This is a genomic window from Loktanella sp. PT4BL, assembly GCF_003201935.1.
In the GTDB taxonomy this organism is placed as follows: domain Bacteria; phylum Pseudomonadota; class Alphaproteobacteria; order Rhodobacterales; family Rhodobacteraceae; genus Yoonia.
Genome location: NZ_QJJL01000003.1, coordinates 558,323 through 613,617, shown reverse-complemented (window position 1 = coordinate 613,617; position 55,295 = coordinate 558,323). Strand labels below are relative to the sequence as shown.

The window sequence follows — 55,295 nt, the reverse complement described above, 5'->3', positions numbered from 1 at the left end:
ACCCAACCAGCTAGACGCGGATTTTTCGCTACGATGCGCAGGAAGCCGTGGCCAAACGCTGGCACACCGCATAGTGTGTCATGTGATGAATACACCCCTAGATAAACCTGCATTTCTGAATGTCACCGCCTCTGCCACGGGTCGCCGCTGGGTTGGTCCCAGCGTGGAAGAGGACCGGCTGTCAGAGGCGATGGCCCAGGAAACCGGCCTGCCCGCCCCGCTTTGCCGTGTGCTGGTGCGGCGCGGTGTCAGCGCACAAGATGCCCCCGGGTTTCTTGCGCCGACCTTGCGTGACCTTTTGCCGGACCCGCGCGTTCTGAAAGACATGGATGCGGCGACAGCGCGTTTTTTGCAGGCGCTGGACAAGAACGAGCGCATCGCTATTTTCGCGGATTATGACGTGGACGGCGGCACCTCGGCGGCCCTGCTGATCTGCTGGCTGCGCGATATGGGGCGGCAGGCCACGCTCTATGTGCCCGACCGGATTGACGAAGGCTACGGCCCCAATGATGAGGCCATGGCCGCCCTTGCGCGCGACCACGATCTGATCGTCTGCGTCGACTGCGGCACGCTCTCGCATGGGCCGATTGCGGCGGCCAAAGGCGCCGATGTCATCGTGCTCGACCACCATTTAGGCGGCGAGACCCTGCCAGATGCGGTGGCGGTCGTGAACCCCAACAGGCAGGACGAGACAGGCGATCTTGCGCATCTCTGCGCGGCGGCTGTCGTGTTTCTGATGTTGGTTGATGCCAACCGGAAACTCCGCGAGGCGGGTCACAAAGGCCCTGACCTAATGGCGATGCTTGATCTTGTGGGGCTGGCGACCGTGGCCGATGTGGCACCGCTCATCGGTGTGAACCGCGCCTTTGTGCGCCAAGGGTTGACCGTGATGGCGCGGCGCAACCGGATCGGTTTGACCGCTCTTGCCGATGTTGCAGGGCTTGACCAGGCACCAACCAGCTATCACCTCGGGTTCTTGCTGGGCCCCCGCGTCAACGCCGGCGGGCGCATAGGCAAAGCCGACCTTGGCGCGCGGCTATTGGCCTGTGACAATCGGCATGAAGCCGAATCGATGGCCGCCAAACTGGATCAGTTGAACACAGAGCGCCGCGAGGTCGAAGCGCAGGTGCGTGATATGGCGCTGGAGCAAGCCACTGCACGCGGGCTTGACGGGCCGCTGGTCTGGGCCGCAGGCGAAGGCTGGCACCCCGGTGTTGTGGGCATCGTCGCCGCACGTCTGAAAGAGGCCACCAACCGCCCTGCCATCGTCATCGGGCTGGACGGCAATGAAGGCAAAGGCTCGGGCCGTTCGGTATCCGGAGTTGATCTGGGCGCCGCGATCCAGCGCACCGCACAAGAGGGGCTGTTGATCAAAGGCGGCGGGCATAAAATGGCGGCTGGCCTGACCGTTGCGCGCGACAAGCTCGATGAAGCCATGGCGCGTTTGGGCGACCTTCTCGCAAAACAGGGGGCCGCTGACATAGGCCCCGCAGACCTTACTATCAGCGGCATCCTGATGCCCGGTGCCGCCACTGTGGACCTGATCAACCAGATTGAGGACGCAGGCCCCTTCGGCGCAGGCGCCCCTGCCCCACGTTTTGCCTTCCCCGATTGCCAGATCCACTTTGCCAAACAGGTGGGCGCGAACCATCTGAAAATCAGCTTCGGTGACGGTTTAGGCGGACGGATTGACGGAATCAGTTTCGGCGCCATGGACGGGCCACTGGGGCCAATGCTGCTCAATCATAACGGCGCGCGGTTCCACCTGGCAGGGCGGCTTGAAATCAACAGCTGGCAAGGCCGCCAGTCCGTGCAATTAAGGCTTGAAGACGCCGCACCCGCCCACTGAAAATAGCCTGCAAAAAACGAAAAAAGCCTCTTGCGCGCCCCGCGTGGTTTCCCTAAAAGCGCCACACCAACTGCGGTCCCTTCGTCTATCGGTTAGGACGCCAGGTTTTCAACCTGGAAAGAGGGGTTCGATTCCCCTAGGGACTGCCATTGGTTCTCCGAAAAATGATTGAGGCGAACGCTGTACCAGCTGCGCGAAAAATAACGCGCAGATGATTTTTCATGTCTGCGCCCGTTGCTTTCTCCATCTACAGAGCAGCACTGAATAAGCGCCCGCATGCCTTTCAGTGTTCCGCCAACCCCCAGGCCTTCCATTTAAAACGCTTGCTCTCCCCAATATCACAGGGCTACTTTTGCACAAAAGCGTTAGGCGTGGTTGGTTTGGACCCGTGAAGGCGCAAAAGCCATTTCACAAAGGAATAAGACAATGGAAACCGACGTGAAACTGTGCGCACGCATTGCCGATCATATGGCGCAAGCGATAAGAGCCTCGGCAGTCGACACAGTCCCTTGCCAACATGCCATGCTGTCAGGGCTTTTTCCGGACGATGTCTACCAGCGCATGCTGCAAAACATTCCAGCACGAGATGCATTTCGCCCAATGAGCCTTGAGCTTTTCCATGACAAGGACGGCGTTTCAACCCGCGATCTGATTGAATTGCCCGAAATTGGTGTCGCGCGGATCAGCAAAGACCAGCAAAGCCTCTGGTGGGCGGTAGGCGCGGCAATCATGTCGGATAAGGTGAAATCAGCGGTTTTTGACGGGCTTGCCGAAGACCTCGCACCTGTCCTGAACGTCGACAAATCACAGGTCAACAATCAAAAGGTCTTTGTCAGCACAGCGCTGCGTTTCGAGACCGAATCCTATTATATGCCGCCACATTTTGACGACCTGCCCCGGGTTGCGACCATGCTCATTTACCTGCCCGCGGACGACAGCCTCGATGGTCTGGGTACTTCGCTCTATGATTATGCCCCAAAATGGCAAAGGCCGTTTCGTCCGGCCCATCGTGAACTGCGCCGCGCACCGTTTCTGCCCAATAGCGGTATTTTCTTTTCGGGGAACGGCCGCAAAAAGCGCCCGGGCTGGCACGGGTTTGAACGCGTGGACAAAACAAAACTCGGGGATGCACCGCGGATCAGTTTGTTGACGACATGGTATACCGGAACCAGTGAGACGCATGCCGACACCCCCGATATCCTGCCGGTCATGGCTCATGTCTGACGGTACCTGACCGCCTGCATGGCCAGCAGGAGAGGAACGCGGCCAAACGCGTTCATTCCTCAAAATGACGGCGCGGGCATTTACTGTCCCGCGCGAAGGGCTAGGCTATTGGGAGACAATACCGAAACGGAGCACCAAATGTCCCTGAAATACCTACACACGATGGTCCGCGTCAAAGACCTTGAGAAATCCATCGCCTTTTACGAACTCCTCGGCTTGAAAGAAACACGCCGGATGGACAGTGAAGCCGGGCGTTTCACCCTGCTTTTCATGGCGCCTCCCGGACAGGAAGAATGCCCTGTTGAACTGACCTATAACTGGGATGGCGATGACGGACTGCCCTCGGACAGCCGGCATTTTGGCCATCTGGCCTACCGCGTGTCCAACATCTACGAGGTCTGCCAGCATCTGATGGACAATGGCGTGACCATCAACCGCCCGCCCCGCGACGGACATATGGCCTTTGTGCGTTCGCCGGATAACATCTCGATCGAACTTTTGCAGGAAGGCGACAACTTGCCTCCGGCCGAACCTTGGGCCAGCATGGAAAACACGGGCCATTGGTAAAATCCGGCGTCCTGTTCTGCCTTTGCATGGCGGCAGCCCCCGTTGAGGCCTGCCGCCTTGCGCTTGTGCTTGCGCTTGATGTCTCATCCTCCGTCGATGCCGATGAAGACCGGCTTCAGCGTGGCGGCCTTGCGGCGGCCCTGCTTGCGCCCGAGGTGCAAGAGGCCTTTTTCACCAGCCCCGATCCTGTTGCGCTGCAAATCTTTGAGTGGAGCGGAAAGTATAACCAGACCGATCTTTTGAACTGGACGCTGATCCGGTCGCCTGCCGACCTGCTCTTGGCGGCAGAGGCGTTGAACAACAGCACAAGAAGCGTCAGCGATATGCCAACGGCGATGGGCTATGCGCTGGGTTATGCATCCATCAAACTGCGATCCGCCCCACCGTGCCTGTTTCAGACCATTGATATGGCCGGGGATGGCGTCAACAATGACGGCTTTGGTCCATCGAGCGCCTATAAGGCTTATCCCTTTGATGGGGTCACGGTGAACGGGCTGGCGGTCGCCGCGCCGGACAACACCGCCCGCGACTATTATCTGGCAGAAGTTATCTACGGCCCGAACGCCTTTCTCGAGGTCGCCTACGGCTTTGCCGATTTCGAGGATGCAATGCGTCGCAAACTGGTGCGCGAACTGTCTTCCCAGATTATCGGGCGCGCGCAGGCACGTAGCGAGGCCGAAGGATGATGCGGGTATGCCTGTTTGTGATGCTCTTGCCGGGCATCGCGCAGGCAGCTTGCCGACAGGCGCTTTCGCTTGGTCTGGATGTTTCAAGCTCGGTCGATCAATCCGAATATGAACTTCAGCTTGAAGGGGTGATCGCCGCTTTGAACGCGCCGGTCGTCATGGATATCCTCTTTCTACAACCCGACGCACCGGTCCGCCTGCATGTGTTTGAATGGAGCGGGCCAGTCAATCAAACGGTCATCGTACCTTGGACAACAATCAACACCCCCGCAGATATCGCGGCCATCAGCGCGCGTCTGCGGGCGCATGAACGGGGCGTGCCCGCACCGACCACGGCTGTCGGATCGGCATTGCTTGCAGGGTTTTCCTATCTGGAAGACCATGCAGATTGCTGGATCCGCACCCTTGATTTGTCAGGCGATGGCGAAACCAATACCGGGCCGCTCCCCGAAGACATTCCGGACAGTGCGACCCCCACAGGTGTCACGGTCAACGGGCTCGTCGTCGGGTCGGGCAACTTTTTTGGCGATCAGGTCAGCCGCACCGCGCTGGCCGATCTCGAAGTCTATTACCGCGAAAATGTCATCCGTGGGCCGGTGGCCTTTGTCGAAGTGGCGCAGAACTTCGACGACTACGCCGCCGCGATGGAGCGCAAGCTCGTGCGCGAGCTTTCCGCCCTGGCGGTTGGTCAGATGGACACCGGGCAAGGTACGGACGGATGATCCGCCTTGCCCTTTTCTTTCTTGCGCTGCCCGGACTTGCCGAAGCCGCCTGTCGGCAGGCACTCGCATTCGGGCTTGATGTGTCCAGCTCGGTGGATGCGGTAGAGTACCGCATGCAAATGGATGGCCTGGCCACCGCATTGAACAGCGACGCGGTGCGTGACGTGCTCTTCGACGGGCCCGACGCCCCGATTGATGTGCTTATCTACGAATGGAGCGGTCCCAGCGATCAGACCGTTATCGTCCCGTGGACACAGCTTGCGACACCGGATGATTTGGCCGGCGTGACACTGGCCCTGCGCAACCATCCGCGCAACCCGGCCGCCCCGACCACTGCGATCGGCGCGGCTCTGCTGGCGGGATTCGCTTTTCTGGAACAACGCCCCGCATGTTGGAAACGGACGCTGGATCTTTCAGGGGACGGGTATAACAACGCCGGGCCGCGCCCGCAGGATATCGGCCATATCCACACCCCGACCGGCGCAACGGTCAACGGGCTTGTCATTGGATCCGGCGATGACAGGCGGATTTCCGAGGTTGCGGAATTGTCGGCCTATTATCTGGACGCTGTCGTGCGCGGCCCTGACGCCTTCGTCGAGATAGCACACGGCTTTGCGGATTATGCCGCTGCAATGGAACGTAAACTGCTGCGTGAACTGACCAGCCTGGTCATCGGCGCAGTCACCCCTGAGGCGGACTGATTGGCGCAAGAGGTGCCGCTTATGTTGAACACGGGCCGCCACATCCCGTGACGACCCGCAAAACCACAATGCTCGTTAATAACACCGCGCAAAAGGAACATCGGCTGGACAAACAAATCAACCGCGCTGACCAAGACCTTTTGCCGCAACCTATGCGATCAATAGATGTAGCGGATCTGTTCAGTCCAATAACGCTCCACCCGCCTCAACGCTCCGGTAATATCTTCAACACCCTTTTGGTCCAGCACGCCACGATCCATCAGACCCTCGGAATGGGTGCGGAACAACCGCGCCACCAGAACGTGCACACCGCGCCCTTTTTCCGTCAGCCGCACGCGGACAGAACGGCGGTCGATTTCGCTGCGCTGATGGTGCATGTAACCGGCGTCCACAAGTTTCTTGAGGTTATAGGACACGTTCGAACCCTGATAATATCCCCGCGATTTCAGCTCGCCCGCCGTGACCTCATTATCGCCGACATTGAACAGCAGCAAAGCCTGCACAGGGTTGATCTCGAGCAGACCGACGCGTTCAAACTCATCCTTGATCACATCAAGCAGCAGACGGTGCAATCGCTCAACAAGGTTCAAGGCATCAAGATAGGAATCCATGAAGGCCACACTGCGCGCGCCCGGCAGGTCGGTCGTTCCGACGTCGTCCAAATCGGTATGAATGCTCATAAATCTGTTGCTCCATTTGATCTCCGCAATTTGGGATAAAACGAAACAACCAATATTCGGTTAAGCACAGTCCGCCTCTTTATGCGGGCCGCGTGACCCCTTCTGCCTCTGCCGAAATCCGTGTCACAAGATCAAGGTACTCGGGGGGTGTCGGAAACTGTCCGCCAATCCAGCCATAGATGTCGTGATCATTCTCGGACAAGAGCCGGTCATAGAGTGCCAAGCCCTCATCAGAGAACTCTGCCAGATGCGCGTCGGCAAAGGCCGACAGGATCAAATCCATTTCCTTGATCCCGCGCCGCATGGATCGCATCCGCAGGCGCTTGATCATTGTCTCACGTGTCTCAGACATCTTGGTCCTTCAAGGCTTTGCGCAGGCGCTTTTCCAGCCGCCCCAGTTTTTCACTCGATTGCTGCATCTGGCCGCGCAGCACACGCATCTCGGCCAGCAGATCAACCAGATCACTGGTCAAGGCGGCTTCGCTATCGGGGGCGTCGGGGCCTTCACCTTCGCCGGTCAAGAGCCAGCTCATCGACACACCTATAACACCCGATACCATCTGCAAACGGTTCGCGCGGGGTTCCTTGGTGTCGTTCTCCCAAGCCGCAATTGTGTTCGGTTTCACGCCCAACTTCTCGGCCAGTGCTTGCTGCGTCAGGCCTGCCGCCTCACGTGCCCCCGCCAGCCGGTCGCCAAAAGTGGCAATCTCTTCGCTGTACCAGTCCTGATCACTCGCCATCGGTTGCTCCTTCAATTGCTTGCCATGGGGCAGTCTTGCATCCTATGTCATAGACAGCGCCTTTTTACCACCGGATGATCTTATGACCTTTCTTTCTGCGACACTGTCTCGCGTCAAACCGTCCCCCACAATCGCCGTCACAACAAAGGCCGCCGAACTGAAGGCCGCGGGCCGTGATGTGATCGGCCTTGGCGCGGGCGAGCCTGATTTCGACACTCCCCAGAACATCAAAGATGCGGCCGTCGCGGCCATTGCGGCAGGCAAAACGAAATACACAGCCGTCGACGGTATCCCCGAATTGAAAGAGGCGATCTGCGCCAAATTCAAGCGCGACAATGATCTGGCCTATACGCCAGCCCAAGTGACTGTCGGCACAGGCGGCAAGCAGGTGCTCTATAATGCCTTCATGGCCACCCTGAACCCCGGTGACGAGGTCATTATCCCTGCCCCCTACTGGGTCAGCTATCCGGACATGGTGCTTCTGGCCGGTGGCACGCCGGTGACGGTTGAGGCTTCGCTGGAAGCGAATTTCAAAATCACCGCCGAACAACTTGAGGCGGCGATTACGCCAAACACCAAGTGGTTCCTGTTCAACTCGCCTTCCAACCCCACAGGTGCAGGCTATAGCTGGTCCGAACTGAAAGCGCTGACCGACGTCTTGCTGCGCCATCCCCATGTCTGGATCATGACCGACGATATGTACGAGCATCTTGCCTACGGCAATTTCAAATTCTGCACGCCCGCACAGGTCGAACCGCAGCTTTACGACCGCACGCTGACAGTGAATGGCGTTTCCAAAGCCTACGCCATGACAGGCTGGCGCATCGGCTATGCGGCAGGACCGGAAGAGCTGATCAAAGCGATGCGCAAGGTGCAGTCGCAATCCACCTCGAATCCCTGCTCCGTCAGCCAATATGCAGCGGTCGAGGCCCTGAACGGGACGCAGGATTTCCTTGCCCCGAATAACACGCTTTTTGAACGCCGCCGTGATCTGGTGGTGTCGATGCTGAACAAGGCCCCGGGCATTGTCTGCCCGAAACCCGAAGGTGCCTTCTATGTCTACCCGTCGATCGCAGGCTGCATCGGCAAGACCTCGGCGGCAGGCACGGTGATCGACAATGACGAAACATTCGCCACGGCGCTGTTAGAGGAAACAGGTGTCGCGGTCGTCTTTGGGGCGGCTTTTGGCCTGTCCCCCAATTTCCGTGTCAGCTATGCCACGTCTGATGCAGCACTCAAAGAGGCCTGCCAGCGGATCATCACCTTCTGCGAAGGCCTGACATGACCGACCTGCCCGAGCTTTATTTCCGCATCCGCGAGAATGGCGCAGCAGTGTTCCGGATCAACACCGCAAACCGCGAACGCCGGATCGAGATGGAACAGATCGCCGTCGTGAACACAAACCGTGGCGATTTCAAACCACAAGGCGACGCCACGCTGAGTGCGGACGAAGAGCGCGTCATCGGCGATTGGCTCAAAGCACGCCTGAACCTGCTGGCGGCGCGTGACATGGAGAATATTCATCGCGCAATCGACCATCTGAACCTGACGGCACACTGGGCGCAGGCCAAAGCGACGGATGCGCAGCTGGAACAGGTCACGGATGATCTCTTGATGGCCATGCATGATCTGCGCAGCGTGCTGGTGCGCAAAAAGGCGGATCGCCTGCAAGGCTAGGGTACGGCGGGCCACCAGAAGCGGCCCGCCATCAGGCAATCAGTTGCCCATTTGATGCGTGCTGTGGTCCATGTCACCGTGGTTCATCGCACCATGATCATTCATGCCACGCGCTTCGACAGTAAACACAACCTCAATCCGGCCTGCGTTCTCGAAAACCAGCGTTGCGGGCACTTCTTCGTCTACTTCGAAGGGATCACCGCCAAGGCCCATGAACATCACATGAAAGCCGCCAGGCTGCAGCGTCACGGTTTCACCGGCAGGCAGTGTAAGCCCCTCTTCCAGATGGATCATGCGGGCCACATCGCCGTCCATTTCGGTGGTGTGGACTTCGACACGCGGAAAGTCCGCCTCCACCGCAAGCAGCCGATCCGCTGTGTCGCCGGTATTCGTGATGGTCATGAACCCACCAGCCGTTTGCGCGGTCTGCGCGGTTTCAAAAGCCATCGGATGGTCGATCACAAGATCGCCGATCTTGTATTCATGTGCGGTTGCAGTGGACGCAAAGACGCAAAGGGCGGCAACCGCCGCGTAGGACATAAGTTTCATAAGAGTATCTCCAATGTGCGGTCCGTTCCGGGGCCGCGGGTGTTTGATCATTTCAGTGAGGGAAAGATCAAACCATTGGCGGCGCGCGCACCGGACATGCGGGGTTCGCAGCGGGTGCAAATGGTACCGGTGCGGCATAGCCCGCGACCTGCAGCAGATTTGCTTCAAGCTCTGAGGGGGCAAGTATCGCAGCACTCGGGACGACGGCACCGTAGACCAAACGGCAAGCGTCACAGTGGCCAGCACCAGCGTCCGCCTGACCCGTATCGTTACAGATATCGCCCAGCGCACCACCGGCCGCTACATAGGCAAGCAGGCTCTCATCGACCTCGGGTGTCGCAAAGCGATGCGCGAAACCCGCACCCGCCATCGCGACAAGTACCGCGAAGGTCAGAAAAAGGCGGCTGAACTGATAAGCTAGGTGACGCATGTTACGGTCGATATAGCCCCTGCGCGCGTCGCGATCCAGACCCGTTCTGCGGGCAATCCGTCACACGGCCTGCGGCAACGGGCGCCCTTCTTCCCATGCGATGATATTGTCCAGCGCCATCTGGCCCATTGCCTCACGGATTTCGAGCGCGGCCGTGCCCAGATGCGGCAGCAGCACGACGTTCTCCAGCGCGCGGAACGCGTCCGGCACATGCGGTTCATGTTCAAACACATCAAGGCCCGCGCCTGCAATCTGGCCCGCCTGCAAGGCTGCAATCAGCGCCGCCTCGTCCACAACATCCCCGCGCGCGATATTGACGAAGATCCCCGTGGGCTTCATCGCGGCCAATGCAGCGGCATCAATCATATGCGTGTTCTCGCCGCCCCCGGGGACCGTGACCACGATGATATCGCATGCGCCCATCAATGCCGTCAGGCTTTCGACCTGTTCGGCGGGGAAATCCACAGTCTTGGGAGAGCGGTTATAGAATTTCACCGGCATCTCGAACCCGTAATGACAGCGCCGCGCCACAGCTTGCCCGATCCGGCCCATGCCAACGATCCCGACGGTCTTGCCCGTCACATGGGTGCCCAGCATCTGTGTCGGGCCCCAGCCAGTCCATTGATCGGCACGCACCAACCGCTCGCCCTCGCCTGCCCTGCGGCAAACGGACAGAATCAGGGTCAACCCGATATCGGCGGTGGCATCCGTCACGACATTGGGTGTGTTCGAGACAAGCACACCGGCCATCCCCGCGGCTTCCACATCAATGTGGTTATACCCCACCCCGAAATTCGCCAGCACCTTACAACGCAGATCACCGATAAAGGCCTCGGCGGTGAACTGATCCCCCAAAGTCGGCAAAATCGCATCATACTCCGCCAGGGCCTGCGCCGCTTCAACCATCGTCAATCCTACGGCAGTGTCGCGCACAGTCACGTCAAAACGCGCACGGGCGGCAGCCAGATTGGCCTCGGGCAGTTGGCGGGTGATCAGCAGTTTTTTCAATGTAGACGTCCTCCTAGGGGTACGGGGTGGTCCGGTCCGATCAAAACGATCTCACCATCAGCATCAGGCAGACCCAACACCAGAACTTCAGACATGAACTTGCCGATCTGGCGGGGCGGAAAATTCACAACAGCCATCACCTGACGGCCAACCAAAGCCTCAGGCGCGTAATGCGCGGTGATCTGGGCCGAGGTCTTTTTCTCACCGATATCCCCCCCGAAATCGATCCAGAGTTTGATCGCGGGCTTACGGGCTTCGGGAAAGGCCTCGGCGCGCAGGACGGTGCCCACGCGAACATCGACCTTCAGGAAATCGTCAAAGGAAATCTCACCCATTCGCCAACTCGCGCGACCGGTTCGCCGCCGCCGCGACCGCACGGCGCAACAGATGCGGAAACCCTGTCTTGGCATCCATCAGAACCTCAAGTGCGGCCTGCGTTGTACCATTGGGCGACGTCACATTGGTGCGCAACTGCGCGGGGTTTTCGTCCGATTGCTCGGCCAGATCACCCGCACCGGCGACAGTGGCCTTGGCAAGCTGCATCGAAAGCTCTGCCGACAACCCCTGCGCCATGCCGGCAGCGGCCAAGGATTCAATCAAATGGAACACATAAGCCGGACCCGAGCCCGAAATCGCCGTGACCGCATCCATCTGGTCTTCTGCATCCAGCCGGACAACATCGCCCACCGACAGCATAAGCGCCTCGGACAGGTCCAGATGATCCGCTTGCACCATTTCATTCCCGATGATCGCGGTGATGCCACGTCCGATAGAGGCGGGCGTGTTGGGCATGGCACGCACAATCGGTGTCTTCGGACCGAGTACCGCCTCAAAAGTGCTGATCGGGGTGCCCGCAGCGACCGAGATGACCAATGTCTTGCCGTTGCCCAAGGATTTCACGTCAGGCAGCGCCTCGGCCATCATCTGCGGTTTGACCGCGATGATCGCAACGGCCGGATTAGGCGGGATCTGTCCGCCGATGGCCACACCCTGTTCCTTGAGCCAATCCGATGGATTGGGGTCAATCACCCAAACTGACGTCGGCGGCAATCCGGTGCGTAACCACCCTTCCAACATAGCCGACCCCATCTTGCCGCAGCCCAACAACACAAGCCCGCGTTTCGCAACATCAGTCATATTCATTGATGCACCTCTCGAATAACTATCAATAGGTTAGCCAAGCCGAAGGGCAGTTGGAAGATGCGTTCTGCGAATAAGAGAAGTGACGACAGACGACTTTGATAGGTATGCCCATGCGTTGTGTCAGGTGCGACCGCCACTTGCCGCGCTTGCGCGAGGTATCGCAACAACGCCAAGACGACAGATCACACAAAAAACCCCGCCGTGCTCAGCCTAAATAGCTGAAATCACGGCGGGGCTGCTGTCTTGCGTTCGGGGTCGCTTACATCAGGTTCTGTACGTTGATACCAAATGTGACCGCACCAATCACTTCACCTGTTTCAGGGTCTGTGATCGACATTGAACCTTGCGACTGGTAAAAACCGGTACTGTCGTCGAACTCGACTTCGCTGATGTGCAAAGCATCTGCACCGACTGAGTAGGTTTCCTGCCATTTCGCTTCGTCGCCCTGCCAGTAATCGGAGGTGACAGCACTCTGCGCCACGTTCAGACCTTTGTTGTCCATGACGAAGACTTCCGTCACAAAACCTGCAGTCGCTTCCTGCTGTTCAAGCAACCAAGCAGACACCGGTGCCGACAGGAGTTTATCAACCAGTGGCCCGCCACCTGCGCTCGCTTCGGCACGCCATTGCTGGTCAAGTGCGATCACTTCATCTTCTGACAAGCCATCATGCTCTGCGTTCTGCGCCTTGATCGCTGCGATCATGTCCGGATTTGTGAGCCAGTTGCTCAGTTCTTCACGGGCGTAGGCCTCAAGCGGCACCCGGTAGACACCGTCCTGACCGGGCGTCGCGATGAGGTAGAGTGTGATGGTATTGTTCATCGCGATCGACAGCGCATCCGACAAAGCGGCTGCGGCATCGACATCTTGGGATGATGGTGTCTGCCCGGCCAAAGCCGCCTCGAAGATCCCGCGCTGGTCGAGCCAGATCTGGTAGGTGCTCTCAAGGCTGGCGCGAACGGCATCATTCGGCGGAGGATTGATGCCCGCACCCGGGAAGCCGTCGCGGAGCGCAAGAAGCGTCTGCTGGAACTGATCGACAGATGTTGCCAATTCCTGCTGCGCATCCCCGGACGCCGTACCAGTTGCAAGTTCACACATTGCACGGGACATGCGATAGGCAAGGGCGCGCTGTCTGACGGCAAAGTTCAGGACAGTCGCGTCACTCTGCAAAAGCTGCGACGGGTCAGTGTACTGCCCGGCAACAACGGCTGCCAACACTTCGGTCTGTTCGAACAGGTCGGCATATCCTGCTTTGATTGTTGCGGCATCATCATCTGTGCCAGCACCGGATGCCAAACGCTGCGCCGCTGCATCCAGCGGCCCCCAGAATTCTGCGGTGGTGGTCAAGGCGTTCAGCGTGCGCGCACTGCCTTCAGCACCCGGCATGCCAAGGGCGGCGTTCCCGTTCATCAAGCCATCAATAATCTTGTCAAAGTCCGCGCGTACAGAGGCCAGTTGGACTTGCGCGCTCTCGGCACCGATTCCGGCGTTCACCCGGCAACTGGCAGACGCCACTGCTTCAGTCAGTGTACGCAGGCTGGCTGAGCGGTTAACCCGGGCCTTCCCGCCATTGTAAAGAGACTGGTCAATGCGCTGTGCCACTGCGGGTTCTGCGGTAAAGATGCCCGCGGACGGCGCAGCCGTCACGGCAAGCGCAACTAACGCGATTTTCGAAACGCCGCGCAGCTGTGATGCGGGGCTCTTGATCTTGCGGGGGCTTGTCTTGTCTTTGATTAGCATTGCATGGTTCCTAGCTTATAAAATTCACTTATTGACCTAAGATCAACAAGTTAGCTCCCGCATGAGCTGCGGTTCGCTGCACAAAATTTGATCATCCACCGTATTGGAGACCCGGACCTTCTGGTGACGGTTGATCGCACGGTTACGGTCGGCGTGTTTGCGGGCACGTGGTGCCACTGCGCGAAAGTTGACCGACGATCTTTCGGCGCTTCCAATCCAACGCGCCCCTACAATGCCTGACACATCTGCAAGGGACCGCGACGAAGTTGAAAAACGACCATAGGAAAATGCGCGCACTGCCTCGGAGAATTCGCGAGCGGTCTTGCGTATATATGTCAACACTTCATCTCCCTAAGTTCAGGGCAGCTACCAAAGACCCGAAAAAGGTCTGTCCAGAGGCAAGCCACGCATCAAATCCATTCACTACTCATCACATCTCACTTTGCGATACAAAGCAGAGTATTTAGCTATAATTGTGTCCAGTTCGTGGTTGTTTTCGAAACTTTTTGGGGCAGGCCGACACCCGCAAGACCGCGCCTGCAAAGCCTGTAAAACTGTAGCTTTCACTGATTTATCCAGCCATATGCTGCGAATAAGCCATTGAGGTGACAAGGTTCTTGGCCGCTTGCATGTATGGCGAACTGTGCATGTCTACGCGTCAATCAGCGGCGCGTCATATGTGGCCGGAAACAGCAGCAAATCCTGTCGTAAACACAAAAAGAGCAGACCAACGGCGTGGCCTGCCCCTTTTCATAAAGACTGTCTTTTGTCCGGTTAGGCGCGCCCGTAGGCCCCGCCGATCGCCACCTGTACGGCCTCTTCAGGCGTGCGCTCGGCCCATGTGACCAACTGGATTGCAGGGTAATACTGCTCGCAAGCTGCCACAGCGGCGCCGATCATCGTATCAATCTGGTCCGGCCCCGCAACCTGATCACCCGCAAGCATCAGCCCGTAGCGGTACACCATCAGGTTTTGCTCGGCCCACCACGTAAAGGCCCCCGCCCAGCAGCGGTCGTTGATCGTGTTGAGCGTCTCATAGAGCGCCGGCATCCTGTCTGCGGGGGGCTCCATATCAAAGGTGCAGATCAGGCGCAGGGTCTCGTCATAGGCAGACCAAGCCAGCGTGATAGAGTATGTGCGCCACTGGCCTTCAACGGCCATGGCGATCTGGTCGTCATGGATGCGGTCAAATTCCCATGCATGGTGTTCTGCGATGTGCTCCACCAGATCAATAGGGTGAAGATCATCAGCCTCAAGGTAATGTTCGGACAATGCCATATGCTCGGCCTCACTGCTTTGGCGCATGGGTCATGGCAGTGCCCAAGCGCTAGGTGCCTGCTCTAGGGGCGGTGTTGTTCACGTTTATCCCCTACTACATATCGTGGCCCGTAAAAGACGCAGCTGTAAAGTAATTTTTTGGGGATAAGTGATGTGACACAAAAAATTCATGTGGATAATTGCCTTCTGCCCAGCCAGCGCGCACTTTGATGCTGAGCGACACAAGGGAGCACCCGATGAACACCGACCTTCTTAAACGGCTTTGCGAAATGCCCGGCGTGCCCGGACATGAAGAACGGGTCCGCGACCTGATCACTTCGGAAATCGAAGGTCTTTTCGATCACATTGAAACAGACCCTATGGGTTCGCTTCTGTGCCGCCGCGATGCCAAGAAGAAAGGCGCACCCAAGATCATGCTGCTCTGCCATATGGACGAGATCGGCTTTCTGGTCAGCCACATCGACAAGAACGGCTTTCTCTATCTCCAGCCTGTTGGCGGCTTTGACCCCCGTAACCTTTTCTCACGCCGTGTGCTGGTCTGCACCGATCAGGGTGATTTCAAAGGCGTGATGAACCCCGGCGGCAAACCGGTCCATATATCGGCCCCCGAGGACCGCAAGAAAGTGCCCGAAGTCGGGGAATTCTTTGTCGACCTGGGTCTTGGCAAAGCCGCAAAGGATATCGTGAAAATCGGCGACTACGTCGTCATGGACGAACCCTTTCTGGAAATGGGCGATAAATTCGTCTCCAAGGCGCTGGATAACCGCATCGCCTGCTGGCTCGGGATCGAAGCGATCAGGGCCTTGGGCAAAAAGGGGCGTGGTGCCGAAATCCACGTGGCCTTTACCTGTCAGGAAGAGGTCGGATTGCGTGGCGCCCGCACCGCCGCCTATGCGATCAAACCCGACATCGGGCTGGGCATCGACGTGACACTGGCCTGCGATACACCCGGCATCCCAGAAAAGGATGCCACGACACATCAGGGCAAAGGGTTCGGCCTGCACGTGCGCGACAGCTCGTTCATCGCCGACAAAGCACTGGTGGCCGACATCGAAGCCCTCGCGAACAAGAAAAAGATCCCCTACCAGCGCACGATGCTCGCTGCAGGCGGACAGGACGGCGCAGCCGCCCAACAAGCGGCCGCTGGCGCACGCGCGGTGGGGATTGTCGTTGGCACACGCTACATCCACACAGTCACCGAGATGGTCGCAAAAGACGATTTGCAGGCCGCGCTTGATATTCTGGTGGCGTATCTGGCGGAGTTTTAGGAGTAAGACGGGTCAAACCCGGATACCCTCAAGAGATAAATCTTCCTTTGGTGCTGTCCGCAGACAACCCGACGCATTTCCCAGAGCATAGATCAAACGGTGGTCCTATACTTGCACGACTGTGTCACAGCGCACAGATAATATCGCAGCCTATCTCAACCTATGCGTGTGCTATCCTGCACAGAAACTAGGAGAGATTTAATGAACGATGTATTTAGCATGTTCCTGCGAAACCTGTTGAGCGACGATGCGCTTCTACGCAAATTCCTTGCGGATCCTGTGACAATCGGCGGCAACGCCGGTCTCAGCAAGGCGCAATGGTCGGTTCTGCGCCGTGTTATGGTCGAGGCAAGTACCGCCTCTACAAACGGGTATTCCGTTGTGCGCCCGTTGTCCGGATACCGTCAGGCCACGAAAATGCTGTATAATGTGATGCGGCAGCAAAGTATCAGCGCGCTGGCATCCCCCGAGGCCTGTGCCGGAACGGTTTCGATTGCCGTAAGCTGGGGCCCGGACCCGGCTAACCCCGGGCAATCCCCTTTCCAGAACATCGCTGTTTGGCAAAGCGCACCGCTGGCCGGGCCTGCTCTGATTTCAGACATAATGGATCAGATCACCAGCAGCCATCAGCCCAGCGTATCTTCGTCACAAGGGGGTAATTTCGCATTGAGCTTTGCAGATGATCCTCATTTTGATCCCAAGCGGATCATCGGATCGTTCGATATTCATGGGACAACCTATACGGCGCCTCCACAGGCGCTTACATCGCATGCACCGTTCTGGTTCTGGTCGATCAACGGCTATCCAAACCCACATGACTCCGGCTCTTTGGGCGAAAGCTATGCCACCAAAATGGTGAACCCGGGCGATGTCGTCTATTGGGATTGCGTCGCACCCGGCCCGCAATACGGCTTTCCGGCCTGTGCGCCGACCGACGGGATGCATACCCAGAACCTGGTCTAGACACCGGGTGCTTGAAACGACAGCGATGATGTCCTTTGCCGGACGTCATCGCTATTCGTGTTCCGGAACCCCGTCGCTTACCGGACTTGTGGAAAACAGCACCCGTTATCTCCACTCGGTGACCAAGAAGGTCACGACGAAAGACTGAGCAGTGCTGCTGGGTAATCTGGTATCATCTTTGGGCGGGTCTTAGGTGAAGGTCGGCTGTTCGGACTTTTTAGACCTTGGTTCGATGTGCGCCAAGGTCCGTTTAGGCGAGCTGTTCAAGGAACGGTGGTTTTGGGAACGCATATACTGAATGAAGTGATGAATAGCGAACGTCGGTAATTGGTCTGGCGGTCTGGACGCTCTCGAAGCTGTGATGCGTTAGTATTTGACCCTCCACTTGCTGGAAGGATTAGCTATGAGTTTGTTGGGTTCGCATCTGCGCCCACTCTGCGTTCAAACTCTAAGGAAAACTCAATATGAACTTTGTGAAGTTATCCCTTGCAACAGCGCTCGCAGCGGCAGCATTTTCGCTCCCAGCTTTGGCTCAAGATACTGAATTCCAGCTTCCCGAACAGTGCATCACATCTTCCACAATGGGTGAAATGGACCATTCAGCCATGGACCATTCAGCCATGGGCCATAGTGATGGAATGATGGCGCCCGAGAGCGCTGACCTCAGCAACTCTCCCGAACATGTTCAGGTGAATATGCGAAAGATGATGATTACCATGCCTGCCATGGAGCAAGGTATGATGAATGAAGATCCCGATGTCGCATTCGCTTGTGGCATGATTGCGCATCACCAAGGTGCCATCGACATGGCGCAGGTCCTGATCGACCATGGCGATGATCCCAAAATGATTAAACTTGCTGAGGAAATCATGGAAGCTCAGGTTGGTGAAATTGAGCTTATGAAAAATTGGCTAACAGCAAACGTGAACTGATCTGAAACGGGCTGCATAGTTCAAAACTGTGCAGCCCTTTCCAAGAACGCTCATTTCTGGAAGGGCTCGGCGATAGACCGTTTTGCGCCGCTACAAACCTCGTTCACAAGCCAAACAGTGTTGAAGGGTTTTGCCTCATTGGTCAAAGAAGCCTTTCGCACGCCCTCCAGCAAGAGCAATAGGTGCTCAAACCGAACATCCGCTGCACCTGCGCACAGCTGGTCACGCTCACGCGCGAAAGTGAAGGACGGTAGGGCGGGGCTCCCCCGCCACTCAAGTATCGCGGCGGCAGGACCCGACCTATTTTTCCAGCGCTTCAATACGGGCTTTCAGCGCCTCATTCTCTTCGCGCGCTTTCTGCGCCATCGCACGGACCGCGTCGAATTCTTCGCGGGTCACGAAATCGCGGTCGGCCAGCCAGCGGTCCATCATGGACTTCATCGCGGTCTGCGCCTCGTCCTTGGCACCCTGGGCCACGCCCATGGCGTTGGTCATCAACTGGCTGATGTCATCAAGGATTTTGTTGTTGCTCTGCATGGTGCTCTCCAATCTGGTGCTTGTCCTTTATATGGGCCTTTGCGCCCAAGGCTACAACCCAAGGCAAGAGCGGTTGACTTTGCCGCACCGCCAGACAAGGAATAGCCCCATGTTCGCAGCCATTCCTTTCCCCGATATCTCGCCCGAGATTTTCTCGTTCACGCTCTTCGGCGTCACTATTGCCCTGCGCTGGTACGCGATGGCCTATATCGTGGGGATCGCGATTGGCTGGCAGCTGATCAAACTGGCCCTGAAACGCCCCGCATTGTGGCGCAATGGCGCGCCGATGCAGGTGTCCCAACTCGAAGACCTGCTGACCTATATCGTTGTCGGTGTCATTGGCGGCGGACGTCTGGGCTATGTGCTGTTCTATAAACCCGCCGATTTTCTGGCCGCACCGCTGGATATCATCAAGATATGGGAGGGCGGTCTGTCCTTTCACGGGGGTTTCCTGGGCGTCGTTGTGGCGGTCTGCCTCTTCAGCCGCCGCCATAAGGTGCCGCTCTCCGATCTGGCCGATATCATCGCCGTGGCCGCCACCCCCGCGATCTTGCTGGTGCGTATCGCCAATTTCATCAACGCCGAACTCTGGGGCCGCCAGACCGATCTGCCGTGGGGTGTGATCTTCCCGGGCCAAGCCGCCCAAGCCTGCGCAACCGCGTTAGAGCCTTGCGTGCGTCACCCATCGCAACTCTATGAGGCGGGGCTTGAAGGGCTGCTGCTGGGCGCGATCCTGATCCTGCTCGCCTTCCGCTTTGGCGGGTTGAAGAAACCGTGGCTTTTGTCGGGCGTCTTCTTCACGGGCTACGGCATCGCGCGTTTCCTTGTGGAATTCGTGCGCCAGCCGGACGCACAATTCGTCAGCGCCGGCAATGAACTGGGTCTGGCGTTCCACATCGGCGGCTACGGGCTGACCATGGGCCAGACACTGACCCTGCCGATGATCCTCGTGGGCCTTGCCGTTGTGATCAGGGCCGCACGCAAATGACCGCCTTGGGTGATCTGCTGATCGCCCGCATCGCGCGGACCGGACCAATCACTCTGGCCGATTATATGGCCGATTGCCTGATGCACCCCGAGCACGGCTATTACGCCACGCGCGATCCCTTCGGGGCTGCGGGCGATTTCACCACAGCCCCCGAGATCAGCCAGATGTTCGGCGAGCTGATCGGGCTGGCACTGGCCCAAGCCTGGATCGACCAAGGACAACCCGCGCAGATCACGCTGGCCGAACTTGGCCCCGGTCGCGGGACCCTGATGCAGGACGCCCTGCGCGCCACACGCGGCGTGCCGGGCTTTCACCAGGCACTCTCGGTTCATCTGGTCGAGACCTCCCCCACACTGCGCAAAGCCCAGAGCGCGCGCATTGCGCACGCCACATGGCACGACAGTATCGCGACACTGCCCGACGCGCCGCTCTACCTGATTGCCAATGAATTCTTCGACGCCCTGCCGATCCGCCAATTCATCCGCAGCGGCGACGGCTGGCGCGAAAAGATGGTCGGCGTGACGGATGGTGCGCTCGCCTTCGGGCTCTCAGCAGCGGCACCCATCGCGGCAGTCGAAGACCGCCTCACAGACACGACAGAGGGTGATCTGGTCGAGATTTGCCCCTCCCTTCCCGCCATCACGGAAACCATCGGCGCACAGATTGAAAGATCCGGCGGTTGCGCGCTGATCATCGACTACGGTGACTGGCAGTCACTGGGCGACACGCTGCAAGCGCTGCAATCCCAATCCTACAGCGAACCGCTTGCAACCCCGGGCCAGGCTGACCTGACCGCGCATGTCGATTTCGCTGCGATCGCCGCCCATGCCGCCCCTGCCAAATATACGCGCCTGACCTCCCAAGGCGTCTTCCTTGAACGCCTCGGGATCACCGCCCGCGCACAGGCGCTTGGTGCGAAACTGGCAGGTGAGGCCCGCACGGCCCATATCGCCGCACATCGGCGCTTGACCCACCCTGCCGAAATGGGCGACCTTTTCAAAGTGATCGGCCTTTATCCGTCAACCGCAACACCACCTCCCGGACTGGAGCCATGACGCTCGACATTATTACCTCGCCGCTTCTGGAAAATGTGCCGCACGGGTTCTTCACCCGCGCAGGTGGCGCATCCTCTGGCGTGTTTGCGGGGTTGAACTGCGGCTATGGCAGCTCGGACCAGCACGAGATCGTTGCGATCAACCGCGCGCGCGTTGCAAAAACGCTGGGCGTAGATGCGGAAAAACTTGTCGGTGTGCATCAGGTTCATTCGGCCGATGTCGTCACACTGGGCACACCCGTGACACCCGCCCCCAAAGCCGACGCGCTGGTCACCGCCACCAAGGGCGTCGCGCTCTCCGTCCTGACCGCCGACTGCCAGCCCGTGCTGTTTGCAGATACGCAGGCGGGCGTGATCGGGGCGGCACATGCGGGGTGGAAAGGGGCCGTCAACGGCGTGCTTGAGGCGACCGTCGCCGCGATGGAAAACCTGGGTGCGACGCGCGCCAACATCGTGGCGGTCATCGGCCCCTGTATCAGTCAGGCCAACTATGAGGTCGGGCCAGAGTTCTACGACACATTCGTTTCCACTGATCCCCAATTCGACCGCTTCTTCAGACAAGGCAAAGGCGACCGCTCCTTCTTTGACCTGCCTGCCTTCGGGCTTTTCAAGCTCAAGCAATGCGGTATTGCGTCAGCCTCATGGACACATCATTGCACCTACGCACATCCTGACCGATTCTACAGCTACCGGCGCAGCGTCCATGAACGGCAGGCCGACTATGGACGGCTCATTGCAGCAATAAGGCTGTAAACCGGCGCTGTTTAACGAAATGAGGCAAGACCTGCCTAGGTTTGTTAAACAAGCATCTCTTCGGCACACTCCAGCCTTGGATAATTTCTATAATTATCAAAGATATCCGCCCTTTTTGCCGAATTAATGCGCGCGACTGAATCTTTTCCTCAGTTGGTCAAAATCTCGCCAGTATGATCTCGCATCCTGATCCTCAATCAGCGCCCATAAAGGGCACCAAGAAAAAAGAGGTATCACCATGAAAAGCCGCTGGCAGAAGTCACTCGAAGCTGCAGTCGCCACATATGACACGCCAATGCCTTGGGCACGTGGCAGCCTGCGTGAAGCCATGATCGCACGCCGTTCAGAAAATGCAGGCGATACAGTGCAACCTCTCGAACGCATCGCACAGGGCGCTTAACGCGCCCCGCCTTGGACCTTTACTGCCCTTTGCGGCAGGTGGCACCGGGCAAAAAAGGAAGATGCAGCCATCCGAACGATACTGCGCCGTGTGTTGGGGCAGGTCTTGGTTGCATCGATTTGCCGGGCATCCGTGCCCCGCAAATCAGAACAACTGTAACTATTGCTCAGATGTTGTTGGTGGGACAGCAGATGACGTCAGCTCTGAAAAGGCTTTTTTGATGGAACCCTCCCCGACTTCCGGCACGCAGCATGCAATCGATATTTTCAGCCAGCAAATCAGGCTTACGCCTGCCCAGCGGCAACATGCGAAAACGCAAAACAGCGATGTTGCGCAGCGCAAATACGAGGTGATGTACCTTGATGCGCAAGGCCGCTTTAACGAGTTTAACACCATTGCCCGCGCCCATCCGGCCTTTGAGGAAGCGTTCTCCGTCCTCGGCCATGCGGCAATCGTGCAGACCCAGAACGGCTTTATGTCTGTCGAAGACGTAATGCCGGGCGACGATGTCCGCCTTGCCGATGGCAGCTATGAAAAGCTGTTGTGGCGTGGCCGGATCACGCTTGGTCCCGCAACAAATGCGGCCAATTCAAAGCAACCCATGATGACACGGATCACCGGCGACGCCTTCGGCTACAGCCGCCCGTCGCAGGATCTGGTGCTGGGGCCATCGGCCCGTCTGCTACACCGTGCGAACGGTATCCGCCGCGTAGCTGGCAGTGATGCCGCCTTCATCCCCGCTGCCGACTTTGTCGACGGCAACACTGTGCTCAGCCTTGAGCCTGCAACGCCCGTCAGCGTCTTCCAGTTCGGATTTGCCGGGCAGCGCTGTGTCGTAGTCAACGGGTTGGAGATCGAAACACTGCATCCGGGTTCCGCCTTCAACCTCGGTCTGCGGGGCGATGCCTTGCGCGAATATCTCTCGCTCTTCCCCCACAAACGCGGTTTTGAAGACTTTGGATTGATGGAGCACCCGCGCCTGCGGATGCGCGACCTCGAACTACTCGGCTAGGACCTGCGGGGCGATCTTCACCGATCTCCCCCAGAACCGCCACAAAAGCAGTGCTGCGGCGATGGCCAACCCGATCACGAGACCCAGCCACAGCCCCACCGCACCAAAGCCCAAGGTAAAGGCCAGCAGATAGCTGACCGGCAATCCGATCACCCAATAGCTGATCGCCGCCATGACCATTGGCACGGCTGTATCCTGCACACCGCGCAACAGGCCGAGCGCCAGCACCTGCAACCCGTCCACCAGTTGGAACAGGGCGGCAACCATCACAAGGCTCGCACCGATGCGCAGCAAATTGGCGCGTTCCGGTTCATTGGGGTCGATGAAGAGCGACACCAAGAACTCTGGCATCGCCAGAAAAATGAGCGATGTGATCACCGCATAGATCGCCGACATCCCGATCGCCGTCATGCCGCCACGGCGCAACGATAATTCATCCCGTCGCCCCAAGGCACGGCCCGCCCGCACAGTGGCCGCCTGACTGAAACCGATATGAACCATGAATGTCAGGCTGGCCAACTGGATCGCGATGCCATGTGCGGCAAGCTCAATCGGCCCGATCCAGCCGACCATGATGGCAGAGGCGCTGAACAACCCGCCCTCGGCCAGCGACGTGGCACCAATGGGCCAGCCCAGCATGAACACACGGCGCAGGATTGCGCTGTCACTGCGCCAGAAATTCTTGAACAGTTCAAATTGCGGCAGGACACGCAGGATATAGATCATCAACAGCAGAACCGTGATCAGCGTCACACTCAAAGACGCAATCGCGGCCCCCGTGATCCCCAGTTCCGGCATACCCCAGTTTCCGAAGATTAGCGCATAATTGATAAAGACATTCAGCACCGCAGTCCCGATCGTCGCCCACAGAATAATCGCCGTGTGTTCAAGTGCCGCCAGAAAGGACTTGAACGTCATGACGATCAGCGCAGGGATCATCTGCCAGATCACGATCTGCAGATAGATATGGGCCAGCCGCGACACCTCGGCATCCTGTCCGATGGCGATGAGGATGTCTTCGGCCCAGAAGAACGGGATCGTGACAATGAACCCGTAGAAGATCGACAACCACAACCCCATCCGCGTGACGCGTCGTACCTGCACTTCATCACCCTGTTCCGCAGCCGAAGCCACCAAAGGTGTGACCGCCTGCGCGAACCCTGCGCCCACGATGAAGATGACAAAGAACAATGTGCCGGCGATGGTCGAGGCGGCAAGTGCAGTGACATCATACCAGCCCAGCATCACCGTATCGGTGATATGGATGGCAAACTGCGCCAGATTGCTCAGGATCAGGGGCATCCCCAGTTTCCAGATCGCACGGCTGTGGTCTTGATATGTTTGTGCGACAGGTTGCATGGCCAAACCCTTAGGCCCGTTCCGCGTGCCGGTAAAGTGCAATCAGATGCTGCGCAGCACCAATTGACTGGCAAGCAAGACGACAATCGCACCCGCCAGAATCTCGGCCCAGGCCAGGGTCCGCGCCACCGCCCCGTGCTGCACCAACTGCAAGGCGCTTTCGCGCAACCTAACAGCGGCGAAGGCCACCATCACGGTAATGCTCGCGGTGCCAAGACCCATGACAAAGGCCCCAATGATCCCCGCCCAGTCGATGCCCAACCGCCACGTCAGGATCAGCAGGAACAGCGCGCCTGTGCAGGGCCGGATCGCAATCGTGCCGATCACCACCAGCGCATCCCGCCAGGAACGCACAGTCTCGGCCTGTTCCATTGTCGGCCCATGGGCATGTCCGCAAGAGGCACAGACGTCACTGTTGCCCGCATGGGCATGGTCATGCTTGGGTCGCAAATGGCGCAGGCCCCGCAGCATGAGCCAAAAACCTACTGCGCCTATCAATGCATAGCTGAGCGGGGCCAGCACATCATCGGCCACCCCTGTCATCTGTTCGCGTCCCCAGCCGAACACAAAGACGGCCGCGTAAACCAGCAGCACCGCTGTCAGCGCCTGCGCCAGTGAGGCACCCAGCGCCAGCCCTGCCAAGCGCCGCGCAGGGACCCGCGTGCCTGCGCCATAGCCACCAATCACCAGCTTGCCATGGCCCGGCCCCGCGGCGTGGACAAACCCGTAGGCGAAACACAGCCCCCAAAGCGTGGCCAGCGCCCCCGGCTCACCTGCGCGCAATCCGCGCAGGGCCGCAGCCATGGCGTTTTGCACATCGCGCTGGGCAGCACTGGCATAGCGCGTTACCTGATCCGCCCCGCCAAAGCCCCAAAGCCAAAGCGCCAGCGCCCCGAAGGCCGCAAGGATCAGAGCGGGCCAGCGCATGTCACAACAATCGTGTCCGCGAACGCATCGCCAATGGCTGGGAAGTAGTCGTCGGGGCCAACCTCATCAGCGCTTTGCCCGTCAAGCAGGCTTTCTGCCAGCGCATAGGCGGCATCAATATCGGCGGGAATGATCTCGGCGCTGCAATCATCGCGCCCTTCGATCAGCACAGGACGGCGCAAATCATAAGCGGTGTAAAAACTGGGGTCGTACACCCGTATCTGCAGCGGTGACGCGCGATCGGGCACATCCGGTACGGGCCGCAGATGTGTTTCCAGAAAAAGCCCCTCAACATAGGTCATGCGATGATCCTGCTTTTCCCCCAAAGCCAGCACCGCACCACCCTGCGCGACCTCGAGATCACCGGCATATTCGGGGGGCCAAGCTGCAATCTGGCTCTCGAGCAGGGCCTGTTCATCAGCGGTCAGGACCAGATCGCCATCCATGTCGATGCCAAGATCAGTTGTCACCAGAAGCGAAAACAGATCGTCATATTGCCAATCAAGCTTGATCCCCATGTCGCCGGCCTCATCAAAGACGACGGTGACCTGTGCCTGCACAAACACATGCGGGTGGGCCGCCACGGTGACGGGCACGGCCAAAGCGGCAAGAAGGGGAAGCAAAATACGCATGTCGCCTATGTAGGGATATCTTGGAGCATCGACAATGCGCTTGCAGCCACCGCCCCGCAGCGATCAATTTTTTGCCAAAAATTGACCTGAGAGCCCCAAGATTTTTCGTCGAAAAATCTGTGGTCACGCTGTAGGCGCAAGCCACCCGCGATAATGCACCATCGGCGCACCTGTGATGGGGGCCGACAGCGCCACATCAAAATGAAACTGCCCCGCATCTTCATATTCCCGCGCCACACTGACTGGCAAAAGAAAGCGTGGAAAAGGCAGAGGCCCCACGCGCCCCGACTGCACCGGAAAATGCAATTGCCCGTCTGCTACGTGCAGCCCCAGCGTAAAGGTAAAGGGACCGAAACGCTCGGTCATGTGCCCGTCCTGCACGCGCAGGAAAGACCAAAACCGCGCAGCGCCGAACTGGCGCTGCCACAACTCACCACCCTGTCGCGGCGTCATTGTGACCGTCACATCAATATCATCTGTCGCAGGCGGAAACCGGAATGCAAAGGCAATCAGCCGCGCCCAAAACGACGCACCCCGCGTCACGCTGGCCCGCCCGCGCCAGATGGCAGGGCCGCGCAGATCATGCAAATCCCGCACCACGGGCGGCAGAGCGTCATAATCCGCCCCGAGATAGCCCGCAAAGAGCGGCGGCTTTGAAGTCACCTCAAGACTTCGCGCCAGGAATGTTTGGGCGCAAATCCGACCATCCGCTTGGCCTTGTCATTGGCATAAAACGTCTCATCTGGGCGCATATCGCGCTTTACAGGCACGCCTTGATAGAACCGTTCGATCACCTCGTCTGATGTGATCCCCACCGACAGATCATCATTCGAGACGTTGAAGACCTCATACCCCAGACCATCAGTTTTCAGGCAGCAATCCACCATATGACCCAGATCGCGGGCATCAATATAGGCAAAGATGTTGCGGCGGCGCAGGGCGGGGTCAGCCATATAGGCAGGGAACTGGGTGGCGTATTCATGCGGCTCGATCACATTGTTGATCCGCAGCCCGTAGATATCAATGCCGCTGCGCGCCTGGAACGATTTGCCCGTCACCTCGTTACAGACTTTGGACATGGCATAGCTGTCATGGGGGACGGTCGGGTGGTCCTCATCAATGGGCACGTATTCAGGTTTCAGCTCACCATCGGCAAAGCAAACGGCATAGGTCGTCTCGGAGCTGGCAAAAATCACCTTGGGGATGCCCAGCTTTACCGCCGCCTCGATCACATTATAGGTGCTCAGCGTATTCTGTCGAAAACATTCGCCATCGGTGCCGATCATCACGCGCGGCACGGCGGCAAAATGCACTACAGCATCATATTTCGGCACGCCTGTGCCCGGCTCCAGCTCGTGAAAATCGGCGTATTGCGACATCGCGCCAATCACCTGCCCCGCATCACACAAATCAACCAGCAATTCCGACACATCAAGCCCTGACGGGACACGGTCCACATTCACGACTGTATGGCCCTGCGCCTGCAGATAGGTAATCGCATGACGTCCCGCCTTGCCGCTGCCGCCTGTGAAAAATACGCGCATATCGTCCTCCTGGTGTTTGACGCTAAACTAGCCCGCCGCACACAATCCGCAAGCATTCGAGATTGCCCCCTGCACGCGCGCCTGCCATTATGTCCCAAACCAAAGAAATGAGCAGTACCATGGCCAACGACCTCCTCTCCGGGGCCAGCCCCGACGACTACAACGCCGACAGCATCGAGGTGCTTGAGGGGCTGGAACCTGTGCGCAAACGCCCCGGCATGTATATCGGCGGCACGGACGAACGCGCGCTGCACCATCTGGTGGCCGAGGTGCTGGACAACTCCATGGACGAAGCGGTCGCAGGGCATGCCAACCGGATCGAGGTGGAACTGCACGCGGATTATTCCGTGACGATCAAAGACAACGGGCGCGGCATCCCGATTGATCCGCACCCGAAATTCCCTGACAAATCCGCACTCGAAGTCATCCTCTGCACGCTCCATGCGGGCGGCAAATTCTCGGGCAAGGCCTACCAGACGTCGGGCGGTCTGCACGGTGTGGGCGCATCGGTGGTCAACGCGCTGTCCGACAGCATGGTCGTGCAGGTGGCGCGCAACAAGGAACTTTACGAACAACGGTTTTCGCGCGGCATCCCGCTGGGGCCGGTGCAAAAACTGGGGCCCACGCAAAACCGGCGCGGCACCACGGTCACCTTCCACGCGGATGCGGAAATCTTCGGCAGCCAGCGGTTCAAACCCGCCCGCCTCTTTGCCTCCATCCGCTCCAAGGCCTACCTCTTTTCGGGTGTCGAAATCCGCTGGAAGTCCGAGATCGACGACAAGGAAACCCCGCTCGAGGCCACCTTCCACTTCCCCGGCGGCCTGTCGGACTACCTCAAGGAAACGCTGGGCACCGCATCCACCTACGCCGACAAACCCTTTGCCGGCACCGTGGACTTTAACGAAAAATTCGGCGAACCCGGCAAGGTGGAATGGGCGATCAACTGGACGCCCGTGCGCGACGGTTTCATCCAGTCCTATTGTAACACTGTGCCCACGCCCGAAGGCGGCACGCATGTCAGCGGCTTCTGGGCCGCGATCCTGAAGGGGATCAAAGCCTACGGTGAACTCTCCAACAACAAGAAAGCCGCGCAAATCACCCGCGAGGACCTGACCTCGGGCGGCTGCGCGCTTGTGTCCTGCTTTATCCGCGATCCGGCCTTTGTGGGGCAGACCAAGGACCGGCTGTCCTCGGAAATCGCCGCGAAAATGACCGAAGGGGCGGTGCGCGACCACTTTGACAACTGGCTGGCCAATGACACGAAATCCGCAGGCGCGATCCTCGATTTTCTGGTGCTGCGCGCCGAAGAACGCCTGCGCCGTCGTCAGGAAAAAGAGACCGCCCGCAAATCGGCCACCAAGAAACTGCGCCTGCCCGGCAAGCTGACGGATTGCACCAGCAAGGACCGCGCGGGAACGGAGCTTTTCATCGTCGAGGGCGACAGCGCGGGTGGTTCGGGCAAAGGCGCGCGCAACCGCGTCAATCAGGCGCTTTTGCCGCTCAAGGGCAAGATTTTGAACGTGCTGGGGGCGGCCTCATCGAAACTGACGACCAACGCCGAAATCAACGACCTCTGCGAGGCGCTGGGTGTCGGCATGGGCACGAAATTCAACATTGACGACCTGCGCTACGAGAAAATCATCATCATGACCGACGCCGACGTCGACGGCGCGCATATCGCGTCGCTGCTCATGACGTTTTTCTTCACGCAGATGCGGCCCCTGATCGACAACGGCCACCTCTATCTGGCCTGCCCGCCGCTCTACCGCCTGACGCAGGGCGCGCGCCGCGTCTATGTGGCCGACGACGCCGAGAAAGAGGCGGTCATGGCCAAAGGCCTTGGCGGCAAAGGCAAGATCGACGTCCAGCGGTTCAAAGGCTTGGGCGAAATGGACGCCAAGGACCTTAAAGAAACCACGATGGACCCCACGACCCGCAAACTGATCCGCGTCACCGTGCATGATGATGTGCCGGGGGATACCGCCGATCTGGTGGAGCGTCTGATGGGGAAGAAACCGGAGTTGCGGTTCCAGTATATTCAGGAGAATGCACGGTTTGTGGAGGAGTTGGATGTTTGAGTGGCAAAAAATTTCAATGTAAATCGTTAGGTATCTGCAAGCTCACGGGTACTGAGGGTCAATATGTAAAAAGCCACATCATCCCGCAGGCACTAACACGACCGTCAAAAAGCGGTGTGCCTTTAGTGCAGTCATCAAAAGGTTCAGGCGGAACAAAGCGTTGGTCAAGCTGGTATGACAAAAGCATGGTTACGCGTGAGGGCGAGGACTATCTAGAGAGAATAGATACCAGAGCTATCAGAATTCTAAAGAAGCATAAGATGGTATGGCGCTCTTGGAATGGCGTTCCACCTATTTTCCAAAGCTTGTCAGCAATGTTGCCTAATCACTCTACGCGCGAGATTCAGTTGGGTGTTGAGGATGGTTACTCTCTCAAACTGTTTTTGGTCAGCATCTTGTGGCGAGCATCAGTGTCTAGCTTACCCGATACAGAGGACATAAAACTCAGCGAGCATCAGGAGAAGCTGATTGCAGCTGCAATAAAGGGCGAGCGTATTTCTGACTCTAGGTTTGCAACGGCTCTTGTTCAGATATCGACGTTTGGCGAATACCAAAACGCACTGCCATTTTACGAAACTAAGAAAACACCTCCGTTCGAGGATGGTCCCGTGCGGGAAATTCCTATGTACAGACTGTTTGTTGATGGCTTGATCGCACACATCCATCTCGAAGACGAAGAAGATATGGACGATAACGCTCTATATTTGGGTTGTGCGGAAAGAATTGTCGTTCCGGGGATACGTTATGAAGCATCGTTCCAGTATGAGAATGGTCTAAACTTGATGTATGAGACTTACCTTGGCTCAAAAAAGTCCTAGCAAACCGTAGCGGCGTAGGTCGGGGTTCTCCCCGACACACCTGCACCGCATGACATGGCATGTCGGGGCAGGCCCCGACCTACGGATTGCGTCATCTCGTACGGTGGGTGAAACCCACTTGATTGCTGGCGCTGGTTTCTACAATTATTGACTTATCAAATTACCTCGGAGGTAAGAATGATATTGCGTTGGTTCAGGGCGGTGCGATTTTGGGAAGACAAGCATAAGATAGGAAATTCAGGATCTATCGCATATGCTCTTTTTGCAATCGTTCTGCCGTGTGTGTTTGTATTCTTGCTTTCGGTTATATTGGAAAGTTTCTCTGTATTTCTCTCAAGAGAAAACACGTTTTTGATTGCCGTCGGGATATGTGTTTTTGCTTTTGTCTTATTATGGATGAGTGAGTTCACCAATAAAGGAGAGGATTAGACGCGACCATTCGCCTTGTCACGATAATGCCGGATAATCTGACGCATCGCAGGATAGCAAAAGCGTCCTCCGGGGGGAGGTCGGGCGCTACCCGGCCATGCCGGGCGGGGTGTTTTGTGAGGGCATCGCCAACGTTGCCCGGGAGAACCCCGGCCTACGGGTGCTACGGCGTAGGTCGGGGTTCTCCCCGACACACCTGCACCGCATGACATGGCATGTCGGGGCAGGCCCCGACCTACGGGTTGCTTCCTCTCGTAAGGTGGGTGAAATCCACGCGCCCCCAAGGATAGGCGCAAACCTCGGATCAAGTGCCACGCAGCCCCGGACCTGATCCGGGGCCTCTGCCGCTCTGTGTGACGAGGTCCCGGGTCAGGCCCGGGACTGCGGCCATCGAACACCCCGTCCGTGCCCCTGTGTACATACGCATTGTGTACAGCTTGTGTACGCAAAACACACACCCCTTTCCCTAGCGTCACGCCGCCCTAGTTCCCCCTTATGCGCTATTTGATCCTTACCCTTTTCCTCGCCTCTCCTTTGGCCGCACAAGAGGTCGAAACTGATCTCGAACTGGTGCTGCTCGCCGATGCCTCGGGTTCAATCGACGCCGACGAGTTGCTGTTCCAGCGCCAGTCCTACGCCGCCGCCATCACCGATCCGGCGGTCGTCTCTGCGATCCAGAACACGCTCTACGGCTCGATAGCTGTCACCTATGTGGAATGGGCCACCAATCAGGCCACGGTCGTGGACTGGACCGTCATCACCGATATGGACAGCGCCACGCGGTTCGCCGCGGCCCTGATCGGCCCGCCCCGTCAGGCGCGCGGGCGCAACGCCATCGGCTCGGCCCTGCTCTACGGGATGGCACAGATAGAGAACAATGATATCAGGGGCTTCCGCCGCGTGATCGACTTTTCCGGCGACAGCATGGGCAACACATTCGGCCCGCCCATCACCCAGGCACGCGATGAGGTCGTGGCCAATAACATCACCATCAACGCCCTGCCGATCCTGCGCAACGGCGATTTCATGGGCAACAGCCTGCCGCTGATGTACGAGCAGAATATCATCGGTGGCCCCAACGCTTTCGTGATGCCCGCGCTCAGCGGGCCCGAGTTCACCGACGCGGTGCGCCGCAAGCTGATCCTCGAGATCGCAGGGACAACGCCCCAGACCGAATATGCCTCACTCCTGCTGGAGGGATTGCAGGTAGGCCAATAGGTCGACAATCGGCTGCGACGTCATGATGGGCTGCCCTGTCTCGGCTTTGGTGGCCACATCTGTGCCTTCAAAGAAATCCCCGTAAACCGGCATCATGCTGCCATGGCTGACCAGCGGATCACGCCCGTCAATCCGCATGATCACACGTGCGGTCGGGAACACACCACCATTCTCGGCGGCCAGCCGTGTCAGGTTGCTGGGCGCCACAACCAAAGACGGCGACATCGGCCCGTTACCCGTGGCCGCATTGCCGTGGCAGGTGGCGCAATAAAAGCCGAAAAGCGCCTCGCCCTGCATCGCATCCTGCGCTGCGACAGGGGATGCAAGGCCCAACGCCAGTATCACGGGAAAGATACGCATTACGGTCTCCTCTATGCTGCTGGGATCAGCCTAGGCAGAGGATGCGCCTTCTGCGTTGATGCAAATCAACTAGCGCAGTGTCAGACCACCAATCGCCGCCCGGATCACGCTGTCGGTATCATCACTGTCACCCGACACGGCCAGCCCGATCAGCGCGCCTTTTTCGCCGCCAAAAGCACGGGCATAGTCCGCCGCCAGATCGACACTTTCGCTGAACGATCCCGTCCCGGCCTGCCGTAGTGCAACGGTCACCCCCTGCCCCGCAGGACCGTAAGGCGACGGGATCACCTGCCCGCGCGCATGGTTGCCACCCCAGGCGTACTGGATGATACGCACATCATCATTGCCCAGCAGGGCGCGGATATTCGCCCCTTCAAGGCTGGGCGCAATGCTTTGCGGCACAAACACGAAGTAGAGCGAGATGTTGCGATCATCTCCGCCTTTCAGGCTCAGATCGGTGGGGGGTACGGATTGTTCTACGGTCCAGTTCCATGTCGCGCCACGCGTCCCCCAATTTGCTGGTGCGACGCGGCTCCAGGCGATGGACACGGACCCGTCCGACACCAGCCCGAGGTTCTGGCCAAAAGCATAGTCGTTCGAGCTGAAGAGCGAGAGGCGCTGCTCTTGCCAGCCGTTGTCAAATCTTACTTCGGCTGCCTGCGCGCTTGCGGCTATCCCGAGGGCGAAAACTGTCGCAAAAATCCGGTGCATAAAAATATCCTGTTTACAGTGTCTGGATAAAACTAGCCCAGTTCCAATGCGCAGGAACCCGACATCTGCCGTTTTCACGCGAACGTTAGCGCAGGTTACTGCTGGATGGATTCCAGATACTCGGACAGCACCAAGAGCTTCATGGGCACCGGTGTGCCCAACCCCTGCTCTTCCACGATCACGGTCTCGCCCAGATCACCCGCGCCGAATTCCGGCATCGCAGTGCTGAAATGCGCGCCACGGTCCAGCCCGTCGATGGTGCTCATGACCTGATTTACGGGAAAAACACCGCCGTTGCGGGCCGCAATCGTGGTCAAATCAGGCGGGGCCACGGCCAGATCGCGCGCTGCCGGGCCATCCCCTTTGCCATCGGCCCCATGGCAACTGGCGCAGTTTTCCATATAGGCTGTCCGCCCGTCGATGTGTTCTTCGACACAAGCCGTCAGGCCCAGCGCGAGCAAAATAATGACGTACCGCATATCAGCCTCCTGTTTTGTCCAGACTGTAACAAAAGCACGCTATCTGCCACCATGATTTGTATCAATCAGCAGATTACCGACGCTCACGCTGTTTCAAGCACACCGCCATTCAGACGTACCTGTCGATCCATCCGCGCGGCCAGTTCAAGGTTATGTGTCGCAATCACGGCCGCCAGCCCGGTATCACGCACCAACCCCATCAGCGCCGCGAACACCTGATCCGAGGTATCAGGGTCAAGATTGCCTGTCGGTTCATCCGCCAGCAAAAGCGCAGGTTCATTGGCCAAAGCACGGCAGAACGCCACCCGCTGTTGTTCGCCTCCCGAAAGCGCCGCAGGACGGTGGCCGGCACGCGCCGCGATTCCAACGCGATCCAGCAAGGCCATCGCGTGTTTCTCGGCCGCGTGCTCGGAACGGCCGTTGGCCAGTTGCGGCAGGACAATGTTCTCGAGCGCTGAAAATTCCGGCAGCAGATGGTGGAACTGATAGATAAAGCCCACGGTTGAGCGGCGCACCGCCGTGCGTTTCCGGTCAGACAGGCGGGTCATATCCGTGCCTTCGATCTGCACCGTGCCGTCGTCGGGCGTATCCAAAAGGCCCGCAATATGCAGCAAGGTCGATTTGCCCGCACCTGAGGGGGCGACCAGCGCCACCACCTCACCCGGTTTGACGTCCAATGAAACGCCTTGCAGGACACGCACTTCATTCGGTTTGCCCGCGTTGTAGGTCTTTGTCAGGTCCGCAACCTGAAGGGTGAAATCACTCATAGCGCAGCGCCTCGACAGGGTTCATGCGGGCGGCACGGCGCGCGGGAAAGATCGTGATAATCCACGACAGGCCCAGCGACAGCGACACCGCTTTGAGCACATCAACAAGCCGCAATTCGGCGGGAATATTGTAAATCCCCCTGATGGACGGATCCCAGACACCGCCCCCCGCGACATAGTTTACAAAGCTGAAAATCGTGTCGATGTAGATCGCAAAAAGGCAGCCAAGCACCACGCCCAGCGCAGTCCCGATCGTACCAATCCCCGCGCCGCAGATAAAGAATATCCGCAGGATCGACCCTTCGGTGAGGCCCATGGTGCGCAGGATGCCCACATCGCGCCCCTTGTTTTTAACCAGCATGATCAACCCGCTGATAATGTTCATCGAAGCCACCAGCACGAGGATCGACAGGATGATAAACATCACATTGTCCTCTATCGTGAGCGCGCGCAAGAACCGTCCCACGCGGTCCTGCCAGCTATAGGCCCACATGCCGGGGCCTGCGGCATTGGCGATGTCCTGCTTGAGAACCTCTGACTGGTTCAGATCGTCCAGCCGGATTTCCAACTCATCGGCAACACCGTCGCGGTTCATGATCAGCTGTGCGACGTCAAAGGGCAGATAGACGCGCACCTCATCAATCTGGAAACGGCCCGTCGAGAAGATGTAGACCACCTCATAGGCATTGCGCCGTGTGGCCTGACCCATGGGTGTGGATGCGCCCGAGCGCGTGGTCAGCTCAATCCGGTCCCCGATATCAAGGCCAAGGTTCGCCGCCAAAGCAGAACCGATCGCAATCCCGTTCGGCAGGTCGTCGATGTTGCCCGAGGTGCGTTCGCTTTGCACAATAGCGTCTGACGCTTTGAGATCCTCCAGCCGGATACCGTGAATATCCGCCAGCCCGATCCGCCCCGATGGACCCGAGGCCATCGCCTGCCCGCGGATCAGGGGCGCGACGGTCCGCACCCCCTCTACCGCGCGGATATTGTCGGCGACCTGTTCGAAATCCGTGATCACCCCGCGCGGCATCACCACGCTCACATGGGCGTTCGCCCCTGCAATCGTGTCAATAAACTCGGCGCGAAAGCCCGAACGCACCGCCAGCGTCGCGATCAGCGCAAAGACGGCGAGCGTCACACCGATCAGGCTGATCCATGTCATCACGCTGACACCGCCCTCGGCGCGTTTGGCGCGGATATAGCGCCACGCGATCATCCACTCGAATTTTGCAAAGGGACGTGTTGTCCTGACCTCGGCCATGAAAGCTCCTGCTTGGGTTTGCCGCAAGGTGGTGCGCGGGGGCGCAATGGTCAAGCGGCTGTGCGCTTATCTTTGCACGCCCGCAAGTCGTGGCCTGTTGGGCGGTGTTTCCGCCACAAGGGTCGGACGCGTCACAGGCGGGTCGGCCTTGATGACTGGCGCGCGGCGTTTCTTGGTCGCGGGCGCGGGCTTTGCGCGGCGGAACGGCATGGACACCAGCGCCGCCAAAATCGCAAACCCAGCCCAGCCGCCCAAGAAACCTGTTCCAGCAGAGGCAGCCCCCGCCACGCTCAGCGGCACAGCAGGTGTGAAATCATCCCAGACCGCAGCAAGCGTCGCAGGATCAGCCATGCGGTGCGGCAATGTCAGACGCTCCAAAGGGGTCGCCTCGCGCAACAGCATCAAGTTCTCGCTCAACCGCGCATGGCGGGCAAAGGTCCGCCGCCAAAGTGCCTCTTGCGAAGCCACCAGCGGGGTGTCTGCCATCGCCTGCAACATTTCTTCGCGCCCCATGCCATCGGCAAGGGCGGCCTCATCGAACTCCACAACCTGCCGCGTGAGCTCATCCACCTGACCGGCGAGCCGTTGCAGGTATTGCTGCGAAAACTCAGGGTACTGCGACAGGCCAGCGGCACCGCTGAGCCCACCGATCAAACAGAGGGCGCGGATCATGCCAGCGCCCCGTTGCGGGAAATCATTGTCATCTGCTGCCTCAACACATTTTGTTTTAACGCTGGATAGCAGATTTTCGCAGGGCTGTTAACGCGTCATCGGCGCTATGCGCGCTCTTCCGCGTGCGCGCGCAACCATTCAATCACGTTTTTCGCATCCTGATCGGGTGGAAATACCGGATAGAATACCTTTTCAATCACCCCGTCGCGCACAATCATCGTGAGGCGCTTGTGCAGATACTTGCCGTCCGCTTCCATCCCCGGCAGATCAAGCGCCTTGCCGAATACCAGATCGGCATCGGACAGAAGCGGGAATGGCAGGTGCAGGCGCGCGGCGGCCTCTGCCTGATAATCCGTGTCCTGCGTTGACAGCCCGAAGAGGTGATCCACACCGTAATCGCGCAATTCCGCATAGTGATCGCGGAACGCGCAGGACTGGGGCGTGCAGCCGCGCGCACCCGGGATATCATTCCAGCCTTCGGGCAAGTCGCGGTCAGGGCGGCCAGTCATCGGATAGACATAGATCACCGTCAGCCCGCGCAAATCACTGAGCGTCACCGCAGGCCCGTCGGTGGCGGGTAGCGTCACTTCCGGGAGCGTTTGCCCTTCCAGATGCGCCGCTTTGCCATCGTCTGCCGGTGCGGGGATCAATGTCCAGTCGACGTCGGACAAGCTCACACAATTCCCTCGTAGATCTTGGCGATTTTCGCCACGGCCTCTTCGGGGGGCAGTTCCTCACTCTCACCAGTCCGGCGGCTGGCCAATTCGACCACACCGTTCTTGAGGCCGCGTGGCCCCACCGTAATGCGCCAAGGCAGGCCGATCATGTCCATCGTGCCGAACTTGGCCCCTGCCCGTTCGTCGCGGTCGTCATAAAGCGGCTCAAGGCCCAGCGCTGTCAGCGACGCATAGAGCGCCTCGCAAGCGGCATCTGCTTCGGCATCACCGGTTTTCAGGTTCACGATCCCGCAGTGGAATGGTGTGACACCCTCGGGCCAGATGATGCCCTTGTCGTCATGGCTCGCCTCGATAATCGCCCCCAGCAGACGCGACACGCCAATGCCGTGGCTGCCCATGTGGACCGGTACTTTGTTGCCTTTGCCGTCATCGACCAAAGCGCCCATCGCCTCGGAATATTTGGTGCCAAAGTAGAAAATCTGCCCAACTTCGATCCCGCGCGCCGTGCGGCGGCGTTCTTCGGGCACCGCGTTGAACAACGCCTCATCGTGGGTTTCGTCGGTGCGGGCATAGCGCGAGGTGAATTCCTCAAGCACCGCCTGACACGCCGCGTGATCGTCATAATCAATCTCGCGGTCGCCGAACTTCAATTCGGTGATCTCGCTGTCATAGAAAACCTCTGACTCGCCAGTCTCGGCCAGCACAAGGAATTCATGGGTGTCATCGCCACCGATGGGGCCACTATCAGCGCGCATCGGGATCGCTTGCAGGCCCATGCGTTCATAGGTGCGCAGATAACTGACCAAATGGCGGTTGTAGGCGTGCAGCGCGTCTTCTTTGGTCAGATCGAAGTTGTAGCCGTCCTTCATGTAGAATTCGCGGCCCCGCATGACGCCAAAGCGCGGACGGACCTCGTCGCGGAATTTCCACTGGATCTGATAAAGGGTCAGCGGCAGGTCTTTGTAGCTGGTGACATGGGCGCGGAAGATATCCGTCACCAGTTCCTCGGCCGTTGGCGTGAACAGCATATCGCGCCCACCACGGTCCTTGATCCGCAGCATTTCTTCGCCGTAGGCATCATAGCGCCCGCTTTCGCGCCAAAGGTCCGCCGACTGGATCGTCGGCATCTGGATCGCGATATGGCCCGCGCGCGCCTGTTCCTCATGCACGATGTTTTCGATCTTGCGCAGAACCTTAAAGCCGAGCGGCAGCCATGAATAGATCCCCGCGCTGGCCTGTTTGATCATCCCCGCCTGCAACATATAGCGGTGGCTGACGATCTGCGCCTCGCGGGGCGTTTCTTTAAGAACGGGCAGGAAATAGCGGCTCAGGCGCATGTGTTCGACCTTTTCGGATACAAGTGTTGGGTGAGGGTTTAATCCCCTGCGATGCCCCTCGCAAGCAGTGTGATGATTTCGGGGCAGATCAGTTTCTGATGGCCGGGTCTTGCGTCATGGCGCGACACATCGCATCTATGGATCAAGCAATTACGGATGATCCATGGCACTTCCTGTCGGACAACAAGCAAAATACTGGGGCATCGCGACAGCGGTGTTTCTGGTGGCTTTGTGGTTTCTGGGCGATGTGATCCTGCCCTTCGTGCTTGGCGGGGCGATTGCCTATTGCCTTGACCCCATCGCGGACCGGCTTGAGCGCCTGGGATGTAGCCGCATTGCTGCTGTCGCCATTATCACGCTGATCGCGCTCTTTGTGTTTATTCTGCTGATCCTGCTGGTCATCCCGACACTTGTGCAACAAACCGCGTCGCTGATCGAAACTGCGCCTGCATTGTTCGACCGACTGCGCACCGGCCTGACCGAGCGTTTCCCGCAGCTGATGGACAACCAAAGCGTGGCCTATCAGCAGCTTTTGACAATTGGCGAGGCCATTCAGTCACGTGGCGGTGAGCTGATCAACGGGCTGCTGTCTTCGGCGCTCGGGCTCATCAACATCATTGTTCTGCTGATTATCGTGCCGGTTGTGGCGGTCTATATGCTGCTCGACTGGGACAATATGACCGCCAAGATCGACAGCATGCTCCCGCGCGACCACGTTGATACGATCCGTCAACTGGCCCGCGACATCGACGCGACGCTGGCCTCGTTCATTCGCGGCCAAGGCACCGTCTGTCTGGTGCTGGGCACTTACTATGCTGTGGCGCTGATGCTGGCAGGGCTGAACTTTGGGCTTATTGTGGGCTTTATCGCCGGTTTGATCACCTTCATTCCCTATGTGGGTGCATTGGTCGGCGGCACTTTGGCCGTCGGGCTGGCACTGTTCCAGTTCTGGGGCAGTGTCGAAGTGCCGGATGGCGATACGATAGCCTATGCCACCAACTGGCTCCGGATCGGGATTGTCGCAGCAATTTTTGGGATGGGACAGTTTCTTGAGGGCAACATCCTGACGCCGAAACTTGTGGGCGGGTCTGTCGGCCTGCATCCTGTGTGGCTGCTGTTTGCGCTGTCGGTTTTCGGAACGCTTTTTGGCTTCGTCGGTATGCTGGTGGCCGTGCCCATCGCCGCCATGATCGGTGTGGTCGCACGCTGGGGTCTGGCCCAGTACAAAGAAAGCCTGCTCTATCGCGGCAAATCCGGGGGCGACTAAATGTCAGACCAGCTCGCTTTTGACTGGCCAACGGGTGTTGCGCTGGGGCCTGATGATTTCTTCGTCTCCGAGGCGAACGCGCAGGCCTTTGCGATGCTGTCCGCGCCCGAGACATGGCCGGAACGCAAACTGGCCCTGATCGGTCCGACAGGCAGCGGCAAAAGCCATCTGGCGCGCGTCTTTCAAAGCCAGAATGACGCGGTTTTGATTGAGGCCGCAACGATTGGCGCTGATTTCCGAACAGATGCAAGGACAGTCATCATCGAGGACATCGAAAGGCTGCCGCCTCTGGCCGAGGAAGCGGTGTTCCACCTTCACAACAATCTGCGTAGCGCACGCGGTACTTTGCTGCTCACATCCCATGTGCCGCCAAGCCGCTGGTCAATCGCCCTGCCCGATCTGGCCAGCCGGATGCAGGCCACCACCGTTGCGCAAATTACCAACCCCGATGATGCGCTGCTATCGGCGCTGATCATGAAGCTCTTTACCGACCGGCAGATCAACCCGCAGCCCCATCTGGTCCAGTATCTGAGCACCCGCATTGAAAGGTCCTATGCGGCCGCCGCCGAGATCGTCGCCCGTCTTGATACGGCCGCCCTGGCGCTGGGTCGCAAGATCAACAAAGCACTCGCTGCCGAGTTGCTGGACAAAATGTAGCGAAGCCCGCAATACTTGTCATATTGCCGCAATAAATGCGGAACAAAAGGCCTTCATGATCGACGCAAATTTCTTAGAAGGGGCATACCCCGCCCCCACAACACTCGATATTGACCCCGAAAGCCCCGCGCGTTTTGTCAACCGCGAGCTGAGCTGGATCGGCTTTAACTGGCGCGTGCTGGAAGAGGCCGAAAACCCGCGCGTGCCTTTGCTCGAGCGGCTGCGGTTTCTGTCGATTTCGGCCACCAACCTTGATGAATTCTATACAGTGCGCGTCGCTGGCCTGCGCGAATTGGCAAATGAGGGGAATGTGACCCCTGGCCTTGACGGTCTCACCCCGGCCGAGCAACTCGTGGATATTGATCGCGATGCACGCGCTCTGATGACGCGCCAGCAAACGGTTTTTACCGAGTTGCAAAAGCTCATGGCTGAACAGGATATCCATATTCTGGACCGCGCCGCACTGAGCAACGACGACATCAACTATCTTGAAGACGTGTTTCTAGAACAGGTGTTTCCGGTTCTTTCGCCCCTCGCGATTGACCCTGCACATCCCTTCCCGTTTCTGCCGAACGAAGGTTTTGCACTGGCGCTCCAGCTTGAGCGGCCCAGCGACAAGCGCCAGTTACGGTCACTTCTGCCAGTGCCCGCGCAAATCGCCCGCTTTGTGGCACTCCCCGCCGAGACAGGGCACCGGTTTCTGCCGCTGGAAGAGCTTCTGGTGCTGCATATCGGGCGGCTTTTTCCCGGCTATAAGATGAAGGGCAGCTGCGCCTTCAAGGTCCTGCGCGACAGTGATCTGGAACTGGAGGACGAAGCCGAAGACCTGGTGCGCGAGTTTGAAACGGCCCTGAAACGGCGTCGGCGTGGTGAGGTGGTGCGCCTGAAACTCTCGGCGGGCGCACCTCCTGCGCTGAAATCACTGATCATGTCGGAACTGCATGTGACGGAAGACACCGTAGTCGAGGTCGACGGCTTGATCGGCATTGCCGATCTTGGCGAACTGGTGCTGGACAGCCGCCCCGACCTGTTGTGGCCCCCCTTTTCGCCTCGGGTGCCGGAACGTGTTCAGGACCATGACGGAGATATGTTCGCCGCGATCCGCCAAAAGGATATGCTGCTGCATCACCCTTATGAAACCTTCGACATGGTGGTGCGTTTTCTGACACAGGCCGCGCGCGATCCCAATGTCGTGGCGATCAAACAGACGCTTTATCGGACCTCCAAACGCTCGCCCATCGTCGAGGCGCTCTGCGAGGCCGCCGAAGACGGCAAATCCGTCACCGCATTGGTCGAGTTGAAAGCCCGCTTTGACGAGGCCGCCAACATCCGCCAGTCTCGACGGCTGGAACGCGCGGGCGCGCATGTTGTCTACGGGTTTCTGAAATACAAAACGCATGCCAAAATCAGTACAGTGGTCCGCCGCGAGGGCGACAAACTGGTGACCTATACCCACTTTGGCACCGGAAACTACCACCCCATCACTGCGCGCATCTATACCGACCTGAGCCTGTTCACCTGTGATGCCGATCTGGGCCGCGATGCGACCAAGGTATTCAATTATCTGTCGGGTTACGCCCAGCCCGAGGGGTTGCAGAACCTGTCGATCTCGCCGCTCACGCTCAAGCAGACCCTGCTGGACAGTATCGCCAAAGAGGCCGAGAACGCGCGGGCAGGCAAACCTGCGGTGATCTGGGCCAAGATGAACTCATTGATCGAAACCGACGTGATCGACGCGCTTTATGCGGCAAGTCAGGCCGGCGTGAAAATCAGCCTCGTTGTGCGCGGCATTTGCGGGCTGCGGCCGGGTGTCAAAGACCTGTCGGAAAACATCCGTGTGAAATCCATTGTCGGCCGGTTTCTGGAACATTCGCGCATTGTCTGCTTTGGTAACGGCAATACGCTGCCGTCCAAAAAGGCGAAGGTCTATATCAGTTCCGCCGACTGGATGGGGCGCAACCTCAACCGGCGGGTCGAGACACTGGTCGAGATCAAGAACCCGACAGTAAAGGCCCAGATCGTCAGCCAGATCATGGCTGCCAATATGGCCGATATCGCACAAAGCTGGGTGATGGCAGCAGACGGTAGCTTTACCCGCGCACCGGTCGAGGAAGGGGTTTTCGCCTTCAACTGCCACAGGTTCTTCATGGAAAACCCATCGCTTTCAGGCCGTGGTTCCGCAGGGGCATCCGATGTTCCGCAGTTGACGCATACGGATGATTGATTGATACCCTTCCCCTGGGGATGAAGACCGAGGGTTTCGATGACACAAGCGCCTGCCGAAGAAACAATCGACTGGGGGCCGTTCGGACGTCCTTTGTTTGAGGATGCTGCCGCCAAACGCCTCAGCCGCGTGGGTGTGATCGACGTGGGCTCCAACTCGGTCCGTTTGGTGGTGTTTGATGGTGCGGCAAGATCGCCTGCTTATTTTTACAACGAAAAAATCATGTGCGCGCTGGGTGCGGGCCTGTCACAGACAGGGCACCTGAACCCCGAAGGGCGCGTGCGGGCGCTGTCGGCGATCCGCCGGTTTGCCGCACTGGCCGAAGGGATGGGTATTCCGCCCCTGACAGCCGTGGCCACCGCAGCAGTGCGCGAAGCCAGCGACGGCAAGGAATTCCAGGATGATGTCTTGCGCGAAACGGGCATCAAGCTCTGGATCATCGACGGACAGGAAGAGGCGCGCTTGTCGGCGCAAGGTGTCTTGCTGGGCTGGCCCGGCAGCTATGGTCTTGTTTGCGATATCGGCGGATCTTCGATGGAGCTTGCGGATCTGGCGGATGGCCGTGTGGGCAATCGCCTGACCTCAGCGCTGGGGCCATTGAAACTGCGCGAAATCAAAGGCGGGCGCAAGGCGGTCAAAGCATATGTGCGCGAAACCATGGCGCAGCTGCATGACCAGATGGGCAACGCCACGGGGATGCGCCTGTTTCTGGTTGGCGGGTCATGGCGGGCCATTGCAAGGGTCGATATGGAACGGCGGGGTTATCCGCTGACGGTGCTGCACGAATACCGGATGAGCGCGCGGCAGATCAGCAAGACCGCCGAATACATCCGTCAATCCGACCTGACCGAACTGCGGGCACGCTGCAATATCTCGGACAGCCGCATGACACTGGTCCCCCTTGCGACAATTGTCCTCAAGGAACTGATCCGCACCTTCAAGCCCAAGGATGTCGCGATTTCATCCTACGGTATCCGTGAAGGGATGCTTTATGAGCAGATGCCCCGTGCGCTGCGCGAACGCGATCCGCTGATCGAGGCTTGCCGCTTTGTCGAAGCAAAGGACGCCCGCTTGCCGGGCTTCGGGCGGGTCCTGTATGAGTTCATCAAGCCTTTGTTTCCCCGGGCGAACTGGCAGCGCAAACGGATCATCAAAGCGGCCTGCCTGCTGCATGACGTCAGCTGGCGCGCGCACCCCGATTACCGTGCCGAGGTCACGTTCGACAACGCCACACGGGCCAATCTGGGTGGCTTGAAGCATTATGAGCGCGTATTCCTCGGGCTTGCTCTGATGAACCGCTACACAAGTAAGACCGCGAATTCGCGGTTCACGCCACTTTTCGCGATGCTTGATGAAGGTCAGATCAAAGAAGCGGAAATACTCGGCAAGGCAATGCGTCTTGGGGCCATGCTCTGGCTGACCGCCGATGAAGAGCCCGGCACATTGAATTGGAAGCCACAAAAGCGCGAATTGAAGTTGAGCCTGACCGAACACGCCCGACCGCTTTTTGGTGAGGTCGCACAAGTCCGCTTTGAAGCCTTGGCAACGGCGATGGATGCGACCAGCACCGTCGCATTCACCAAGTAATCGCGGAAGCGCGCAAAATGGCTCTGGCAACTCACCTGATTCCGCCGTCTATCTGACTCAAGGGCAATTGGCAGAGGATCTTGTCACAATCGAAAATCAACAATCCCCCCCTAAATTAAAAACTGTTTCCATTAAGTGCGATTTTTTCGGCACATATTTTAACTGAAGATTAACAATCGCGATTTAGACACGCAAAAGTCAGATTCTCGCCGCATTTGACTAGATTTTGTGGCATGATCGACAGAGGTTAGGAACACGGGTGGTTCTAACCTGTGTTTGTAAAATTCTGCCGTGTTGGCAGAGAAGTGATTTTGGATGGTAAACGTGGTACACGAAGCAGTCAGATTTGATGTTGCAACAGCGGCAACGAAAGGTGAGCGCGACTATCAAGAAGACAGTCTGATCGCCAGCTTCCCCCAAGGACAAGAAACCGGATTTGCCGTGCTCGCCGATGGCATGGGCGGTCATATGTGCGGTGATGTGGCAAGTGCGCTGGTGATGTCCGAGGTGTTCAGCCAGATCAAGATGAACGAAATGCTGCTGGGCAGACGCATTACCGACATCTCGAGCATTCTTCACATGACAGCAACCGCTGCCAACGACCGGATCACCGAATATGTCAAAGAACGGCCTGACTCCTACGGCATGGGTGCCACGCTTTTAGCAACCGTTATTCGCGGGGATGAACTTTACTGGGTGTCAGTCGGCGACTCGCCGCTCTTTCTGTACCGCGACGGGGTCCTGACACAGCTGAACCAGGATCACTCGATGGCGCCGCAAATTGACATGATGGTCAAGGTCGGCGCGATGTCGGAGGAGGTGGGTCGCAACCACCCTGACCGCAACACGCTGACCTCTGCTATTGCGGGCCACGCGATCGCCAAGATCGATTGTCCCGACACCCCGAAAACCGTTCGGGAGGGCGATATCATCATCGCGGCAACGGACGGGCTGCAATTTTTGTCGAATGACACGATTGCTGCGATCCTGAAAGAGACGCACACGAAGCGCAGCATGGATATTTCAAGCGCCCTTCTGGCCGCTCTGGACGAACTTGCAGATCCGGATCAGGACAATACCGCCTTCACCGTCATCAAACTTGGCGCAAGCCAGCATGTTGCCCTGTCCGGCACAGACGACATGGACGGATCGGCGCTGTTCCAGCGTCACGACGCAACTTCACGCAAAGCCCCGGTGTTGGAGGCTGTCGCCACCAACCCCGATCCCGCACGAAATGCGGCGGCTGTGCAGGACCCGATCGATATTCCCAAGAAACGGGTGATCCGTCTGGTCACATCGCAAACGCTGGATTTCCAGCAAACAGAGGCACCAGAGGTAACCGGCGCACCGGTCTCGCCGAGCAAGCCGCAAGGCAACACAAGCTGGTATCGCCGCCGTACATCAAACGACTAGGCGCGCACTAAAGCTCTATTTCAGTTGTGTCAGGCTCGGGCTCCCACACAGGGGCGTCCGGGCTGCGGCGCATGATGATATCGCCATTGGGCAGGATTTCGGGCGCTTCATAATAGCGAAGATCGTCAATCCGTTCGAGCAGTTCGCCGAACGCCGGACCGACCGATTGGACAAATTCACCCAAGGCGGGCCCCATCTGTTCAACGTTATCCCGGAGCGCTTCCAGCGCAGGTTCCATCTCTGACATCAAGCCGCGCATCAGCATCCGTGCGCCCTCTTCCATGAGGTCGAGACCTTCGCCCATGTCGCTTTCGGGTGCATCCTCTGCCATGGCAGGCGCGCACAAAAGCGCCGCGGCGACCGTGAGTGCGAGAATCTGTTTCATATCCCCAAAATAGGAATGCAGGGGTGCAATTACAAATCACAAATCAATATCAAGCACGACGGGGAAGTGATCTGACGCCATCAGGAGCGCTTCGCGGACTGCGTCATCCGCATAGCAATCGGGATGATCGAAAGGATGCCAGATCTGCCATTTTGGTGACTTCGCCAAGAGGCTTGGTGACACCATGATGTAATCAAGCAGGGCCTGCAGATACGGCTGCCCCTTGCGTTTGAAACGCGCAGTTACCGGCGCTGCCCCGATCCTGCGGCCCAAGGCGATCTGCGCGTGCGGATCAAAAAGCCGCGTTTCGCCATTCTCGCCCAGCACAATCTCGACCCCTGAACGCCCGAAGAGCTTTTCATACTCGTCGAGCCCCGGGCCGTCATTGAAATCGCCCAGCACAATCAGATCGTCACCAGCCGCCAGATGCTGTTCGACGCGTTTGCGCAGCCAGACACATTGCGCCAGTTGTTTGCGGCGGTTGTGGATCGAAATCCGCGTGGCCTCTGCCGTGTTGCGTGCGCCATGCGGCGCTTTGGATTTTGCGTGCACCCCGATCAGGCGCAAAGGGCCGCTCCCGGTTGCCATCGCAATCTCGAGTGGCGGTTTTGACCAGACAATCGGGTCGGGATGGGCGTCCACATCGACATCCATCCGGAATTCCCCGTCAAACCGCGGCACGGACGCATCGCTTTGCGGGTCATGCCGTGCAGAGACAACATCAGGGTCGAAAAGCAGCGCTATCTCCTGCTGGGTCTCGTTGGTAAAGCCGGTCACCGCCTCGCGCGCGCGCAGACCGAAACGTGCGGCGAAATTCTCCAGCGCCACCCGAGCATCGCGACGGTTGCTTGTATCAGGGGCCTCGATGATCATGACCGCATCCGCGTCCATCGCGGCAAAGACGACGCCCAATCCGGCGATCTGCTCGGCCTTGGTGACATCCCAGCGTGCCGACCATGTGCCGTCGTCTATCAGCCTGTCGTGGCGGTCAAAAAGGCTGTTGAACCATTCCACATTGTAGGTCGCGATCCTCACGCGTGGTTCCCCTGTATCTCTTCCCAGGCACGGTTGATTGCCACCATCCGCCGTTCTGCAAGCTTCACCGCCTCTTCGGGTACGCCGCGCGCCATCATCTGGTCAGGATGGGTATCGCGCACCAATTGGCGCCACGCCGCGCGGATCTCGTCCTTTGACGCCGTGGGGTCCACCCCCAGCACATCGTAGGGATCGCGCTCGGCTTCATCCACGAATTGCGCACGGATGCTGCGGAAGCGGCGCTCGTCAAAGCCAAAAATGGCCGCGACCTCATGCAAGAAATCGTCTTCCTTGGGGTGATAAACGCCATCGGCCAATGCGATGTGAAACAGCCCCTCCAGCAAATCGCGCAACGGGCTGACGTCATCGCCATACATTGCCTTGATGCGGCGTGCGTAGATATCGTAGCCCGCCACATCCTGGCGTGCGAGGTTGAACACCCGCGCCGCGTTCGCCTCTTCCGCAGCCGGGATCACAAAGACCTCGCGGAAGGCCACGACCTCATCCTTGGTCACCTGCCCGTCTGCCTTGGCCATCTTTGCGCCCAGCGCGATCACGGCGATCGCAAATGCCACAGTCCGATCCGGTGACGCGCGCAGTTTCTCGAAGACAGCCGACAGCCCCTCACCTTTGGCGAGTGCTGCGATTGCTTCGGCCATGCGGGACCAAATCGACATAAAGTACGGTCCTTTTTACAGGCGTTTTTGCATCAGGACTAAATCAATCCAACGCCCGAACTTGAACCCCACTTCGGGCAATCTTGCAACCTCTGCGAACCCCATACGGGCATGAAAGGCAACAGCGCCTGCGTTTTCGGCGCTGCATCCGGCGAACATGCTGTGCTTGCCTGCCGCCGCGGCTTGGGCGCAAAGTGCCGCCATCAACTGCCGCCCACCGCCCTGTCCCTGCACGTCCTGATGCAACATGATCGTGTGCTCGACAGTGAAACGATAGCCCTCGCCGCCCCGAAACGGAAAATACCGCGCAAAGCCCAAAACGCGGCCATCAACCTCCCAGACCAGACAATCCTGCGCTGTCAGATCAGCCACTTCCCCATCGGATTTTTCGACCGGATTGAAAGTGATTGTCGTCTCGCGGATCGCATGGTTCCAGATTGCCGCGATCTGTGGTGCATCCACCCGGGTCGCGGCGCGGATCATGCCAGTGTCCTGACCCCGCTGGGGGTGTCGAAGGTGGCGCGCAAGCCGAACGGCCCCGTGACCATTTCGACGCGGCTGTCGGCAAGATCCATCATTTGCATCAGGTCGGACGCATCAGGGTGGCTGACCTCCAATTTGCGCAACCGCACACCGCTTGGCGTCAGCCGTGCGCTGGGATGCTGCATGCCGGCGCCCCATTCAATCAACGTCGGAAAGGCCCCCTGATACGGCAGGCTGCCATCGTCGGGCACAGTGATTTGCCAATGCAAGTCGCCCCGCGTCAACGCGCGCGCGCTGCCCGCCGCTGCAGGTGCTTTGGCCAAGGCCCCCGCAAGATCATCGGTCTGGCAAATCCAGTTCGCAAGGCGCGGCGGGCCGGTAAAATCATCCAGCCCGAACCACGCATGGCCCGCCTCGGGCACGGCGCCGGGTTCTTTCGCAATCACCTCGAAATAGAGCCCATCGGCCAGACCAAGCAACCTATTGTAAGTGCCATAACGCGGATGTTGCCCGCCGGGTTGCAGGGTCACACCCAGCTGTTCCTCGACCCACGCCGTGCCTTCGGCAAGGTCGGTACAGGCAACGGCAAGATGGTCCAGTTTGATCATCATTCGCTCCTATGTGCGCGCTGTGCGGATCAGGTTCAGGATATCCGCCGCCGCTTTGGGGATATTCGTGCCTGGTCCGAAAATCGCCTTCACGCCGCAATCATAAAGGAACTGATAGTCCTGCTGCGGGATCACCCCGCCACAGATCACGATAATATCGTCAGCACCTGCATCTTTCAGCGCCTGCACCAGTTTCGGCGCAAGGGTCTTATGCCCTGCCGCCTGGCTGCTGATACCGATCACATGCACATCATTGTCGATGGCATCCTGTGCGGCCTCGGCAGGGGTCTGGAACAGGGGGCCCACGTCCACGTCAAAGCCGATATCGGCAAAGGCGGTGGCGATCACCTTGGCCCCGCGGTCATGCCCGTCCTGCCCCATCTTGACGACAAGCATACGCGGGCGGCGCCCCTCTTCTTCGGCGAATTTTTCAACGCTTTCCTGAATGGCCGCAAAGCCTGCGTCGCCCTCATAGGCTGCGCCGTAAACGCCCGCCAATGTCTTCACCTCGGCGCGGTGCCGTCCGAATGCTTTTTCCATGGCCATGCTGATCTCTCCGACTGTGGCGCGGGCGCGTGATGCATCGACCGCGGCTTCGAGCAAGTTGCCGCCTTCATGGGCGCGGCGGGTGATTTCGGTAAGGGCAGCCGCGCAGGCGGCTTCATCACGGGCCGCTTTCGTGGCCTCGATCCGCGCGATCTGCGACAGGCGCACCGCCTCATTGTCGATATCCAGAATGTCGATGGGGTCTTCGTTGTCCTTGCGGTACTTGTTGACGCCCACGACCACTTCGGTGCCACGGTCAATCCCCGCCTGCCGCTTGGCAGCCGTTTCCTCGATCCGCAGTTTGGGCATGCCAGAGGCCACGGCCTTGGTCATGCCGCCCATCTCTTCAACCTCTTCGATCAGCTTCCAGGCCTGTTCCGCCAGATCATGGGTCAGCTTTTCGACGTAATATGAGCCCGCCAAAGGATCGACCACATTGGTAACCCCTGTTTCCTCTTGCAGGATCAATTGGGTATTGCGGGCAATCCGTGCGCTGAATTCGGTGGGCAAGGCAATCGCCTCGTCCAGCGCGTTGGTGTGCAGCGACTGGGTGCCGCCCAGCACAGCACTCATCGCCTCATAGGCGGTGCGGATGACGTTGTTATACGGGTCCTGTTCCTGCAACGACACGCCCGAAGTCTGGCAATGGGTGCGCAGCATGGATGACTTGGGGTCTTTGGGCTCAAACTCGGCCATGATCCGCGACCAGAGCAGACGTGCGGCGCGCAGCTTGGCGGCCTCCATGAAGAAGTTCATGCCAATGGCAAAGAAAAAGCTGAGGCGTCCGGCGAATTTATCCACATCCATGCCGCGCGCGATGGCAGTGCGCACATATTCGCGCCCGTCGGCCAGCGTATAGGCCAGCTCCTGCACCAAATTCGCCCCTGCCTCTTGCATGTGATAGCCCGAGATCGAGATCGAGTTGAATTTCGGCATCTCGGCGGTGGTATATTCAATGATATCGGCAATGATCCGCATCGAAGGTTCTGGCGGATAAACATAGGTATTCCTCACCATGAATTCCTTCAGAATGTCATTCTGAATAGTGCCCGACAGCACGTTGCGCGGATGCCCCTGCTCTTCTCCGGCGACGATGAAATTGGCGAGGATCGGAATAACCGCTCCGTTCATCGTCATCGACACGCTGACCTTGTCCAGCGGGATGCCATCAAAGAGGATTTTCATATCCTCGACGCTGTCAATCGCCACACCGGCCTTGCCCACGTCGCCCTCAACGCGGGGGTGGTCGCTGTCATAACCGCGGTGGGTGGCCAGATCGAAGGCCACCGACACCCCCTGTTGGCCTGCCGCCAGCGCCTTGCGGTAAAACGCGTTGGACTCTTCTGCCGTGGAAAACCCTGCATATTGCCGGATCGTCCAGGGTCGGCCTGCGTACATCGTGGCCTTGACCCCGCGCGTAAACGGGGCCTGTCCGGGGATACCACCCATATGCGGCAATCCGTCCACATCCTCTGCGGTGTAAAGCGGCTGGACAGGGATGCCCTCCAGCGTGTCCCACGTCAGGGCCTCCAAAGGCTTGCCACGTAGCTCTTTGCGGGCAATTTCTTCCCAAGTTTTCTTGTCAGACATTGTGACCTCCGGCGGTATTTCTGGTGGCGGACACGCATTTGTTTGATGCAAAATGCAGTTGCCCCTTAGCTTTTGGCGCAAGCGCCTCTATATCCAAGTTTATGAAGTTACTGATCAACATCGCCCTCGCTGCACTGCTGGTCTCACCCGCAGTGGCACAGGAAAAAACTGTTCTGGAACGCTGGGAAGAAATGCCCACGACCGTCTTTGACGGCAGCGAAATCGATCTGGATGCGCTGCAATGGGTTCTGCGGCCTTTGGTTGTCTTTGCGGACACGCCCAACGATCCGCGCTTTCGCCAGCAGATTGATTTGCTGATGGCCGATATCGACCAACTGGTCGAACGCGATGTGATCATCATTACCGATACTGATCCCGATGCGATGTCGGATGTGCGGACAACACTGCGACCACGTGGATACATGATGGCGCTGGTTGGCAAAGACGGGCGTGTCGCCCTGCGCAAACCCGAACCGTATGACGTGCGCGAATTGTCCCGCTCGATCGACAAAATGCCCCTGCGCCAGCAAGAGATTGCAGACCGGCGCACGGTCCAGCCGTAACCGCGCTCAGTCAAAGGATGCGCGCTTGAGTAGATAGCGCCCTCCGAAAAACAGTGTCAGGACCAACAGGATTGCGGCTGGAACCTCTTCCAGCACGTCTTGGACAATCAACGTGAAGCAGACCAACGCGGTGATGCCGGTAAAGGCCGCCGCAATCACGCTGTTTGTCCAGCCAAGCCACCGGTCAGAAAACGCCGCATAGCTGATTATAAAAACAGCCAGCGCCACGGCCAAGGGCATCAGGATGACGACAGCAAAAAAGCCGGCCATCTCAAACCTGGCGCTGGACATCACAATCCGAAAGCCCACAAAAAAGCCGCCAGTGGCAGACGCAAGGGCGATCCCGAAGGCTGCCAGATATGCCAGCCATTCTCGCAATCTATTCGAACTCCATGATCACTTCGTCCACGGCGAGGCTGTCGCCTGCGCCTGCCTTGATCGCCTTGACCCTGCCTTTGCGTTCAGCACGCAGGATGTTTTCCATCTTCATCGCCTCGACGGTGCAAAGGGCCTGGCCTTCCTGCACTTCATCGCCTTCGGCCACGTCGATTTTCACAATCAGACCCGGCATCGGACACAGCAGGTATTTCGACGTATCAGGGGCCACCTTTTCAGGCATCAGTGCCGCCAGTTCTGCCTGACGCGGGGTGCGCACATGCACTTTGATGTCTGCACCGCGGTAACGCACACGGAAACCACCCGAGATTTTACCAATCTTCAGGACCAATGGTGCACCATCCACCATCAGACGCGCCAGTGGATCGCCCGGCGTCCAATCACTTTCGACCCGCAGTGACCTGCCACCGATAGCGACATCCGCACCGGTTTTGTCGGCGCTGATCACGACATTGTGGGAGTCGCCCTGCAGGCTCACGACCCAGTCTTCGCCAACGTGGCGTTCGTGGTTGTCCATCCGCCCCGAAATGCGCGTCCGGCGAATTTCTGCAACGCGGTGCATGGCCGCCGCAGCCGCCGCGACGCGTTCGCAATCGGTCTTGCCAAGGGTCACACCCTCGAAACCGTCTGGGTATTCTTCCTCGATAAATGCGGTGGTCATCTCGCCGCTGGTAAATTTCGGATGGTCATAAACCGCCGCGAGGAACGGCAGGTTATGCCCGATCCCTTCAAGCTCGAACCCGTCCAGCGCCAGCCGCATTTCCTCGATCGCGGTGGCGCGGTCAGGGGCCCATGTGCACAGCTTCGCGATCATCGGGTCGTAATACATGCTGATCTCGCCGCCCTCGAACACACCGGTATCGTTGCGCACAGCGCGCGTTGGCGTCGCTTCCTCCGCAGGGGGGCGATAGCGCGTCAGACGACCGATGGATGGCAGGAACCCGCGATAAGGGTCTTCGGCATAAAGGCGGCTTTCCATCGCCCAGCCGTTGATCTTCAGGTCCGACTGCTGGAACGGCAGCTTCTCACCTGCCGCCACGCGGATCATCTGTTCGACAAGGTCGATGCCCGTAATCAGCTCGGTCACAGGGTGTTCCACCTGCAAACGGGTGTTCATTTCGAGGAAGTAGAAATTGCGGTCGCCATCGACGATAAATTCAACAGTGCCCGCGCTGGTGTAGCCCACGGCCTGGGCCAGAGCGACGGATTGTTCGCCCATCGCCTTGCGGGTGGCTTCATCAAGGAAGGGGCTCGGCGCCTCTTCGATGACCTTCTGGTTGCGGCGCTGGATCGAACATTCGCGTTCGTGCAGGTAGACCGCGTTGCCGTGGCTGTCGCATAGCACCTGAATTTCGATGTGGCGGGGTTGGGTGACGAATTTCTCGATAAAGATACGGTCGTCGCCAAAGCTGTTGGCCGCTTCGTTCTTGGAAGATTGAAACCCTTCGCGCGCCTCGGTGTCGTTCCACGCGATGCGCATGCCTTTACCGCCGCCACCGGCAGAGGCTTTGATCATCACCGGATAGCCGATCTCATTCGAGATTTTCACGGCCTCTTCGGCATCCGCAATCAAACCCATATAACCCGGCACCGTCGAAACATTTGCTTCTTGTGCCAGCTTCTTTGAGGTAATCTTGTCGCCCATGGCCTCGATCGCACCTTTGGGTGGGCCGATAAAGGCAACGCCCGCGGCCTCAAGCGCCTCGGCGAATTTGGAGTTCTCGGACAGAAAGCCGTAACCGGGGTGCACGGCTTCGGCGCCGGTCTGCTTGATCGCATCCATCACCTTGTCGATGACGATATAGGACTGGTTCGCAGGGGGCGGGCCAATGTGCACCGCCTCATCTGCCATTTTCACGTGCAGCGCGTTGCGGTCCGCATCGGAATAGATCGCGACGGTTTTGATGCCCATCTTGCGGGCGGTCTTGATCACGCGGCAGGCGATTTCACCACGGTTGGCGATGAGAATTTTCTTGAACATGTTTTACGTCCCCAAAAACGAAAAAACCGTCACCGGGGGCACACCCCGACGACGGTTTCTTTTTATTGCACGCCCCAGACAGGCGCGGTGATTTACCTTAGCGGCAGGCGCGGACGCCTGCGTCGTCGCACAGCACGCCAACGGCAGCACCAGCGAGCATTGTTCCTGTGCGGTCTGTGCCAAGCACTTCGGCAGCCACAAGACCACCTGCCGCGCCAGCGACACCGCGCTCAACGTCGTTATCGAGGCAACCTGCCAAACCAAATACTGCCACTGTCGCAAGGATGATTGATGTCTTTTGCATAATCTTAAGCCTATCGTTGTTATGTCGACCGCCCCACAATTGGTGCAATCTGCGCCACGATGAATAGCGATTTCCCCGTGATATCCAATATCACGCCTATTTTTTCGTGCGGACAAGCGGATTTCCGTTATCGACCTGCTTGGTGAGTAAGCAGGCCGATGAGGGGAAGGGTAACGGTATAGAGAATTTGCAGCAGAACCCGCATTGGCTTGACCTGCTTCATCTGCCAACGTGCCGCAATATCCGGACCCTGGATAGTCTTGTTGAAACACGGCGGGAAATTGAGCGATTTCCCGCCTAGATTGTTTCGTTAACATTCTGTTCACGTTGGCAAAAATCATCATTCATCCCCGAAAACTTCGGGGAAGTTTTGGCGCGCAACTTTGACGTCGATCTGCAACATCGCCTCATAGCTGGCGGGATCAAACGGGTCCTCGGCAGGGATCACTTCACGCCCGAAAAGCCAGCTCAGGCGGCCTGCGTCCAGATTACCGCGCACAAATGGTTCTTCGCCGAAATTTTCCCAAAGCGCCTGCATGAAACCGGCATCAGCGCGGCGGTCTGCCGGACGACGGTCCGGATAGCGGATGCGTTCGCTTAACGCGGTCGCCCCGTCCTTGTTGGCGCGCCGCAGGGTGAACTGAAAGTCTGTCCCGGGCAAACGCCCCGGAAACCCGCGGTGTTTCTCCATGTATGGAAGGTTAGCCATTGGCGCCTCCCATTCTCAGAGAGGTGGTTCGGATGGGCCCGTAGGCCCATCCAAGAAAGCGGTCTTCGTTAGAAGAGCCCGTCGTAATTGGCGTGCTGCTGTGCGGCCACATCAGAAGTGATCTGCTGCGGTGCGCGGTCATGGCTGCCTGAAACGGCAACCAACGCCATAAGCGCTGCCACCGTGAAAGCCAGAAGTCCTTGTACCATTGTTTTTGCCTGCCTCTATGCGTGCAAGGCGTTTGGCGATCTGCGTCACCTTGGCCCTGCGGACACGCGAACTGAGTCTCGCGCTCCACCACAATAGGCAAAAATTCTTTTTTCTCAAAGACCTCCGAGCCAAACTGCAACCATTGTTGCGGCAAAGTCTCAGAATTTCGGCAGCGCCCCGCTGACCTGTCTAGATTTTGGGCGGACATCAAAAGTGGCTCCAAATATGGTATCCGGACGCAGCATACGTCACAGCAGTCATCGGCAGTTCTTCGCCATCAACAGAAAACGGCGACAGGTTCTGCGCGAATTTATGATCACACCGGTAAGTCAAAGCGGAATATTGTCGTGCTTCTTCCAAGGCGTCTGGACTTTCTTGGTGCGGAGTGAGGCAAAGGCACGGCAGACCCGCTTTCGCGTAGACTGCGGCATGATCACCTCGTCGATGACACCTTTTTCGGCAGCCACAAACGGGTTGGCAAAGCGGTCT

General features: G+C 58.6%; 62 protein-coding genes and 1 tRNA gene (2 of these 63 running past the window's edge). 27 read left to right on the top strand and 36 right to left on the bottom strand.

What is annotated here, in order from left to right:
- The 8 genes from glpX to C7964_RS12870 form a co-directional block, all read left to right on the top strand.
- Positions 1-14 carry the end of a class II fructose-bisphosphatase gene (glpX, locus tag C7964_RS12905; RefSeq protein ID WP_110280047.1) on the top strand. The gene continues 952 nt to the left of window position 1, outside the view, so the window shows 14 of its 966 coding nt (coding positions 953-966); its start codon lies off the left edge, out of view; the stop codon is at positions 12-14.
- Positions 15-85: 71 nt separating this feature from the next.
- Complete coding sequence (gene recJ, locus C7964_RS12900) at positions 86-1,849, top strand: single-stranded-DNA-specific exonuclease RecJ (RefSeq protein WP_110280046.1); 1,764 nt, start codon at positions 86-88, stop codon at positions 1,847-1,849.
- A 74-nt stretch (positions 1,850-1,923) separates the two neighbouring features.
- Positions 1,924-1,998: transfer RNA gene (locus tag C7964_RS12895), tRNA-Glu, on the top strand.
- Positions 1,999-2,275: 277 nt separating this feature from the next.
- Entirely contained in the window at positions 2,276-3,073 is a 798-nt protein-coding gene (locus C7964_RS12890; RefSeq protein WP_110280045.1) for a hypothetical protein, read from the top strand.
- Positions 3,074-3,211: 138 nt separating this feature from the next.
- On the top strand, positions 3,212-3,640 hold the full coding sequence (locus C7964_RS12885) for a VOC family protein (protein WP_110280044.1): 429 nt from the start codon (positions 3,212-3,214) through the stop codon (positions 3,638-3,640).
- Positions 3,641-3,666: 26 nt separating this feature from the next.
- Positions 3,667-4,326 carry a DUF1194 domain-containing protein gene (locus C7964_RS12880; RefSeq protein ID WP_110280265.1) on the top strand — a complete coding sequence of 220 codons (660 nt, stop codon included), beginning with the start codon at positions 3,667-3,669 and terminating at the stop codon, positions 4,324-4,326.
- A complete protein-coding gene (locus C7964_RS12875) occupies positions 4,323-5,048 on the top strand; it encodes a DUF1194 domain-containing protein (protein WP_110280043.1) in 726 nt (241 codons plus the stop codon). The genes C7964_RS12880 and C7964_RS12875 overlap by 4 nt, the downstream gene beginning before the upstream one ends.
- Positions 5,045-5,749 (top strand): DUF1194 domain-containing protein, encoded by a 705-nt coding sequence (locus C7964_RS12870; protein WP_110280042.1) that lies wholly within the window; start codon positions 5,045-5,047, stop codon positions 5,747-5,749. The genes C7964_RS12875 and C7964_RS12870 overlap by 4 nt, the downstream gene beginning before the upstream one ends.
- Before the next feature lie 158 nt (positions 5,750-5,907).
- On the opposite strand, the gene C7964_RS12865 is transcribed toward C7964_RS12870, so the two are convergent.
- The 3 genes from C7964_RS12865 to C7964_RS12855 form a co-directional block, all read right to left on the bottom strand.
- Entirely contained in the window at positions 5,908-6,429 is a 522-nt protein-coding gene (locus C7964_RS12865) for a MarR family winged helix-turn-helix transcriptional regulator (protein WP_110280041.1), read from the bottom strand.
- Positions 6,430-6,508: 79 nt separating this feature from the next.
- Positions 6,509-6,781 carry a succinate dehydrogenase assembly factor 2 gene (locus C7964_RS12860; protein ID WP_110280040.1) on the bottom strand — a complete coding sequence of 91 codons (273 nt, stop codon included), beginning with the start codon at positions 6,779-6,781 and terminating at the stop codon, positions 6,509-6,511.
- Complete coding sequence (locus C7964_RS12855) at positions 6,774-7,169, bottom strand: helix-turn-helix domain-containing protein (protein WP_110280039.1); 396 nt, start codon at positions 7,167-7,169, stop codon at positions 6,774-6,776. The genes C7964_RS12860 and C7964_RS12855 overlap by 8 nt, the downstream gene beginning before the upstream one ends.
- Before the next feature lie 82 nt (positions 7,170-7,251).
- On the opposite strand from C7964_RS12855, the gene C7964_RS12850 reads away from it, so the two are divergent.
- Both C7964_RS12850 and C7964_RS12845 read left to right on the top strand, forming a co-directional pair.
- Positions 7,252-8,454 (top strand): pyridoxal phosphate-dependent aminotransferase, encoded by a 1,203-nt coding sequence (locus C7964_RS12850; RefSeq protein WP_110280038.1) that lies wholly within the window; start codon positions 7,252-7,254, stop codon positions 8,452-8,454.
- Positions 8,451-8,846 (top strand): hypothetical protein, encoded by a 396-nt coding sequence (locus tag C7964_RS12845; RefSeq protein ID WP_110280037.1) that lies wholly within the window; start codon positions 8,451-8,453, stop codon positions 8,844-8,846. The genes C7964_RS12850 and C7964_RS12845 overlap by 4 nt, the downstream gene beginning before the upstream one ends.
- A gap of 39 nt (positions 8,847-8,885) precedes the next feature.
- On the opposite strand, the gene C7964_RS12840 is transcribed toward C7964_RS12845, so the two are convergent.
- The 7 genes from C7964_RS12840 to C7964_RS12810 form a co-directional block, all read right to left on the bottom strand.
- Positions 8,886-9,395, bottom strand: coding sequence for a copper chaperone PCu(A)C (locus tag C7964_RS12840; RefSeq protein WP_110280036.1), 510 nt, complete (start codon positions 9,393-9,395; stop codon positions 8,886-8,888).
- Between the two features lie 67 nt (positions 9,396-9,462).
- Positions 9,463-9,825, bottom strand: coding sequence for a polyketide synthase (locus C7964_RS12835; protein WP_110280035.1), 363 nt, complete (start codon positions 9,823-9,825; stop codon positions 9,463-9,465).
- A gap of 60 nt (positions 9,826-9,885) precedes the next feature.
- Entirely contained in the window at positions 9,886-10,833 is a 948-nt protein-coding gene (locus C7964_RS12830; RefSeq protein WP_110280034.1) for a 2-hydroxyacid dehydrogenase, read from the bottom strand.
- Positions 10,830-11,168, bottom strand: a complete 339-nt coding sequence (locus tag C7964_RS12825) for a tRNA-binding protein (RefSeq protein ID WP_110280033.1) — start codon at positions 11,166-11,168, stop codon at positions 10,830-10,832. Before C7964_RS12825 ends, C7964_RS12830 begins: the two co-directional genes overlap by 4 nt.
- Positions 11,161-11,976, bottom strand: a complete 816-nt coding sequence (gene proC / locus C7964_RS12820) for a pyrroline-5-carboxylate reductase (RefSeq protein WP_110280032.1) — start codon at positions 11,974-11,976, stop codon at positions 11,161-11,163. Before proC ends, C7964_RS12825 begins: the two co-directional genes overlap by 8 nt.
- Positions 11,977-12,235: 259 nt before the next feature.
- Positions 12,236-13,717: a type IV pili methyl-accepting chemotaxis transducer N-terminal domain-containing protein gene (locus C7964_RS12815; RefSeq protein ID WP_110280031.1), complete on the bottom strand. Its 1,482-nt coding sequence runs from the start codon at positions 13,715-13,717 to the stop codon at positions 12,236-12,238.
- 774 nt (positions 13,718-14,491) lie between these two features.
- Positions 14,492-14,995 (bottom strand): type III secretion system chaperone family protein, encoded by a 504-nt coding sequence (locus C7964_RS12810; RefSeq protein ID WP_110280264.1) that lies wholly within the window; start codon positions 14,993-14,995, stop codon positions 14,492-14,494.
- Positions 14,996-15,231: 236 nt separating this feature from the next.
- On the opposite strand from C7964_RS12810, the gene C7964_RS12805 reads away from it, so the two are divergent.
- From C7964_RS12805 to C7964_RS12795, 3 genes are all read left to right on the top strand, one after another.
- The gene (locus tag C7964_RS12805) at positions 15,232-16,263 is read left to right on the top strand and encodes a M42 family metallopeptidase (protein ID WP_110280030.1); all 1,032 of its coding nucleotides are present in this window, start codon (positions 15,232-15,234) and stop codon (positions 16,261-16,263) included.
- A 201-nt stretch (positions 16,264-16,464) separates the two neighbouring features.
- Positions 16,465-17,226, top strand: coding sequence for a hypothetical protein (locus tag C7964_RS12800; RefSeq protein WP_110280029.1), 762 nt, complete (start codon positions 16,465-16,467; stop codon positions 17,224-17,226).
- Positions 17,227-17,690: 464 nt separating this feature from the next.
- Positions 17,691-18,158, top strand: a complete 468-nt coding sequence (locus C7964_RS12795) for a DUF305 domain-containing protein (RefSeq protein ID WP_110280028.1) — start codon at positions 17,691-17,693, stop codon at positions 18,156-18,158.
- 300 nt (positions 18,159-18,458) lie between these two features.
- Here the strand turns inward: C7964_RS12795 and C7964_RS12790 are convergent, their stop codons facing one another.
- Positions 18,459-18,695: an accessory factor UbiK family protein gene (locus C7964_RS12790; RefSeq protein ID WP_110280027.1), complete on the bottom strand. Its 237-nt coding sequence runs from the start codon at positions 18,693-18,695 to the stop codon at positions 18,459-18,461.
- A 109-nt stretch (positions 18,696-18,804) separates the two neighbouring features.
- Between C7964_RS12790 and lgt the strand changes: the two genes are divergently transcribed.
- The 5 genes from lgt (at position 18,805) to C7964_RS12770 (ending at position 22,902) form a co-directional block, all read left to right on the top strand.
- Complete coding sequence (gene lgt / locus C7964_RS12785; protein ID WP_110280263.1) at positions 18,805-19,683, top strand: prolipoprotein diacylglyceryl transferase; 879 nt, start codon at positions 18,805-18,807, stop codon at positions 19,681-19,683.
- A complete protein-coding gene (locus tag C7964_RS12780; RefSeq protein WP_110280026.1) occupies positions 19,680-20,738 on the top strand; it encodes a class I SAM-dependent methyltransferase in 1,059 nt (352 codons plus the stop codon). Before lgt ends, C7964_RS12780 begins: the two co-directional genes overlap by 4 nt.
- On the top strand, positions 20,735-21,490 hold the full coding sequence (gene pgeF / locus C7964_RS12775) for a peptidoglycan editing factor PgeF (protein WP_110280025.1): 756 nt from the start codon (positions 20,735-20,737) through the stop codon (positions 21,488-21,490). The genes C7964_RS12780 and pgeF overlap by 4 nt, the downstream gene beginning before the upstream one ends.
- Before the next feature lie 238 nt (positions 21,491-21,728).
- The gene (locus tag C7964_RS19985; RefSeq protein ID WP_181417171.1) at positions 21,729-21,890 is read left to right on the top strand and encodes a hypothetical protein; all 162 of its coding nucleotides are present in this window, start codon (positions 21,729-21,731) and stop codon (positions 21,888-21,890) included.
- 220 nt (positions 21,891-22,110) lie between these two features.
- On the top strand, positions 22,111-22,902 hold the full coding sequence (locus C7964_RS12770; RefSeq protein WP_110280024.1) for a Hint domain-containing protein: 792 nt from the start codon (positions 22,111-22,113) through the stop codon (positions 22,900-22,902).
- On the opposite strand, the gene C7964_RS12765 is transcribed toward C7964_RS12770, so the two are convergent.
- The 5 genes from C7964_RS12765 to C7964_RS12745 form a co-directional block, all read right to left on the bottom strand.
- Positions 22,891-24,261 carry an MATE family efflux transporter gene (locus C7964_RS12765; protein WP_110280023.1) on the bottom strand — a complete coding sequence of 457 codons (1,371 nt, stop codon included), beginning with the start codon at positions 24,259-24,261 and terminating at the stop codon, positions 22,891-22,893. The two genes, C7964_RS12770 and C7964_RS12765, sit on opposite strands and share 12 nt — an antisense overlap.
- A gap of 42 nt (positions 24,262-24,303) precedes the next feature.
- The gene (locus C7964_RS12760) at positions 24,304-25,188 is read right to left on the bottom strand and encodes a nickel/cobalt transporter (protein WP_110280022.1); all 885 of its coding nucleotides are present in this window, start codon (positions 25,186-25,188) and stop codon (positions 24,304-24,306) included.
- The gene (locus C7964_RS12755) at positions 25,170-25,820 is read right to left on the bottom strand and encodes a DUF1007 family protein (RefSeq protein ID WP_110280021.1); all 651 of its coding nucleotides are present in this window, start codon (positions 25,818-25,820) and stop codon (positions 25,170-25,172) included. Before C7964_RS12755 ends, C7964_RS12760 begins: the two co-directional genes overlap by 19 nt.
- A 123-nt stretch (positions 25,821-25,943) precedes the next feature.
- A complete protein-coding gene (locus tag C7964_RS12750; RefSeq protein WP_181417170.1) occupies positions 25,944-26,483 on the bottom strand; it encodes a DUF4166 domain-containing protein in 540 nt (179 codons plus the stop codon).
- Complete coding sequence (locus C7964_RS12745) at positions 26,480-27,364, bottom strand: NAD-dependent epimerase/dehydratase family protein (protein WP_110280019.1); 885 nt, start codon at positions 27,362-27,364, stop codon at positions 26,480-26,482. The genes C7964_RS12750 and C7964_RS12745 overlap by 4 nt, the downstream gene beginning before the upstream one ends.
- Positions 27,365-27,483: 119 nt before the next feature.
- On the opposite strand from C7964_RS12745, the gene parE reads away from it, so the two are divergent.
- The 3 genes from parE to C7964_RS12730 all read left to right on the top strand — a co-directional run bounded on the left by parE (position 27,484) and on the right by C7964_RS12730 (position 31,907).
- Positions 27,484-29,442: a DNA topoisomerase IV subunit B gene (gene parE, locus C7964_RS12740; RefSeq protein ID WP_110280018.1), complete on the top strand. Its 1,959-nt coding sequence runs from the start codon at positions 27,484-27,486 to the stop codon at positions 29,440-29,442.
- Complete coding sequence (locus tag C7964_RS12735) at positions 29,439-30,260, top strand: hypothetical protein (protein ID WP_146214856.1); 822 nt, start codon at positions 29,439-29,441, stop codon at positions 30,258-30,260. The genes parE and C7964_RS12735 overlap by 4 nt, the downstream gene beginning before the upstream one ends.
- Before the next feature lie 924 nt (positions 30,261-31,184).
- The gene (locus tag C7964_RS12730; RefSeq protein WP_110280016.1) at positions 31,185-31,907 is read left to right on the top strand and encodes a DUF1194 domain-containing protein; all 723 of its coding nucleotides are present in this window, start codon (positions 31,185-31,187) and stop codon (positions 31,905-31,907) included.
- Here C7964_RS12730 and C7964_RS12725 read toward each other — a convergent pair.
- From C7964_RS12725 to proS, 8 genes are all read right to left on the bottom strand, one after another.
- On the bottom strand, positions 31,872-32,267 hold the full coding sequence (locus C7964_RS12725) for a c-type cytochrome (RefSeq protein WP_110280015.1): 396 nt from the start codon (positions 32,265-32,267) through the stop codon (positions 31,872-31,874). The genes C7964_RS12730 and C7964_RS12725 overlap by 36 nt on opposite strands.
- A 69-nt stretch (positions 32,268-32,336) precedes the next feature.
- Complete coding sequence (locus tag C7964_RS12720) at positions 32,337-32,978, bottom strand: DUF3047 domain-containing protein (protein ID WP_110280014.1); 642 nt, start codon at positions 32,976-32,978, stop codon at positions 32,337-32,339.
- Between the two features lie 95 nt (positions 32,979-33,073).
- Positions 33,074-33,457: a cytochrome c gene (locus C7964_RS12715; RefSeq protein ID WP_110280013.1), complete on the bottom strand. Its 384-nt coding sequence runs from the start codon at positions 33,455-33,457 to the stop codon at positions 33,074-33,076.
- Positions 33,458-33,540: 83 nt separating this feature from the next.
- A complete protein-coding gene (locus C7964_RS12710; protein WP_110280012.1) occupies positions 33,541-34,224 on the bottom strand; it encodes an ABC transporter ATP-binding protein in 684 nt (227 codons plus the stop codon).
- Positions 34,217-35,485, bottom strand: a complete 1,269-nt coding sequence (locus C7964_RS12705) for an ABC transporter permease (protein WP_110280011.1) — start codon at positions 35,483-35,485, stop codon at positions 34,217-34,219. Before C7964_RS12705 ends, C7964_RS12710 begins: the two co-directional genes overlap by 8 nt.
- A 66-nt stretch (positions 35,486-35,551) precedes the next feature.
- Entirely contained in the window at positions 35,552-36,157 is a 606-nt protein-coding gene (locus C7964_RS12700; RefSeq protein ID WP_110280010.1) for a DUF2937 family protein, read from the bottom strand.
- Between the two features lie 104 nt (positions 36,158-36,261).
- On the bottom strand, positions 36,262-36,834 hold the full coding sequence (locus C7964_RS12695) for a peroxiredoxin (protein WP_110280009.1): 573 nt from the start codon (positions 36,832-36,834) through the stop codon (positions 36,262-36,264).
- Positions 36,831-38,171 (bottom strand): proline--tRNA ligase, encoded by a 1,341-nt coding sequence (gene proS / locus C7964_RS12690; protein ID WP_110280008.1) that lies wholly within the window; start codon positions 38,169-38,171, stop codon positions 36,831-36,833. The genes C7964_RS12695 and proS overlap by 4 nt, the downstream gene beginning before the upstream one ends.
- 163 nt (positions 38,172-38,334) lie before the next feature.
- On the opposite strand from proS, the gene C7964_RS12685 reads away from it, so the two are divergent.
- The 5 genes from C7964_RS12685 (at position 38,335) to C7964_RS12665 (ending at position 45,319) form a co-directional block, all read left to right on the top strand.
- Complete coding sequence (locus C7964_RS12685) at positions 38,335-39,438, top strand: AI-2E family transporter (protein WP_110280007.1); 1,104 nt, start codon at positions 38,335-38,337, stop codon at positions 39,436-39,438.
- On the top strand, positions 39,439-40,095 hold the full coding sequence (locus tag C7964_RS12680; protein ID WP_110280006.1) for a P-loop NTPase family protein: 657 nt from the start codon (positions 39,439-39,441) through the stop codon (positions 40,093-40,095).
- 55 nt (positions 40,096-40,150) lie between these two features.
- Positions 40,151-42,319: an RNA degradosome polyphosphate kinase gene (locus C7964_RS12675; protein WP_110280005.1), complete on the top strand. Its 2,169-nt coding sequence runs from the start codon at positions 40,151-40,153 to the stop codon at positions 42,317-42,319.
- Positions 42,320-42,358: 39 nt separating this feature from the next.
- Positions 42,359-43,906: a Ppx/GppA family phosphatase gene (locus C7964_RS12670; RefSeq protein ID WP_110280004.1), complete on the top strand. Its 1,548-nt coding sequence runs from the start codon at positions 42,359-42,361 to the stop codon at positions 43,904-43,906.
- Positions 43,907-44,221: 315 nt separating this feature from the next.
- On the top strand, positions 44,222-45,319 hold the full coding sequence (locus C7964_RS12665) for a PP2C family protein-serine/threonine phosphatase (protein WP_110280003.1): 1,098 nt from the start codon (positions 44,222-44,224) through the stop codon (positions 45,317-45,319).
- A 7-nt stretch (positions 45,320-45,326) separates the two neighbouring features.
- On the opposite strand, the gene C7964_RS12660 is transcribed toward C7964_RS12665, so the two are convergent.
- Genes C7964_RS12660 through scpA form a run of 6 tightly spaced genes read right to left on the bottom strand, consistent with a single transcriptional unit; the run spans position 45,327 to position 50,643 of the window.
- On the bottom strand, positions 45,327-45,704 hold the full coding sequence (locus tag C7964_RS12660; RefSeq protein WP_110280002.1) for an AAA+ family ATPase: 378 nt from the start codon (positions 45,702-45,704) through the stop codon (positions 45,327-45,329).
- 36 nt (positions 45,705-45,740) lie between these two features.
- A complete protein-coding gene (locus C7964_RS12655) occupies positions 45,741-46,739 on the bottom strand; it encodes an endonuclease/exonuclease/phosphatase family protein (RefSeq protein WP_110280001.1) in 999 nt (332 codons plus the stop codon).
- Positions 46,736-47,416: a molecular chaperone DjiA gene (locus C7964_RS12650; RefSeq protein ID WP_110280000.1), complete on the bottom strand. Its 681-nt coding sequence runs from the start codon at positions 47,414-47,416 to the stop codon at positions 46,736-46,738. Before C7964_RS12650 ends, C7964_RS12655 begins: the two co-directional genes overlap by 4 nt.
- Positions 47,417-47,431: 15 nt before the next feature.
- Positions 47,432-47,899 (bottom strand): GNAT family N-acetyltransferase, encoded by a 468-nt coding sequence (locus C7964_RS12645; protein ID WP_110279999.1) that lies wholly within the window; start codon positions 47,897-47,899, stop codon positions 47,432-47,434.
- Positions 47,896-48,507: a VOC family protein gene (locus C7964_RS12640; protein ID WP_110280262.1), complete on the bottom strand. Its 612-nt coding sequence runs from the start codon at positions 48,505-48,507 to the stop codon at positions 47,896-47,898. The genes C7964_RS12645 and C7964_RS12640 overlap by 4 nt, the downstream gene beginning before the upstream one ends.
- A gap of 9 nt (positions 48,508-48,516) precedes the next feature.
- Positions 48,517-50,643 carry a methylmalonyl-CoA mutase gene (gene scpA, locus C7964_RS12635; protein ID WP_110279998.1) on the bottom strand — a complete coding sequence of 709 codons (2,127 nt, stop codon included), beginning with the start codon at positions 50,641-50,643 and terminating at the stop codon, positions 48,517-48,519.
- 101 nt (positions 50,644-50,744) lie between these two features.
- On the opposite strand from scpA, the gene C7964_RS12630 reads away from it, so the two are divergent.
- Positions 50,745-51,206 (top strand): DUF4174 domain-containing protein, encoded by a 462-nt coding sequence (locus C7964_RS12630; RefSeq protein WP_110279997.1) that lies wholly within the window; start codon positions 50,745-50,747, stop codon positions 51,204-51,206.
- A gap of 6 nt (positions 51,207-51,212) precedes the next feature.
- On the opposite strand, the gene C7964_RS12625 is transcribed toward C7964_RS12630, so the two are convergent.
- From C7964_RS12625 to C7964_RS12605, 6 genes are all read right to left on the bottom strand, one after another.
- Positions 51,213-51,584: a hypothetical protein gene (locus C7964_RS12625; RefSeq protein WP_110279996.1), complete on the bottom strand. Its 372-nt coding sequence runs from the start codon at positions 51,582-51,584 to the stop codon at positions 51,213-51,215.
- 1 nt (position 51,585) lies between these two features.
- Positions 51,586-53,583: an acetyl-CoA carboxylase biotin carboxylase subunit gene (locus C7964_RS12620; RefSeq protein WP_110279995.1), complete on the bottom strand. Its 1,998-nt coding sequence runs from the start codon at positions 53,581-53,583 to the stop codon at positions 51,586-51,588.
- A 97-nt stretch (positions 53,584-53,680) separates the two neighbouring features.
- Positions 53,681-53,887: a hypothetical protein gene (locus C7964_RS12615; RefSeq protein WP_110279994.1), complete on the bottom strand. Its 207-nt coding sequence runs from the start codon at positions 53,885-53,887 to the stop codon at positions 53,681-53,683.
- A gap of 340 nt (positions 53,888-54,227) precedes the next feature.
- The gene (locus C7964_RS12610; RefSeq protein WP_181417192.1) at positions 54,228-54,578 is read right to left on the bottom strand and encodes a hypothetical protein; all 351 of its coding nucleotides are present in this window, start codon (positions 54,576-54,578) and stop codon (positions 54,228-54,230) included.
- An 86-nt stretch (positions 54,579-54,664) separates the two neighbouring features.
- The gene (locus C7964_RS19980; protein ID WP_181417169.1) at positions 54,665-54,805 is read right to left on the bottom strand and encodes a hypothetical protein; all 141 of its coding nucleotides are present in this window, start codon (positions 54,803-54,805) and stop codon (positions 54,665-54,667) included.
- Positions 54,806-55,135: 330 nt separating this feature from the next.
- A protein-coding gene (locus C7964_RS12605; protein ID WP_110280261.1) for an acyl-CoA carboxylase subunit beta crosses the window boundary here: on the bottom strand, positions 55,136-55,295 show its final stretch. Its footprint extends 1,373 nt past the window's final position; the window shows 160 of its 1,533 coding nt (coding positions 1,374-1,533); the start codon falls outside the window, past its right edge; it ends in the stop codon at positions 55,136-55,138.

Excerpts from the sequence above, each read along its gene's own strand:
- recJ (WP_110280046.1), top strand. The coding sequence starts at position 86 with ATGAATACACCCCTAGATAAACCTGCATTTCTGAATGTCACCGCCTCT.
- C7964_RS12890 (WP_110280045.1), top strand. The coding sequence starts at position 2,276 with ATGGAAACCGACGTGAAACTGTGCGCACGCATTGCCGATCATATGGCG.
- C7964_RS12885 (WP_110280044.1), top strand. The coding sequence starts at position 3,212 with ATGTCCCTGAAATACCTACACACGATGGTCCGCGTCAAAGACCTTGAG.
- C7964_RS12880 (WP_110280265.1), top strand. The coding sequence starts at position 3,667 with ATGGCGGCAGCCCCCGTTGAGGCCTGCCGCCTTGCGCTTGTGCTTGCG.
- C7964_RS12875 (WP_110280043.1), top strand. The coding sequence starts at position 4,323 with ATGATGCGGGTATGCCTGTTTGTGATGCTCTTGCCGGGCATCGCGCAG.
- C7964_RS12870 (WP_110280042.1), top strand. The coding sequence starts at position 5,045 with ATGATCCGCCTTGCCCTTTTCTTTCTTGCGCTGCCCGGACTTGCCGAA.
- C7964_RS12865 (WP_110280041.1), bottom strand. The coding sequence starts at position 6,429 with ATGAGCATTCATACCGATTTGGACGACGTCGGAACGACCGACCTGCCG.
- C7964_RS12860 (WP_110280040.1), bottom strand. The coding sequence starts at position 6,781 with ATGTCTGAGACACGTGAGACAATGATCAAGCGCCTGCGGATGCGATCC.
- C7964_RS12855 (WP_110280039.1), bottom strand. The coding sequence starts at position 7,169 with ATGGCGAGTGATCAGGACTGGTACAGCGAAGAGATTGCCACTTTTGGC.
- C7964_RS12850 (WP_110280038.1), top strand. The coding sequence starts at position 7,252 with ATGACCTTTCTTTCTGCGACACTGTCTCGCGTCAAACCGTCCCCCACA.
- C7964_RS12845 (WP_110280037.1), top strand. The coding sequence starts at position 8,451 with ATGACCGACCTGCCCGAGCTTTATTTCCGCATCCGCGAGAATGGCGCA.
- C7964_RS12840 (WP_110280036.1), bottom strand. The coding sequence starts at position 9,395 with ATGAAACTTATGTCCTACGCGGCGGTTGCCGCCCTTTGCGTCTTTGCG.
- C7964_RS12835 (WP_110280035.1), bottom strand. The coding sequence starts at position 9,825 with ATGCGTCACCTAGCTTATCAGTTCAGCCGCCTTTTTCTGACCTTCGCG.
- C7964_RS12825 (WP_110280033.1), bottom strand. The coding sequence starts at position 11,168 with ATGGGTGAGATTTCCTTTGACGATTTCCTGAAGGTCGATGTTCGCGTG.
- proC (WP_110280032.1), bottom strand. The coding sequence starts at position 11,976 with ATGAATATGACTGATGTTGCGAAACGCGGGCTTGTGTTGTTGGGCTGC.
- C7964_RS12815 (WP_110280031.1), bottom strand. The coding sequence starts at position 13,717 with ATGCTAATCAAAGACAAGACAAGCCCCCGCAAGATCAAGAGCCCCGCA.
- C7964_RS12810 (WP_110280264.1), bottom strand. The coding sequence starts at position 14,995 with ATGGCATTGTCCGAACATTACCTTGAGGCTGATGATCTTCACCCTATT.
- C7964_RS12805 (WP_110280030.1), top strand. The coding sequence starts at position 15,232 with ATGAACACCGACCTTCTTAAACGGCTTTGCGAAATGCCCGGCGTGCCC.
- C7964_RS12800 (WP_110280029.1), top strand. The coding sequence starts at position 16,465 with ATGAACGATGTATTTAGCATGTTCCTGCGAAACCTGTTGAGCGACGAT.
- C7964_RS12795 (WP_110280028.1), top strand. The coding sequence starts at position 17,691 with ATGAACTTTGTGAAGTTATCCCTTGCAACAGCGCTCGCAGCGGCAGCA.
- C7964_RS12790 (WP_110280027.1), bottom strand. The coding sequence starts at position 18,695 with ATGCAGAGCAACAACAAAATCCTTGATGACATCAGCCAGTTGATGACC.
- lgt (WP_110280263.1), top strand. The coding sequence starts at position 18,805 with ATGTTCGCAGCCATTCCTTTCCCCGATATCTCGCCCGAGATTTTCTCG.
- C7964_RS12780 (WP_110280026.1), top strand. The coding sequence starts at position 19,680 with ATGACCGCCTTGGGTGATCTGCTGATCGCCCGCATCGCGCGGACCGGA.
- pgeF (WP_110280025.1), top strand. The coding sequence starts at position 20,735 with ATGACGCTCGACATTATTACCTCGCCGCTTCTGGAAAATGTGCCGCAC.
- C7964_RS19985 (WP_181417171.1), top strand. The coding sequence starts at position 21,729 with ATGAAAAGCCGCTGGCAGAAGTCACTCGAAGCTGCAGTCGCCACATAT.
- C7964_RS12770 (WP_110280024.1), top strand. The coding sequence starts at position 22,111 with ATGGAACCCTCCCCGACTTCCGGCACGCAGCATGCAATCGATATTTTC.
- C7964_RS12765 (WP_110280023.1), bottom strand. The coding sequence starts at position 24,261 with ATGCAACCTGTCGCACAAACATATCAAGACCACAGCCGTGCGATCTGG.
- C7964_RS12760 (WP_110280022.1), bottom strand. The coding sequence starts at position 25,188 with ATGCGCTGGCCCGCTCTGATCCTTGCGGCCTTCGGGGCGCTGGCGCTT.
- C7964_RS12755 (WP_110280021.1), bottom strand. The coding sequence starts at position 25,820 with ATGCGTATTTTGCTTCCCCTTCTTGCCGCTTTGGCCGTGCCCGTCACC.
- C7964_RS12745 (WP_110280019.1), bottom strand. The coding sequence starts at position 27,364 with ATGCGCGTATTTTTCACAGGCGGCAGCGGCAAGGCGGGACGTCATGCG.
- parE (WP_110280018.1), top strand. The coding sequence starts at position 27,484 with ATGGCCAACGACCTCCTCTCCGGGGCCAGCCCCGACGACTACAACGCC.
- C7964_RS12730 (WP_110280016.1), top strand. The coding sequence starts at position 31,185 with ATGCGCTATTTGATCCTTACCCTTTTCCTCGCCTCTCCTTTGGCCGCA.
- C7964_RS12725 (WP_110280015.1), bottom strand. The coding sequence starts at position 32,267 with ATGCGTATCTTTCCCGTGATACTGGCGTTGGGCCTTGCATCCCCTGTC.
- C7964_RS12720 (WP_110280014.1), bottom strand. The coding sequence starts at position 32,978 with ATGCACCGGATTTTTGCGACAGTTTTCGCCCTCGGGATAGCCGCAAGC.
- C7964_RS12715 (WP_110280013.1), bottom strand. The coding sequence starts at position 33,457 with ATGCGGTACGTCATTATTTTGCTCGCGCTGGGCCTGACGGCTTGTGTC.
- C7964_RS12710 (WP_110280012.1), bottom strand. The coding sequence starts at position 34,224 with ATGAGTGATTTCACCCTTCAGGTTGCGGACCTGACAAAGACCTACAAC.
- C7964_RS12705 (WP_110280011.1), bottom strand. The coding sequence starts at position 35,485 with ATGGCCGAGGTCAGGACAACACGTCCCTTTGCAAAATTCGAGTGGATG.
- C7964_RS12700 (WP_110280010.1), bottom strand. The coding sequence starts at position 36,157 with ATGATCCGCGCCCTCTGTTTGATCGGTGGGCTCAGCGGTGCCGCTGGC.
- proS (WP_110280008.1), bottom strand. The coding sequence starts at position 38,171 with ATGCGCCTGAGCCGCTATTTCCTGCCCGTTCTTAAAGAAACGCCCCGC.
- C7964_RS12685 (WP_110280007.1), top strand. The coding sequence starts at position 38,335 with ATGGCACTTCCTGTCGGACAACAAGCAAAATACTGGGGCATCGCGACA.
- C7964_RS12680 (WP_110280006.1), top strand. The coding sequence starts at position 39,439 with ATGTCAGACCAGCTCGCTTTTGACTGGCCAACGGGTGTTGCGCTGGGG.
- C7964_RS12675 (WP_110280005.1), top strand. The coding sequence starts at position 40,151 with ATGATCGACGCAAATTTCTTAGAAGGGGCATACCCCGCCCCCACAACA.
- C7964_RS12670 (WP_110280004.1), top strand. The coding sequence starts at position 42,359 with ATGACACAAGCGCCTGCCGAAGAAACAATCGACTGGGGGCCGTTCGGA.
- C7964_RS12665 (WP_110280003.1), top strand. The coding sequence starts at position 44,222 with ATGGTAAACGTGGTACACGAAGCAGTCAGATTTGATGTTGCAACAGCG.
- C7964_RS12660 (WP_110280002.1), bottom strand. The coding sequence starts at position 45,704 with ATGAAACAGATTCTCGCACTCACGGTCGCCGCGGCGCTTTTGTGCGCG.
- C7964_RS12650 (WP_110280000.1), bottom strand. The coding sequence starts at position 47,416 with ATGTCGATTTGGTCCCGCATGGCCGAAGCAATCGCAGCACTCGCCAAA.
- C7964_RS12645 (WP_110279999.1), bottom strand. The coding sequence starts at position 47,899 with ATGATCCGCGCCGCGACCCGGGTGGATGCACCACAGATCGCGGCAATC.
- C7964_RS12640 (WP_110280262.1), bottom strand. The coding sequence starts at position 48,507 with ATGATCAAACTGGACCATCTTGCCGTTGCCTGTACCGACCTTGCCGAA.
- scpA (WP_110279998.1), bottom strand. The coding sequence starts at position 50,643 with ATGTCTGACAAGAAAACTTGGGAAGAAATTGCCCGCAAAGAGCTACGT.
- C7964_RS12630 (WP_110279997.1), top strand. The coding sequence starts at position 50,745 with ATGAAGTTACTGATCAACATCGCCCTCGCTGCACTGCTGGTCTCACCC.
- C7964_RS12620 (WP_110279995.1), bottom strand. The coding sequence starts at position 53,583 with ATGTTCAAGAAAATTCTCATCGCCAACCGTGGTGAAATCGCCTGCCGC.
- C7964_RS12615 (WP_110279994.1), bottom strand. The coding sequence starts at position 53,887 with ATGCAAAAGACATCAATCATCCTTGCGACAGTGGCAGTATTTGGTTTG.
- C7964_RS12610 (WP_181417192.1), bottom strand. The coding sequence starts at position 54,578 with ATGGAGAAACACCGCGGGTTTCCGGGGCGTTTGCCCGGGACAGACTTT.
- C7964_RS19980 (WP_181417169.1), bottom strand. The coding sequence starts at position 54,805 with ATGGTACAAGGACTTCTGGCTTTCACGGTGGCAGCGCTTATGGCGTTG.